This window comes from Microbacterium sp. NPDC087592, from assembly GCF_044743585.1.
Taxonomy (GTDB): domain Bacteria; phylum Actinomycetota; class Actinomycetes; order Actinomycetales; family Microbacteriaceae; genus Microbacterium.
Genome location: NZ_JBIUWT010000003.1, coordinates 170266 through 227485, shown reverse-complemented (window position 1 = coordinate 227485; position 57220 = coordinate 170266). Strand labels below are relative to the sequence as shown.

The window sequence follows — 57220 nt, the reverse complement described above, 5'->3', positions numbered from 1 at the left end:
GGCTTCCCGGTGAGCGCATCCGGGTCCAGCACGTCGATGAACGACTTGAACAGTCCCGAGTAGCTCGTGGAGAAGATCGGTGTGACGGCGATGAGCGCGTCGGCGGAGACCACCGTGTTGATCGCGGTCTCGAGCGCCTGCGGTGCGAACCCCGTGAGCATGTTGTTCGTGATGTCGTGCGCATAGTCGCGCAGCTCGATCACGTCGACGGTGGCCGCGATGTCGCGCTCCGCGAGGGCCTTCACGGTCTCGGCGGCCAGTCGATCCGCGAGCATCCTGGTCGACGACGGGTTGGAGAGCCCTGCCGCGACGACGGCGATACGACGCGTGGTCATGTCAGGCCTCCTTCCGGCCGAGCCCGAATGCTGCACCGGCGGGTGCCGGGCTGTCCTGGTACGGCGAGTCGCCGGTGAGGTTGTCACCGCGGTTCGCGCCGGGGCGGGCCTGACGGGTCGGCCCGTCACCGAACTCCGCGGCCACGCGTGCGGCGTGGGTCGGCGCGTCGGGGACGGAGGACGGGCGGTCCTTCGCGAGCTCTTTGCGCAGCACCGGCACGACCTCGGAGCCGAGGATGTCGAGCTGCTCCAGCACCGTCTTCAGCGGGAGTCCCGCGTGGTCGATGAGGAAGAGCTGGCGCTGGTAGTCGCCGTAGTGCTCGCGCATGCCGGCGTAGCGATCGATGACCTGCTGCGGCGAACCCACCGTCAGCGGCGTCATCTCGGTGAAGTCCTCCATGCTCGGACCGTGACCGTACACCGGCGCGTTGTCGAAGTACGGACGGAACTGGTTCACCGCGTCCTGCGACTTGGCTGCCATGAACACCTGACCGCCGAGGCCGACGATCGCCTGCTCCCTGGTGCCGTGACCGTAGTGCTCGAAGCGCTGGCGGTACAGCTCGATGAGGCGCTGGTAGTGCTCCTTCGGCCAGAAGATGTTGTTCGCGAAGAACCCGTCGCCGTAGTAGGCGGCCTGCTCCGCGATCTCCGGGGTCCGGATGGAGCCGTGCCACACGAAGGGGGCGATGCCGTCGAGAGGTCGCGGCGTCGAGGTGAAGCCCTGCAGCGGGGTGCGGAACTTCCCTTCCCAGTCGACGACGTCCTCACGCCACAGCTTGTGCAGCAGCGCGTAGTTCTCGATCGCGAGCGGGAGACCCTGGCGGATGTCCTGCCCGAACCAGGGGTACACGGGTCCGGTGTTGCCGCGGCCGAGCATGAGGTCCATGCGCCCGTCGGACACGTGCTGCAGCATCGCGTACTCCTCGGCGATGCGCACGGGGTCGTTCGTGGTGATGAGCGTCGTCGAGGTCGAGACGATGAGGCGCTCGGTCTGCGCGGCCAGTGCCGCCAGGAAAGTGGTGGGGCTGGACGACCAGAACGGCGGGTTGTGGTGCTCACCGATCGCGAAGACGTCGAGTCCGACCTCTTCGGCGTGCACGGCGATCGCCGTGGTCGCCTTGATGCGCTCCTGCTCGCTGGGGGTGATGCCCGTGGTGGGATCGCGGGTGATGTCGCTGACCGACATGATGCCGAACTGCATCGCCTGCGCGCCTGACTGCTCGCTCATGATTGCTCCGTGTTCTCCGAACCGGATGACTCGCACCCGTTTCTATTCATTTGAATGTATATGTGTCAACGCGCTCACAGCAACTTTATTCCCGGGCTGTAGCCTCGAAAGATGAGCAGTACCGGGGCGGACATCGCAGGGCCCACCACAGGATCTCTCCCGCGAAAGCGACGGCGCGTGCCGTTCTGGGACAACGCGCGGTACATCTGCATCGTCCTCGTCGTGCTCGGGCATGCGATCCAGCGACTCATCTACGACTCGGACATCGCTTTCGCCTTCTACCTGGCGCTGTACGCGTTCCACATGCCGGCGTTCGCGATCATCTCCGGCTACTTCTCCAAGTCGGGCACTCCCACCAAGACGCAGATGGCGCGAGTGATCACCGACATCATCCTCCCCTACGTGATCTTCGAGACGCTGTGGACCCTCACCAAGTGGCTCGTCGAGGGTGAGGCGACACCGAACTTCACGAAGCCGAGCTGGACCCTGTGGTTCCTGCTCGCGCTCGGAATCTTCCGACTGGTGCTGCCCTATCTCGCGCTGCTGCGCTGGCCGCTGCTGTGGACGGTCGTGATCTCGATCGGCTCCGGCTACCTCCCGAATGTCGACAGCACGTTCTCGCTGTCCCGCACTCTCGGCCTCCTGCCGTTCTTCGCACTCGGCTGGTGGCTGCGCGAGCACGACATCGTCGATCGGCTCCGACTGCTCGACTTCCGCCCCTGGTGGATCCGGGTGGGGGCAGTGGCGGTCTTCGCGGGGGTCGGCTGGGCCGCCTGGAACTGGCTGCCGCTCTGGCAGGCCGTCGACCTGCGCCATTGGCTGTTCTACGAGGACTCGTACTCCGACCTGGTCGGCGACCAGTGGTGGGCCGGCGGGATCCGCATCGCCCTGATGCTGCTGGCAGTCTTGCTGTGCGCCGCCTTCTTCACCCTGATCCCGCGCGGTTCATACTGGTGGACCACGTTCGGCCAGTACACGATGTATGTTTACCTCCTCCACTCGTTCGTGCTCTATCCGTTCCGCGAGACGGGTGCGCTGCGCGACCTGGAGCCGACATGGATCTGGTTGCCGCTGGTGACGGCGCTCTCCGTGGTCGTCGCGTTGCTCCTGGCCACGAAGCCGGTGCGCTGGGTGTTCCGGCCGCTCGTCGAGCCTCGACCCCGCTGGCTCTTCGTCGACCCCGCGCTCGCATCGCGTGAAGGACGCCGAAACGACCCGACCGGATCCCGACGCCCCCGGGCCGACCCGCGATGACCGTCGCCGAGGCCGTCCGCGACCGCATCGTCGAGGCCGTAACCGCTTCGGGCTTCGACGCGCACGGACTCCACGTCCGCATCGGAGCCGATGAGGCGGAGCACCGCTGGACGCCCGATGTGCGCGAGGACGTGCACTCGGTCACCAAGGGCGTGTGCGTGCTCGCGGCCGCGATCGCCGCCGATGAGGGCGCGATCTCCTTCGATATGCCCGTGACCGTCTACCTGCCCGACTTCGAGCTCGGCGAGGGCGTCGAACAGGTCACCCTGCGTCATCTGCTCACGATGTCGAGCGGCATCGACCTGCCCTGGTCCGAGACGCTCATGACGGACTGGCCGGACCTCGCCCGTGAGTTCCTGCGTCGGCCATCGCGCGGACGCGCGTTCCAGTACTCGAACGCCAGCACCTACACCGCCATGACGGCGCTCTCCGCGCGGGTCGGCGATGTGGGCGACTACCTGGATGCCCGACTCTTCCGCCCGCTCGGCATCGATGATGTGGTGTGGGCGCGCAGCCCGAACGGACGCATCGAAGCGGGTGGCGGACTTGCGCTGCGAACGATCGAGATGGCGCGGATCGGTCTGCTGATCCGCGACCGCGGACGGTGGCAGGGCATGCAGCTGGTGTCGTCGGGATGGATCGACGCCATGCACGAGAACGGGGTCGTCGCCGGCCCGAACCCCGGCTACGACCGCTACGCCCTCGCCGGCTGGGGTGGCCCCGGCCGCGGATGGCGGCTGCACGGCGCGCACGGCCAGCTGCTGATCTTCCTCGACGACGCGGTCGTGACCATCACCGCTGCCGATCACTTCGGTGCGGACGAGATGGCTGCCACGGTGGTCGACATCCTCGAGACCGCCCGACGCGGGGTCTGAGCCCGCTCAGGCGAACAGCTGCGCGCCCACGTAGGACCCCAGGGTCGCACCCCTCGGCACGGCCCAGATCCCCGAGCCGACGTGGCGGATGTATTCGTTCATCAGGTCGGTTGACAGCCGCCGCTGCAGCGAGATGAACTGCGCGGGGTCACGCTGATACGACAGGAAGAAGAGTCCGGCGTCGAGGCGTCCGAGCTCGTTGTTGCCGTCGACGTAGTTATAGCCGCGACGCAGGATCCGCACACCGTCGTTCTGCTCGGGATGCGCCAGGCTCACGTGGCTGTTGGCGTCGATGGCCTTGCCGTGGAAGTCGGGCGCCGTGAACTCGTCCCCTCCCGAGAGGGGCGCGCCCTCCCCCTTGTCCCGGCCGATGATCGCATCCTGCTCCGACAACCGCACACGGTCCCACGTCTCGATCAGCATCGCGATCTTGCGCGCGACGAGGTACGAGCCTCCGGCGAGCCAGGCGGGCTCGTCCTGCTCGGACACCCAGACGTGGTCCGCGAGCGCCTCGGTGTCGTCGGCGAGGATGTTGGCGGTGCCGTCCTTGAAGCCGAAGAGGTTCCGGGGCGTCGCCTGCGCGGCGGTCGTGCGCGACGTCTTGCCGAATCCCAGCTGCGACCAGCGCAGGCGGGCGCGGCCGAAGGCGATGCGGCTGAGGTTGCGGATCGCGTGCACCGCGACCTGCGGGTCATCGGCGCAGGCCTGGATGCAGAGATCTCCGTGGGACGCCTGCGGGTCGAGATCGTCGCCGAGGAACGCCGGGAGGCGTTCGAGGCCGGCCGGGCGCTGCGCGGCGATGCCGTAGCGGTCGCCGTCTTCGTTCTCGAAGAGGCCGGGTCCGAACCCAAAGGTGATCGTGAGGCCGGCCGCGGGGAGCCCCAATGCCTCGCCGGTGTCATCCGGCGGTGCCTCCGCCGGTCCGCCGACCGCTCCGCTCGCGCTGACCTCCAGCCCCTGCGACATGCGGGACGCGGCGTATGACCAGTCCTGCAAAAGGGAGATCAGGTCATCGCGGTCGCTGCGTGGCATCATGTCGAAGCTCGCGAAGTGCAGATGATCCTGCACCGGTGTGGTGATGCCCGCCTGGTGCGCACCGAAGAACTCGTAGGCGGAATGCGCGTCCTCCGCTGCGCGCGCACGTCCCAGCGCCACACCCCCGGCGAGGCCCGCGCCGGCGCCGACCGCAAGCCCTGCCACGCCACCGCCGATGGCGAGGCCGAGGAGTCCGCGTCTGCTCAGCCCGCCCGGAGCGGAGACGTCACCGGTCGATGAGGTGTCGGGCGAGGCCCCCGCTTCTGGTTCGTTCACGTCCGTGATGGTATCCGTTCGATTCCGCTCGACGCTGATCAGTCGAGGACAGTGCTGGTGAGCTGCGAGAGCGGCTCGGCCAGCGCGTTGATCAGGTCGGTGAACTCGCGCTTGTCGTCCTCGGTCAGCTGTGCGTAGGCGACGAAGCCGTCGGACAGCGAACCGTGGGCGGCGAGGGACTCCTCGAGGGCTGCGTAGCCGCCCTCGATCTCGTCGACGAGGGCCTCACCGTCGTCGCCCTGAGCCGCAGCGAAGTCCTGCACGAGGGAGAACGCCATCTTCGAGCCTTCGACGTTCGCCGCGAAGTCGTAGAGGTCCATGCCCGACCACCAGTCCTCCTCGCCCGAGATCTTTCCGGTGGCGACCTCGTCGAGCAGCGCGATGGAGCCGTTCGAGATGCCTCCGATGCCCTGATCGTCGAGAGCCGTCGTGAAGTCGTCGGAGTGCACGTAGTCGTAGAGCTCCTGCACGTCGGCGAGCAGCAGGTCGCCGAAGTCGGCCCGCTCTGCCGGCGTCGACGGAGCCCAGTCCTGCCAGGCCGGGGTCTCGCCGTCGGCGTTCAGCGCGTCCTGCGCCGGCACCCACAGGTCCTTCTCGATGCGGTGGAAGCCCGTCCAATCCAGGCCCTCAGCCACGGCGTCGACCTCGCGATAGTCGATGCGCGGGTCGAGATCCCCGAGCGCCTCGGCGACCGGCTCGATGCGCTCGTAGAACGCGCGGGTCAGCGGGAACTGCGCGCGGGCGGTCTCGTCGTCGCCCGACTCGTAGGCTGCGACGAACTCCTCGACGGCCGGGACGAGCTGACCGACCTGGTCCTTGACGAACGCGGCGTAGAGATCGACCGCCTGCTGCTTCTGCTCGGCATCGGGCCCGTCGACCGCGACGCGATCGCCGGTGACGGTGAAGGCCGCCTTGCCGACGCCGTCGCCGAGCATCCCGGGCTTGCAGAGCGTGAAGTAGTCCCCCGGCTGTGCGACGACCGTCAGAGTGCGGGACGCTGCCGGCGCGATGTTCTCGACCTCGCCGACGATGCGCAGACCGTCCTCGGCCAGCAGATAGAACTCCGAGACCTGGTCCGTGTCGTTCTTGACGTCGAAGGTCAGCGTCCCGCTCTTCGCGGTGGCCGCCGACACGGCGCAGTCGCCGGCGGTGGACGAGACGTCGAAGGCGGCGTCGGCGGCGGCGTCGCTCTTCGCGACGCAACCGCTCAGGACGAGTGCTACGGCGCCCGCGGCGGCCAATGCCCCCAGGACACGGTGAGAGGTGGTCATGCTGCTCCTTGTGGTGAGAGAGAGGTCGTGTCGGATTCGGGTTCGGCCGAAGCGCGAGGCTTCGGCGCACGGCGCGAGCGGAGACCGCGGACGTACAGCGAACCGACGATGAGGATGTAGAGAGTCCAGGCGGAGACCTGCAACCAGGTCATCGCGGGCATGAAGCCGACCGTGGCCTGCAGCACCGCGGCCAGCGGACCGCTCGGGGCGATGGCCGACGACACATCGAACGCCCAACCGAACGGGAAAGCCGCCCACCCGATCGCGACCGTCCCGGTCGTGGGATCGAGCGGCGCCGCGGCCGTGAACGGGCCCGGCAGGGCGCCCGCCTCCTGCAGATCCATCAGCGCATAGGCGAGCACGCCGGCGGCGACAATAACCAGGAAGCCGCCGGTCCATGCGAAGAAGCGGCGGAGGTCGAGCTTCACTGCTCCGCGGGAGATGAGCCAGCCGATGATCACGGCGGCGGCGAGTCCGAGCAGAGCGCCGAGCAGAGCGGACGGCGCATCGCCGAACGCCTGCACCATCGACCACAGAAGGAGTGTCGTCTCGATGCCCTCCCGCGCGACCGACACGAAGCCGATCGCGACGAGCGCCCAGAGGCCGCCGACCGTGAGCGCGCGATCGAGGCCGCCCTCGAGCGTCGCCTTCATGGTGCGTCCGGCACGCTGCATCCAGAAGATCATCCACGTGACCATCGCGACGGCGAGCAGCGAGAGCCCGCCGCCGATCAGCTCCTGCGCCTTGAAAGTGAGCTCGTAGGCGCCGAAGGTGAGCACGGCGCCGATACCGAGTGCGAGGGCGATCGCGAGGCCGACGCCCGCCCACATCTTCGGCAGGGCGTCCTTCCGGCCGAGGCGGCGGAGGTAGGCGACGAGGATGCCGACGACGAGCGCGGCTTCCAGGCCTTCACGGAGGCCGATGAGAAAAGTGGCGAGCACGGAGACGATTTCTGTTGCGACGACTGAGGTAAGGCAGCCCTTACCTACGAGACTCTAGCATTGCAGCGGAGTCTTGCCGGAACACTGTCGCCACCGGCAGACGACGCCCCGGCGGTAACGCGGCGCAACAGTGGCCCTCCCGCTCGGAAAGCCGACATACCCTCGGTCCATGGCTGAACTCTCGCTCCCGATCCTCGACCTGTCCCAGCTCGACGAAGGCCCGGACGCTGCGGCTCGTTTCCGCGACGATCTCCGGGCCGCGACGCACGACGTCGGCTTCTTCTATCTCACGGGCACGGGCATCTCCCCCGAGCTGGAAGCACGGCTGCACCGTGCTGCCCTCGACTTCTTCGCCCTCCCGGAGGAGGACAAGCTCGCGATCGAGAACGTGAACAGCCCGCACTTCCGCGGCTATACCCGCATCGGCGGAGAGCGCACCCAGGGTCAGGTGGACTGGCGCGAGCAGATCGACATCGGGCCCGAGCGCGAACCCGTGGACGGCGGCCCCGCGTTCAACCGCCTCATCGGCCCGAATCTGTGGCCGGCGGCGCAGCCGGAACTGCAGGAGATCGTCACCGAATGGCACGAGACGCTGTCCGACGTCGCCCGGCGGTTGCTGCGGGAATGGGCGCAGACGCTCGGAGCCGACGAGACCTACTTCGACGATCACTTCGGTGAGCCCTCGACACTGATCAAGATCGTCCGCTACCCGGGAACACACGAGCCCGAGCCCCAGCAGGGCGTCGGCGCGCACAAGGACTCGGGCGTCCTCACGCTCCTCTGGGTCGAACCGGGCAAGGGCGGCCTGCAGGTCGAGCGCGACGGAGCCTGGGTCGACGCTCCCCCGGTGCCCGGTGCCTTCGTCGTGAACATCGGCGAGCTGCTCGAGTACGCCACCGGCGGCTACCTCAAGGCGACGAACCACCGGGTCGTGTCACCGAAGGCCCCGAACGACCGGATCTCGATCCCGTTCTTCTTCAACCCCGCCCTCGACAAGCGCCTCCCGCTGATCGAGCTTCCGCCCGAGCTGGCGGCCGAGGCGAAGGGCGTCACGAAGGACCCGAGCAACCCGATCCACGCGCTCTACGGCGAGAACGCCCTCAAGTCACGCCTGCGCGCCCACCCCGACGTCGCGGCGATCCACCACGCGGACCTCGTGGATGCCACCGCCTGAGCCCACGCTCACAGTGCCTGCCCACCTCCGAGGGCGACGATCTCACGCAGCGCCTGGAGGTGTGCGGCGAAGGCGTCGCGCCCCGTCTTGGTCGAACGCACCCACGTGCGCGAGCGGCCACCGACGTTCGCCTTGCGCGCGAACACGTAGTCGGCAGCCTGCAGGTGCGTGATGGCCTTGCTCAGGGGTGAGTCACCGCACTGGAGGACATCCCGAAGCGTCGCGAAGTCGAGTTCCATCCCGTCCCCCAGCGCCGCCATGAGGGAGAACCGGATGGGCGAGGCGAAATTATCGTCCAGCTGGGTGCGTGGGTGAGGCCTGGAGGCCGGCTCAGCCACGGCTCGCCCGGCCGGGGACGAAGGACACGAGGGCGAAGAGCAGGATCACGACGACACCTCCGAGAACACCCGCGAGCCCCCGGTTCCCGAAGGACTCGCCCCCGAGCGTGAGGCCGACGGGGACGCACGCCGCGACGAAGAACATCGCCACATGCGGCCAACGCCAGGCGGCTCCGATGGCCGGGAGCCCCAGCGGGGTGTTGAAGGCCACGATCCACGCGAGGAGCGTCATCATCACCAGCAACGAGATCACGCTCCGGAGGACATCGTCGGGGGATCCCGCCAGCATGGTGAGTACGCCGACAGTGATACCGACAAGCACGGTTCCCCACCGCAAGGGCGCCGGCAGCGGGACCCGAGCAGGACGCGGACGACGCGGATCCCGTGACGCGCGAAGGAGCTGCACCGCCCCGTGTCCGCCGATGCCCAGCAGGACCATGCCGGCGGGGATGAGCACCGTACCGGCGGGGAGCGCGGTGTCCAACGCCACGAGTCCGAACACCACGAGGGCAGCGGCCAGCAGCACCCCTCCACCCAGGATGACCGGCCACCGCGAGCGAGTCATGCGCCACTGCATCCCGTTGCGCTGAGCCATGCCGCTCGCGAGCTGCCCCCACACCAGGAAGGTGAACAGGATCGCCTGCGAGGCGATCACGTCGTCGTTCCGGAGGACGAGCGCGAATGCGACGAGGTATGCCGCAGTGACCGCCGCATTGAGGATCTGGAGCCTGGCGAGCGCGCGTCGGTCGATCGCGCGGTCGCGGCGCCCCGCCACCGCGTCAGCGGCAGCCAGATACTGCTGCGCGAGATCTGCATCCGGCGGGACGAGCGCGTCCTGACCGGGAATGGGCTTCTGCTCCACGATGGACCTCCCCGACTTTCCATCCGGAAAGTTCACTACTTTCCTATCGGAAAGCGAGGGAGGGGTCAACCCGTCGTCACCAGTCGAGTGCCTGTGCGAGGGCTTCGATGATGGGTTCGCGCCCCTGATCGATGTGCGCGTAGGCCTGCGCCGCCGCCACCTCGCCGCGCCCGGCGACGATGGCGTCGAGCAGTTGCTGGTGCTCCACCGCGTGCTCCTGCTCCCGCGTGGCATGCGTGATCCCGAAGATCCACTGCATCCGGCCGAGCATGGGCCGCAGACTGCGTTCGAGGATGCGGTTGCCGGAGAGGCGGACGATCTCGAGGTGGAACCCGAGGTTGGACTCCCCCAGCTCGGCCGTGTCCCCCGGCGCGAGCGCACGCTCGAGGAGTTCGCGCAACCGATCCGCACTCGCCGCTCCCGAGTGGACACGTTGCGCCGCATGCCGCGTCGCATAGGGCTCGATGCACAGCCGCGCGTCGTACAGCTCCTCGACGTCGGCCCTCGTCACCGGCGTGACACTCGCCCCCTTGTTGCGTGTCGTGACGACGAACCCGTCTGTCTCCAGCCGCTGGAGCGCCTGCCGGACGGGCACACGGGACACCTCGAACCGCTCCGACAGATCCCGCTCCTTCAGCCAGGACCCCGGGGTGAGCTCTCCGACGATGATCCGGCGCAGCACACCGCGATAGACCCGCTCGGCGAGGGCAGATCCGTCGGTGATCAGGCTGTCGGAACTCATCGCGGAACCTCTCGGGGCATCAGGCATGACGGGGGAAGACCGGAGGGAAGAGTTCGTCGGTCGTTCCGCTCCGATGGTCGCGCCCAGTGTAGGCGTTCCGCATCTGCCCGAAGAGGATCTGCGTATCGTCGCGGATCGCGTCGAGGTCGATTCCGTCGATCTTCCCGTCACGCATGACGACCCGGCCGGCGACCATCGTCAGGCACGCATCGCGCGCCGTGCCGTTCAGCACGAGTGTGCGCAGCGGGTCGTCGACGGCGCCCATCCGCACGTCGTCCAGCCGGAACGCCGTCAGATCGGCCTGGGCACCGACGGCGATCTTGCCGAGGTCCGGGCGATGGAGCGCCTTCGCCCCGCCGAGCGTCGCCGCATCGACGTATCCGGCGAGGTCACCGGCAGCGAGACTGCCGTTCTGCACCTTCGCGACCGACACCCCGGTGTCGATGCCCCGGATGAGATCGGGCGGGAACGAATCCGTACCGAGGGCGATGTTCACCCCGGCATCGCGATAACGCTGGAACGTCTCGAGTTCGGAGCCGTAGCGGGCATTGGTCAGCGGGCAGTGCACGATCGACACCCCGGCGTCGACCAGACGTGCGAGGTCGCCGCGGTCTTCCCCGTGCACCCGCGGGTTCACGTCGAGGAACACGCCGTGCGGCACGATGAGGCGATCGTTCAGAAGGCCCATCCTCTCGATGAGCTCGAGCGGAGTGCAGCCGTGGGCTTCGAGGATGAGCTCGCGCTCGACCTCCCCCTGCAGCGCGTGCAGCCGGACGATCGCTCCGCGCTCCGCCGCCGCCGCCCCCGTCGCCGCGAGCAGCTCGGGAGTCAGCGTCTCGATGCGGCAGGGCAGGAAGACGGGCGTGAGCAGCGGCTCGCCGAGCGCGGCCAGCTCGTCATGGAACCGGATGGCGTCGGCGAGTCCGAGCTCACCCTCCTCCGGCGCGAACCGCACCCGGCGTTCACCCGACGGCGTCACGACGTTCACGCCCGAGCGGTAGGAGGGACCGAGGAATCCGCGCAGCCCGAGAGCGCGCGAGAACGCCGCCATCCGGTGAAGGTCGCCGGCCGATTCGGCCCAGACCGAATGCACCTCCGAGGCGATCGGCATGTAGGAGGTGACGCCGTGCAGCGCGAGCTGCACCAGCGCGATCTCCCGGATCCGTGCACGCTCGTCCTCGTCGAAGACATGCCGCCGACGGTCGAAGTAGTCCTCCGACCACTGCAGTCGGGCCGCCTGCTCACGAGTACCCCAAGCGTCCAAGATCAAGTGGTCGATGTCGGTGAGCGCGTCCAGGTCGATGAGCCCGGGCATCAGCAGGCTCTCCCCGAGTTCCAGGCGCTCATCGACGCCCGAGGGAGCCTGGTCAGCCGGGCCGGCGAAGACGATCATGTCGTCCTCGACGACCACGGCCCCCTGCCGGAGTTCCCGGTGGGAGGTGCCGTCGAACACCAGCACGTGGTCGGCGGTGAGAAGTGTGCGCATGAGAGCCCCGATGATCTGAGATGCGATTTGGTATCCAAAAACTATCTCACGCGCTTCTGCTCTTCAAGATGTTCCCCCGTAAGTACGCAGAAATCACACCGCTCTGGAATTTGGTATCCCAACCTCGTTCCCGCTGGTATACAATTCTGAGCACCCGCTCCCCGGCCCATCAAGGAAGATCGTGACCGACACCCAGACGCTGACCCCGAAGACGGAGGCGCTGCCCACCGCGCCGCCGAAGATCGCGACCGGACGCTCGCTCCTCGGGACGGCGTGGCTGCGCATCCGCCGCAGCCCCATCGCCCTCGTCTCCTTCGGGGTCGTCGTGGCGATCGTGCTCTTCGCCCTCCTCGCCCCCGTGCTGGTCGCGATCGAGGGGCAGGATCCGTTCACCACGAACACCGGCCCTGAGGTCCTCGACAACTTCAACACCCCCGGCCTGCCGCTCCCCGCCTACATGTACCCGTCCGTGGAGCACTGGCTCGGCGTCGAACCGGGACTCGGACGCGACATCTTCGCCCGCATCGCCTACGGGGCTCAGGTCTCGTTGCTGATCGCCCTGCTCTCGACGCTGGTCTCGGTCGTCCTCGGAACCGTGCTCGGGGCCGCGGCCGGCTACTTCGGCGGCAAGGTCGACATGGTCATCAGCCGCATCATCGACCTCTTCCTCGCCTTCCCGCACCTGCTCCTGGTGCTCTCGCTCACCCCGATCCTGCAGTCCCGGCTGCGCGACACGCCCCTCGGTCAGGGCAGCTTCGTCCCCATCGCCTCCCTCGTGCTGATCCTCGGGTTCTTCGGCTGGGCGTACCTGGCCAGAGTCGTGCGCGGCCAGGTGCTCAGCATCCGCGAGCAGGAGTACATCGAGGCGGCGAAGTCCTACGGGGCCTCGCACCGGACCATCATCTTCCGTCAGGTAATCCCGAACGTGCTCGGGGTCGTCCTCGTCTACGCGACCATGATGATCCCCGCGAACATCTCCGCCGAAGCCGCACTGTCGTTCCTCGGCGTCGGCGTGAAGGACCCGACGCCGTCCTGGGGGCAGATGCTCAACGCCGCTCAGGCGGGCAACTGGTACCTCAGCGACCCCTGGTTCCTCATCGTGCCCGGCACCGCGCTCATCATCACCGTGCTCGCCTTCAACCTGCTCGGCGACGCCGTGCGCGACGCGCTCGATCCCAAGGCCTCCCGCAGCTGACCTTCCCGCCCCCGAACACCCGACCCCCACCGAAAGAGAACGCGTCATGAGACACCGCAGTCCCCTGCTCGCCGCTGCGACCGTGGCCATCGCCCTGGTCGTCACCGGTTGCACCAGCGTCACCGCACAGAACGGGCAATCCGCCCCCACCGGCTCGAAGGACCCGTATGCCGCGCACATCGTGCAGCCGGGCTTCGACGAGGCCGGCGGCAACGTCAACGTCCTGATGTCGAGCGACTTCATGACGCTCGACCCGGGCAACAGCAACTATGTGCAGACCGCGAACGTCGGCCAGCTCTACTACCGCACGCTGACGATGGCGAAGGAGACCGCCGGAGAGCCGCCCACGATCGTCGGCGACCTCGCGACCGACACCGGCACCGCCTCGGAAGACGGCCTCACATGGACGTACACCCTCAAAGACGGTCTGAAGTACGAGGACGGTACGCCCATCACCGCCGCCGATGTGAAGTACGGCATCGCCCGCACGTTCGCGCGCGACGTCTTCACCCAGGCACCGCAGGAGTTGAACTCCGCTCTCGATGCCGATGACTACAAGGGTCCGTACTCGGGCGGCGGCGATCTGACAGCCGTCGAGACCCCCGACGACAAGACCGTGATCTTCCATCTGAAGCAGCCGAACCCCGACTTCGCCGCACTCGTGTCGCGCTCGAACACGGCGCCGGTCCCGCAGGCGAAGGACACGATGCTCGATTACACGAACCACCCGATCTCTTCGGGCCCGTACATGATCTCCAGCTACGACCGCGGCCGGGAGCTGAAGCTCGTGCGCAACCCCTCCTGGGATCCCGCGACCGACGAGAACCGCACCGCCCTCCCGGACACGTTCACGTTCTCGCTGTCCACCGCGCAGGCGACCATCAGCCAGCAGCTGATCTCGGATGCCGACCCGACCGCGATCACGCTCGACTCGAACGGCGCCCTCCAGGCCTCGGACACCTCACGCCTGACCGAGTCGTCCGTCGCCGACCGCACCGCCTCCGGATTGCTCGGCTGCACCGATGTGCTCAACTTCAACACTGAGACCATCACCGACCCCGACGTGCGCCACGCGCTCGCCCTGGCGATGGACCGTGCGGCGATCCAGGTGCAGTACGGCGGTGCGCGCTTCGGCAAGCTCACCAACTCGTACCTGAACGACTCGCAGGTCGGGTACGTCGCCGAGACCACCGACCTCGACATCGACGGCGCCCCGCAGCTCGACGCCGCCAAGAAGCTGCTCGAGGGCAAGGACGTCCCCGCCTCGCTCACCTACGGCTACTCGAACGCGATCGACCGGTACAAGAACCTGGGCACCGTGCTCCAGCAGAACTTCACCGAGCTCGGCATCGACCTGCAGCTCGTGCCGATCCCCGCCGCGAACTACTACACGGTGCTCGCCAGCGACGAGATGCCCGACATCGCCCGCGCCGGCTGGTGCGGCGGTGCGGCGTCCGGCTCCACCCGGACCACGGTCGACCCCAACATCGGCCCGAGCCTCGACGGAACGACATACGGCTTCAGCAACATCTCGCGCTTCTACGACGAGAAGCTCTCCGGTGACATGTACGAGCTGCGCAACACCAACGGCACCTCCGAAGAGCTGAACACGCGCTGGGCCGAGCTCTACAACGAGGCCATGGAGTCGTACCCGCTCGTGCCGCTCATCCGCACCTTCACCAACAGCGTCGTCGGTTCGAAGATCCACAACGCCCAGGTGGGGTACTTCTTCGGAAGCATCGACCTGTCCACCATCGGCGTCGAGCAGTAACGGCCGACACGACACCTCCGGAAAGGACGGGGCCGACCGCTCGATCGGTCGGCCCCGTACGGGACAGCAATGTTCGGATTCATCATCCGCCGCGTGACCGCGCTGGTCATCCTCCTGCTCGTCGTGAGCTTCGTGACGTTCGCCCTGTTCCAGATCGGCCCCGCAGACCCTGCGGCAGCCGCCTGCGGCCAGGAGTGCACCCCTGAACGTATCGACCAGGCGCGCGTCGCCCTCGGCATGGACAAGCCGTTCCTGGTGCAGTACTTCACGTACCTCAGTGGATTCTTCGGCGAACGGCTCATCGGAGCCCCGGGCGCCGAGCAGGTCTGCGCCTGGCCCTGCCTGGGCAAATCGTTCCAGACCAACGAGAACGTCACCGACGTCATCGTCAGAGCGCTCCCCTACACGATCTCCATCGCCGTCGGTGCTGTCGTGCTGTGGACCGTGATCGGCGTCGGCCTCGGCCTGCTCGCAGCCCTCCGCAAGGGCAGGGCGACGGACAAGATCATCGTCGGAGCTGCATCCGTCGGCGTCTCGCTCCCTGTCCCCGTCACCGGGCTGCTGCTCCTGCTCGTGTTCGTGAGCGCACTGCACTGGCTGCCGTTCACGAGCAATCAGATCTCCTCCCCGTTCGGCCCCGCCGGACCCGGGGCGTGGTTCACGAACTACCTGCTCCCCTGGGTCGCGCTGGCCATCCTGTTCAGCGCGCAGTACATCCGCATCACGCGGAACAACATGATCGAGACCTTCGGCGAGGACTACATGCGCACCGCGCGGGCGAAGGGTCTGAGCCCCGGACGGATCACGACCCACGGGGTCCGTGCCGGCATCACTCCGATCATCACGATGCTGGGCTTGGACATCGGCGCCCTGCTCGGCGGTGCCGTCCTGACCGAGCAGATCTTCTCGGTGCCCGGTCTCGGGTTCACGGCGGTGCGGGCAGCCACCTCGGGAGACCTCCCGGTCACCATGGCGATCACGATGCTCGCCGCCTTCTTCATCATCACCGCGAACGTCATCGTCGACCTCGTGTACGCGAGCGTCGACCCGAGAGTGAGAGTCAACTGATGACCACGCCGATCCTCGACATCCGCGATCTGCGGGTGACCTTTCCCACCGACGACGGTCTGGTGCACGCCGTGAACGGCATGGACCTCGTCGTGCAGCGCGGAGAGACCGTCGGCATCGTCGGCGAATCCGGTTCGGGAAAGACCGTGACCAGCCAGACCCTGATGGGGCTCCTCAAAGGGACCAGCGCGAAGGTCACCGGACGAGTGCTCTTCGACGGCACCGATCTGGTACCGCTCAGCGAGAGCGAGATGCGGCCATACCGCGGTCGCAAGATCGGGATGATCTTCCAGGATCCGCTGTCGGCCATGCACCCCTTCTACACCGTCGGCCGGCAGATCGCCGAGGCGTATCGCGTGCACAACAGGGTGAGCGCGAAGGCCGCGAAGGCCCAGGCGATCGAGATGCTGAACCGCGTCGGCATCCCCGATCCGGTCGCACGGTACGACTCTTACCCGCACGAGTTCTCCGGCGGTATGCGGCAGCGGGCGATGATCGCGATGGCCCTCATCTGCGAACCGGAGCTGCTCATCGCCGACGAGCCCACCACGGCGCTCGATGTCACGGTGCAGGCGCAGATCCTCGACCTGATCGGATCGCTCCAGGCGGAGACCGGTTCCGCGGTGATCTTCGTCACGCACGATCTGGGCGTCGTCGCCGAGGTCTGCAAGCGGGTCGTCGTCATGTACGGCGGCCAGTGCGTGGAAGAGGCCGACGTGCACGACCTGTTCTTCCGCACCGCGCACCCCTACGCCCGGGGCCTGCTCGCATCGATGCCCTCGATGGTCGACGAAGCAGGGCGGCTCACGCCCATACCCGGCTTCCCGCCGTCGCTGCTCGACCTCCCGCAGGGGTGCCTCTTCGCCGATCGCTGCCCCGTCGCGGCCCTCGTGCCGGACGACAGATGCCGCACCGAGCGCCCCGAGCTCACCCTCGTCGGATCCGGCCACCGTGCGCGCTGTCACCTCGCAGAACCCGACCTCCCGACAACCGTGCTCGACCTGCAAGAGGTGGCCCGATGAGCGAACCGTTGCTGAGCGTCGAGAACCTCGCCAAGCATTTCAGCGTCAGCAAGGGATTCCTGCGCGGTTCCTCGCAGGTGAAAGCGGTGGACGGGGTCTCCTTCACACTCGAACGCGGATCGACACTGGGGCTGGTCGGCGAATCCGGCTGCGGCAAGTCCACCACCGGACGTCTGCTGATGCGTCTGCTCACCCCCACGTCGGGGCGGATCCTGCTGGACGGCGCCGACGTGTCCCAGCTCCGCGGGTCAGACCTGCAGCAGTTCCGGCGCCGCGTGCAGATGGTGTTCCAGAACCCTTCATCGTCGCTGAACCCGCGGCAGAGCGTCGGCGCGGCGATCGCGGCTCCCCTGCAGGCCCAGGGAATCTCCCCCCAGGAGGGCATGAAGAACCGGGTCGCGGCTCTGATGGACAGGGTGGGGCTGCGGCCGGAGCACTACAACAGGTTCCCCCACGAGTTCTCGGGCGGACAGAAGCAGCGCGTCGGCATCGCCAGGGCACTTGCGTTGGAGCCCGACATCCTGGTCTGCGACGAGCCGGTGTCGGCTCTCGACGTCTCGGTGCAGGCGCAGGTCATCAACCTGCTGCAGGACATCCAGGCCGACACCGGCATCTCCTACGTGTTCATCGCGCACGATCTGTCCGTCGTCAAGCACTTCGCCGACGAGGTCGCCGTGATGTACCTCGGGCGCATCATGGAGCACGGCACCAGGGATGCCGTGTTCGGCGCCCCGCAGCACCCGTACACGCAGTCGCTGCTGTCCTCCGTTCCGAGCCCCGATCCCACCGCCGACCGCAGTCGACGGATCCGTCTCGTCGGAGACCTCCCCCACCCGTCGAACCCGCCCAGCGGCTGCGTCTTCCGCACGCGATGCCCCGTGCTCCCGCTCCTCGACGAAGAACGGCGTCGGCAGTGCGTGGAGCAGGTTCCCACCGGCGATGCCGCGTGCCATCATCTGGCTGAAGCCGCCGACCTCGCGTCGCGGCTCGGCGCCCCCGAAGAAAGGAAAGTCCATGCTGATTCGTGACGTGCGCCCCTGGGGCGGCTCCGCCTCCGATGTCCTGATCGAGGACGGTCGCATCACCCGGATCCTCCCCCATGAGGCGGCGCCGGCGTCCGGTGATGACGTCGACGGACGTGGGCGGCTTCTGCTGCCCTCCTTCAGCGATGTCCACGTGCACCTGGATTCGACCCGGATCGGACTGCCGTTCCGCGAGCACACCGGCGCTCCCGGCGTCTGGGGCATGATGATGAACGACCGCGAGAACTGGCGCAACGCCGAGGTCGACCTTCCCACGCGGGTGGCCGGCACCCTCGAGCGCATGATCGCACGGGGCACGACCCGCGTCCGCTCCTACGCGCAGGTCGACGTCGACTGCAAGCTCGAGAAGTTCGACGCGGTGATCGCGGCGAAGGAGAAGTTCGCCGCCCACGCCGACGTCCAGGTCATGACCTTCCCCCAGGCGGGCATCCTCCGCGAAGAGGGCACGGTCGAGTATCTGGAGGAGTCTCTCAAGCAGGGGGCAGACGTGATCGGCGGAATCGACCCGTCACAGCTCGACCGCGACCCCGCCAAGCACCTCGACATCGTGTTCGGTCTCGCCGAGAAGTACCAGGTCGAGGTCGACATCCACCTGCACGAACCCGGTACCCTCGGGGTGTTCAGCACCGAGCTCGTGATGGAGCGCACACGTGCACTCGGCATGCAGGGCAAGGTGACGATGTCACACGCCTACGAACTCGGTTCTGTGAACGAGGCCACGAGCCGTCGCCTGATCGAGGAGTTCGCCGAACTGGACATCTCGATGGCGACGGTCGCCCCCTCGACCAGCAACCACCTCTCCCTGGTGCAGCTCGTCGAGGCCGGCGTGCGGATCGGGCTCGGTCAGGACGGTCAGCGCGACTACTGGAGCCCATACGGCAACACCGACATGCTCGACCGCACCTGGCAGCTCGCCTTCACGAACGGCTTCCGCCACGACGACCACATCGAGATGGCGCTGGCGGTCGCGACGATGGGTGGGGCGAGCATCATGTCCTCCACCTCACCGCGCCTCACGGGTGTCGAGGACCGACCCGGCCTGGCTGTCGGTGACCGGGCCGACCTGGTCCTGGTCGATGGCGAGACGCCCACCAGCGCGGTGATGGACCGGGGAACCGACCGACTCGTCATCCACGACGGCCGTGTGGTCGCCGACGGCCTTCGTGTCCTCGCGCTCTGAGCGTCGAGGCAGCGAGTTCCGCGATCGCGCCGTCGGGCTCGGCGCAGCCCTGCTGATCGGGCTCAACCTGCGCCCGGCGATCACCTCGGTCGCCGCCCTTCTCGATCCGACGAGGGCGGCGTTCGACCTCGCACCGGTGCAGTTGAACCTCCTGGCGACGCTGCCGGTGATCGCCTTCGGCATCAGTGCACCGGTCGGGCCGCTGCTCGCCCGCCGCCTCGGCGTGACCAGGGCGCTGATCTGGACCATGGTGGCGCTCGCGGGGTCGCTCGCACTGCGGGTCGTCGTTCCCGGGGGCATGCTCCCGGGAACCTTCCTCGCCGGGGTGTCGATCATGGCCGCAGGGACCTTGCTTCCGCAGTACCTGAAGTCCCTTCGGGCGGGCGGTCTCTGGATCGGCCTGAGCAGCATGTCGTTCAGCGCGGGGGCCGCGCTCGGAGCGGGACTCGCCGTGCCGCTGAGCACGGCGGTCGGCGGGCCCGCGGTGGCGCTCGGGCTCTGGGCCGTGCCCGCTCTGATCGCCGCGGGCGCCATGGTCGGTGTGGCGCTGCGCTCGGAAGCTTCCCCACCGGCGTCGTCTCGGATGGCGCTGCCCCGGTCGGCTCGACCGACCGTCGCACTGATCACAGCGATGTTCGGTCTTCAGGCGATGCTCTTCTTCGCGGTGGCCTCGTGGCTCCCCCGCATCCTCGGAGATCGCGGTGTGGACGCGCAGACCGCGGGCTGGCTCCTCGCGTTGACCAGCATCGCCGGCCTCGTGCCGACGCTCGTCGCACCGATCCTCGCTCGCCGCCGCCGCTTGCTGCTCTGGTTCGGTCCGGGGCTGGGCATCGTGATGGTGGCGGCGTTCGTCTGGCTCGCGTCCGGCGACGATTCGTACATCGCGATCACGGTCGTGCTCGGGGCGGTCCAGAGCGCGACGTTCGGGCTCTCCCTCGCTCTCATCGTCATGCTTGCCGCCAACGAGGCCTCGGCAGGCATGCTGTCCGCTGTCGCGCAGGGCGTCGGCTACGCCTTCGCCGGCGCAGGGAGTCTCCTTGTCGGAGTCCTGCACGACCTCACCGCCGGCTGGACGGCGAGTCTGGTGCTCATGATCGTGTGCGCCGCGGCGCTCGCCCTCGTCGTGGGATTCGTGATCCGCTGCCACCCGGTCGACCTGCAGGCACCGTCGGAGGTGTCTGCGCTCCCCCGAGCATGACGAAGGCCGCCCCACACCGTGGGGCGGCCTTCTCAAGAATGTTCTGCGCGATTGAACGCAGGATCGCCTTGCTTTATCGACGCAGGCCGAGACGCTCGATGAGCGACCGGTAGCGGTTGATGTCGATGTCCTGCAGGTAACCCAGCAGGCGACGGCGCTGACCGACGAGCAGGAACAGACCACGACGCGAGTGGTGGTCGTGCTTGTGCTCCTTGAGGTGCTCGGTGAGGTCCTTGATGCGCTGCGTCAGCATTGCGACCTGCACCTCGGGGGATCCGGTGTCACCGGGGTGCGTCGCGTACTCTTCGATGATCGCCTTCTTGACGTCTGCTTCCAGTGCCATAGATTCGATCCCCTCTCTGCTTGTTGCGCGGCGCCCGACGCCTGATGCGAGGGCTCTCTTTATCCGCGGCCGATCGAACGGCAACCTGAAGAGTCTACCAGCCGAGGACACCCTCGCGTGACAACCGCGAGGGGCCGCTCGACCGGCGTCAACTAGGCTCGAACGGTGCAGAAGAAGATCGACGAGTGAGCGGCCGACGCGGTCACCTCATCGACCTCACTCCCCTGAAGACCAGTCCCGCCTTCGCGCGGATGTGGATCGGATCGACGCTCGCGGGCATCGGCGGTCAGTTGACGATCGTCACCGTGATGCTGCATGTGTTCGTGCTGACCGGGAGCACATTCGCCGTGTCCATGATCGCGGTCGCCGGGCTCATCCCGATGATCCTCGCCGGCCTGTACGGCGGGATGCTCGCGGACGCATTCGACCGGCGCAGGGTGGCCCTGATCGCGGCGACCATCACGTTCGCCTCGACCGCACTGCTCGCCGCGCTCACGTGGACCGGCACCGAGACCATCTGGTGGCTGTATGCACTCAGCATGATCAACTCCGCCGCGAACTCGGTGGGCATGGCCACGCGCACGGCGATCGTGCCGCGCCTCATCCCCCGCGAGCAGCTGGCGGCGGCATCAGCACTCAACGGCGTCGCATTCGGGCTCACCGTCATGGCCGGCCCCGCGCTGGCCGGCCTGCTCGTGGCCCTCACCGGCTACGGCTGGACCTACACGATCGACGTCGTACTGATGCTGTCGATGTTCCTCGGCCTGTGGACGCTTCCGGTACTGCGCCCTGAGGGCGAGATCGTGCGCCCCGGCCTGGAATCGCTCGTCGACGGCTGGCGCTTCCTGCGCAAGGCGGGCAACATCCGGATGCAGTACATCATCGACATCATCGCGATGACGTTCGGCCAACCCCTCGTCCTCTTCCCCGCCCTCGGCACCGTGCTCCTGGGCGGCGGCGCCGTGACGACCGGAATCCTCACGGCGGCCGTCGCCGTCGGAACCTTCGCGTCGAGCCTGTTCTCCGGGCGCGTCGTCCAGTATCGGTGGCATGGCCGCGGCATCGCGCGGGCCGTCGAAGCGTACGGCGCTTCGATCCTCCTCTTCGGCCTGGTGCTGCTGATCGGGGCGTTCTCTCCGCCCGCCGGCGAGGATGCCCCGAACATCGGCCTGATCGTCGCCGCCTGCGTGGCACTCGCGCTCTCCGGGGCCTCCGACAATGTCAGCTCGATCTACCGCAACACGATGATGCAGGCGGCGGTTCCCGACGCGATGCGCGGTCGCTTGCAGGGACTCTTCGTGGTGGTCGTCGCCGGCGGCCCGCGCGTCGGAGCCCTGTACGCCGGGACTCTCGCCACGCTGACCACCCTGTGGTTCCCGCCGCTGCTCGGCGGCGTCCTGGTGATCGCCCTCGTCGCGATGCTCTCGCGCCGCAACCGCCGATTCCACGACTACGACGCAGAGAACCCCGAGCCCTGACGGACCCGGGGTTCGAGGAACTGCGTGACGGCGTCAGTCCTGCTGCAGCGCGCCCTGCAGGTCGAGGCTGATCGTGATGTCCTTGCCCACGAGCACGCCACCGGTCTCGAGTGCGGCGTTCCACGTGAGACCGAAGTCCTCGCGGTTGATCACGGCCTTGGCAGAAGCGCCCGCCTTGTAGTTGCCGTACGGGTCGGTGCCGAATCCGCCGAAGTCGAGCTCGAAGCTGACCGGCTTGGTGACGCCGCGGATCGTGAGGTCACCGTCGACGAACAGCTCGTCGCCCTTGACGCGCGCGCCGGTGGACACGAACTCCATCGTCGGGAAGTTCTCGGTGTCGAAGAAGTCGGCGGAGCGCAGGTGGGCGTCGCGACCCTCGTCGTTCGTGTCGACCGAGGTGACGTCGACGGAAGCCTCGACCTTGGCCTCGAGCGGGTTCTCGGGCGCGATCAAGGTCGCGCTCTTGACGCCGAAGGTGCCGCGCACCTTGGAGATCATCATGTGGCGGACGCTGAACGTCACCTCGCTGTGCGAGGGGTCGAGCACCCAGGTGCCGGGACGGTAGCCGGGAATGTCGATGCTGGTCATGGTTTCTCCTCCGGAGACATCGGCCGCTGATGCGGCTTCGGACAGGGGCCGCGTTCACCGCGACCTCTGTGACAACTTACATTCATTCGCATATATTCCCCTGAATGCGGATGTTCTTCCGATATACAGCAGAGACGCCCCTCCCCCGAGGAGGAAGGGCGTCTCTGCGTGCGGGCCGGACTCAGCCGACAGCGACGAGATCGATGATGAAGATCAGCGTCTTTCCGGAGAGGAAGTGGCCGCCACCGACCGGGCCGTAGGCCAGGTGAGGCGGGATGATCAGCTCACGGCGTCCGCCGACCTTCATGCCGGGGATGCCGTCCTGCCAGCCCTGGATCAGGCCGCGCAGCGGGAACTGGATGGTCTCGCCGCGACCCCAGGACGAGTCGAACTCCTCGCCGGAGTCGAACTCGACGCCGGCGTAGTGCACGGTCACCGTGTCGCCGGGCTTCGCCTCTGCGCCGTCACCCTCGATGATGTCGCGGATGACGAGCTTTGCGGGAGCGGGGGCGCTGGGGGCATCGAACTCAGGCTTTGTGCGATCAGTCATGCCTCCATCAAACCCGAGCCCGCGGGAGGGGTCAACGCGATCGCACCTGCTCACAGCGAACACTTCGACGGGCGCAGCGGCAACAGCCTCTTGACACCCTCCGTGGTCGGGTGCACCCTGATTACAGATCAACTCAGCGCCCGGGAGACTCGCAGGCATCGCCGCAGCACCGGGCGCTGAGTCTTGCCGTGACAGGGTTTCCGGGCATCAATCGAGGTAGCCGACGAGCATCTCCGCGATCTCCGTCGGCCTGCTCAGCATGGCGCAGTGTCCGCCGGGGACCTCGTCGGCGACCACCCCGAGACGCTCTCGGGCGAGGTCGCGGAGAAAGCGCGGCGGGAAGAAGCGATCGTCCGCGAACACGATGACCCGCGTCGGCACATCGGGCCAGACCTTCAGCGGCCACGGGACCTCCATCGCCGCCGAGGACGGATGTGCGCGCTCCTGCCGCAGTGCTTCATCCGCCAGCTCTCGCGGCACGCCGTTGTAGAAACTCACGTAGGGGTCCTCGTTACCCGTCAGTCCGCCATCGATCGCCGCCTGGGCCTCGGCGGCGGCGAGATAGCCCGACTCGGACCACCATCGCTCCGGCGGCTCACCGGGCGCCGGGATCATCCCCGCGGCCAGCACGAGGAGATCGGCCGACAGTCGCTCGGCGACCAGAGGCGCCGTGAAGGCTCCGAACGAGTGGCCGAGCACGACGACATCGCGTCGTGCCCCCACCTCTGCCACCACGGCGTCCGCGTAGTCCTCGAGAGTGAGGGAATCGTCACCGGCGGGGAGATCGGGGGCGAAGACCTCGTGTCCGCGCGCCACGAGTTCTGCGGCGACCAGATGCCAGGACCACCCGACATCTCCCCCGCCGTGGATCAGGACGAACGTGCTCATCGCGACCGCCTCCTCACGACGAGTATCCCGATGTCGGGCTCAATACGCCAGCAGTGCGGCCCTGGCGGCTCGGGTACGGATCAGCAGCGCACGCTCGTCCTCGACGGCGAGCGGATCGCGCCCCGTGATCGCCCGCTGACGGACCGCGGCCAGCGCGGTCGCGTCCTTGATGAACTCGCGCATGATCGGACGCCGGTCACCCCGAAGACCTCGCGCCCAGTTGAGACCCGCCTTGCGTCCGCTCGATGTGGCGAGCATCGTGACCTCTTCGGGCGTGAACCACCCCGCGTTCGCGTACTCGGCGAGGCGCGCACGAGTGAGGCGCGCCTCTTCGCGACGGAGAGCGACGATTCCGAGGATGAAGCCGACGAAGAGCGGCACCTGCAGGGTGAAGTACAGTCCGAAGAAGTCGGCGAAGGTCGCGGACCCGTTCCAGAGTGCGTGCAGGAGGACTGCTCCGAGCATTCCCAGCAGGCCCGCACCGATCGCGGAGCTCGCCGATCCGTGTCGCCGCGCGACCAGACCGATCGCGAAGCCGGTCACCGCCGTGAACATGGCGTGTGCGAACGGGGACAGGATCGCGCGCACGGCGAAGGTGACGGTGAGCTGCTCGCCACCACCCTCGATCAGGCTGACCGCGAAGTACTGGATGTTCTCGGTGAAGGCGAACCCCGCGCCGACGAGTGCTCCGTACACGACACCGTCCACCGGACCGTCGAAGGCGCGACGGGCGAGCAGGAAGATGAGGAAGACCCCGAGTCCCTTCCAGAACTCCTCGACGATCGGCGCCTGCACCACCGCCGTGAAGGCATCGGAGGTGATGCCGAGCAGGATCGTCAGCCCCACGTCGACGAGCAGAGTGAGCCCCGCAGCCGCCAGTGCGCCCCAGGCGATCGCGAAGAACACGAGGCGCTTCGGCTCCGGTTCCCAGCGGTCGATCATCCGGACGCCGAGGAACACCACGGTCAGCGGGATGAGGGCGAGCACCAAACCGACGACGGAGGCGAAGACACCGAGCGCCCACCCGAAATAGCCGACCAGGGCGAGCAGCAGGAAGCCCAGGAAACCGAAGAGCCAGAGCGAGATCGTGCGCCCCTTGCGCGTCGGCACCGGCAGCGCGGGCAGCGACTCGGCCGGCGACGGCGCGACCGGAGCAGGCGGTGTGTACGGTGTCGGCTGGGCCAGACGCGAGGCATAAGCCGGCTGTCGCGGGGGTGGCGGCATGTACGGCGAGGGCTGCTGCGGCGGCGGGGGTCCTCCGAAACTCATAGCCAAAGCTTATGGGGAACAAGAGAGACGCCTCGGGTATGGCTGAGTCCTCCACCCGCTCGTCGCCCGGCAGCCGGTAGCGTAGAACCATGCGGTTCGCTCACCTGCGCCGTCCTGACTCCCCGCGCACGGTTCTCGCCGTGGTGCAGGACTCGGACGCCATCCTCGTCTCTGATCTCCTGAACGACGCCCCTGCCACGCTGCAGCAGCTGATCGAGGGAGGGGACCCTCTCCTCGAGCGACTGCGCGCCGCGCTGGCCGCCGCAGACGCGGAGCGCCATCCGCTCGGCGACTGGGCGTTCTCCTCCGCCGTGATCGCTCCCCCGGCCGTGCTCGCCGTCGGCCTCAACTATGCGGCGCACTCCAGCGAGCTGGGCTTGAAGACCGATGCGGCACCGACCGTGTTCACGCTGTGGCCGAATTCGCTCACCGGACACGAACAGACCACCTCCTGGCCGCGATCCCTCAGCGAGGCCGTCGACTACGAAGCCGAGCTCGGCGTGCTCATCGGAACCCCCGCCAAGGACGTCAGCGAGGCGGATGCTCTCTCGCATGTCTGGGGCTACACCGTGGTGAACGACATCACCGCCAGGAACATCCAGTTCTCCGAGGCACAGTGGTCGCGATGCAAGTCGTTCGACGGATTCACCCCGACCGGACCGTTCGCGGTGACCGCGGATGAGATCTCCGACCCGCAGGATCTGCATATCTGGGCGGTCGTGGACGGCCACACGGTTCAGGACGCCAGCACGGACCAGATGGTGCGCTCCGTCGCCAAGCTGATCGCGCACCTCTCGCAGTCACTCACGCTGCTGCCCGGAACCCTCATCTCGACGGGCAGCCCCGGTGGCGCCGGGTATTCGCGGGATCCACAGATCTTCCTGCGCGACCACTCCACCGTGACCGTCGGAATCGACGGCATCGGCGAGCTCACGACGCATTGCCGCATCACCGACTGAGCAGCTCGACGCACGAAGAGGGGGATGGATGCCGCGGCATCCATCCCCCTCTTGTCTTGGCGGGTGGGTCAGACCTCGATGCGGTCCTCCGGCGAGATCACCGGGATCGCCGCGGTGATCGTCTCGAGCCCGGACAGACGAGCGGGCGAGAGCTGCTTGACGACCTCGTCGCGCGACATCAGACCGGCCTCGACGACCAGGTCCGCGACGCTCCGGTTCGTCAGGAGAGCGGTCTTCGCGAGCGCCGCAGCGGCCGCGTATCCGATGAAGGGCGTCAGGGCGGTGATGACGCCGACCGATGCGCCGACCATCGCGCCGAGACGATCGCGGTTGGCGGTGATGCCGTCGACACAGTTGACGCGCAGCGTCCACATCGCCTGGCGCATCCACGTGATCGACTGGAAGATCGAATGCGCGATGACCGGCTCGAACGCGTTCAGCTGGAGCTGCCCCGCCTCGGCGGCCATGGTCACCGTCATGTCGGCGCCCGCGACGGCGAACGCGACCTGATTGACGACCTCGGGGATGACGGGGTTCACCTTGCCGGGCATGATGCTGGAGCCGGCCTGCATCGCGGGGAGGTTGATCTCACCGAACCCCGCCTGCGGACCGGAAGACAGCAGCCGGAGGTCGTTGCAGATCTTCGACAGCTTCATCGCGTTGCGCTTGAGCGTCGAGGAGAACGACATGAACGAGCCGGTGTCGCTGGTGGCCTCGACGAGGTCGCCGGCCGTTCGCAGGTCGAGCTGCGTGATCTCGCGCAGGTGCTTGAGCACGGCGGGGGCGTAACCGGGGTGCGTGGTGATGCCGGTGCCGATCGCCGTGGCACCCATGTTGATCTCGAACATGAGCGAGGCGTTCTCGGTCAGCCGCGTGTGGTCGTAGCCGAGAGTCGTGGCGAAGCCGTTGAACTCCTGGCCGAGAGTCATCGGCACGGCGTCCTGCAGCTGGGTTCGACCGACCTTCAGCACGTCGTGGAACTCGCGGGACTTGCCGAGGAACGACAGTCGCAGCAGGTCGAGTTCTTCGAGCAGCGAGCGCAGCGTCAGTGAGAGGCCGATCTTCACGGCGGTCGGGTAGACGTCATTGGTGGACTGGCTGCGGTTGGTGTGATCGATCGGCGACAGGAAGGCGTAATCGCCCTTCTCGCGGCCGGCCAACTCCAGCGCGATGTTGGTGATGACCTCATTCGCGTTCATGTTCGTCGAGGTGCCCGCGCCACCCTGGATGACGCCCACCGTGAACTGCTCGTGGAACTCGCCGTCGATGACGCGCTGCGCGGCACGGTCGATCAGGTCGGCGCGCTCGTGGTCCAGTACCCCGATCTCGCGGTTCGCCCGCGCACTCGCCTGCTTGACCATCGCCAGCCCGACCACGAGGTCCGGATAGACCGAGATGGGCCGTTTCGAGATCGGGAAGTTCGCGTCGGCGCGGGAAGTATGAATCCCCCAGTACGCGTCGACGGGAATCTCCATGCTCCCGAGCGAATCGGTCTCGGTGCGGGTCGGGGTAGGCGCGGCAGAAGCCATGTCACATCCTCGTGGGTCGTGGCGGGTGAGAAGGGTGGGGGATGCTCTCAGTCTACGCCGCTCACCGGCCGGGCTTGCGGGAGAACGCCTCGAGTCGCTGCTCCGGTGTGAGCGCCGCCATCCGCTCGAGCCAGTCCGCGGAGAAGTAGTCCCCGGTCGCGGCCTGCGTCACCGGCACCACCGTGTGCGTGATCGTCTCCGGGTACACGTGCACGAGCTGGAAGGCCTGGGCCGCGTCCATGCCGTTCACCTCGGCCGACGGACGCGCCACGTTCATCGTGTAGCAGGTGGCCGACGAGACGCTCACCGGGACGCCGGCGAAGGTGCCCTGCGACGAGTAGTGCAGGTGACCGGCGAGGATGCCGCGGACATCGGTTCCGCGGATGACCTCCGCGAGCTCATCCTGATGCCGAAGCTCCAGGATGTCGAAGAGCGGCAGATGGCTCGGGAGCGGTGGATGGTGCATCGCGAGCAGGGTGCCGTGCGGGGCGGGATCCGCGAGCACGTCGGCGAGCCAGGACAGCTGTTCTTCGTCGAGGTCGCCGTGATGCCAGCCGGGCACGCTGGTGTCGAGAGCGATGAGGCGAAGCCCGGCGAGGTCCCAGACGCCCGTCACCGGATCCTCCGTCGGCTCCGCATCGAGGAGTCCTGCGCGCAGTGCCGGGCGTTCGTCGTGGTTGCCCGCGACCCAGATGAGCGGAGCGCCCAGCTCGTCCGCCACCGGCTCGACGGCAGCCCTCAGCCGGCGATATGCGTCGGGCTCACCCAGATCGGCGAGGTCGCCGGTGACGACGATCGCCGACGGATGCGGATGCACGGATCTGATCGCATCGAGCGTTCGGGCGAAACTGGCCTCGACGTCGTACTTCCCACCGAGCCGCGCTCCCCCTGCGAGGAAGTGCGGATCACTCACGTGGATCAGCACATGGCTTGCGGGGTCATGTCGGCCGAAGGCGTACGCGTTTCCGGTTCCTGCGGACATGCCAACAGCCTAGGCCTCGACCTCGCGTCGGCATTCGACCTGCCGGCGTCGGGTCAGTGCCCGATGACGAGGAGCAGGATGCCGGCGACCACGGCCGCGGCGCACAGCGCGAAGCATCCGTACGCACCGAAGAGCGCGACCCGCTTCTGCCCCTCGGTGAGCGGGCTCTTCCGCGCCGCCTTCGCCGCCTGCTTCTCGGCGCGCTTCATCTCCTTCTCGGAGATCACCGTGATCGCATCCGTGAACTCGGCGGGGCTCACCACCGGGGCGCGACCGCTGCGCACCAGCAGACGAAGACCGAGGGCGTAGAAGGTGACGATGGCCGCCGCGCCGATCAGTGCTGCGAGGAACACCTGGAGGAACGCGATCCAGTCGATGACGACGTTCATTCCGAGTCCCCGTTCCGGTTCGCGTCCGAGTTCTTCGATGAGGAGGCGGATTTGGCACCCTTGACGCTCGCCTTGGCCTGAGCCTTCTTCTTCGCCTTGGCCTCCGCGTCCTTCTTCGCCTGGGCCTTCACCTTCTCACGGGCCTCGGCACGGGCCTTCGCCTCGGCCTTGGCCAGCTCGATACGCTGCTGACGACGCGTCGGCGGCGGCGTGTCCGGGAGCTCGATGGCCATCCCGGATTCAGCGACGTCACTCATGGCGTTCGCGGATGTGACGGCGTTGCGGCGCGAACGCATGAACAGTCCGAGGATGATCACGACGGCGATGACCGCGTCGATCGCCACACCCCAGTTGCCGAGCCAGACGACGAGAAGCGCCGCCAGGGCGCCCACGGCTCCCGCTGCGGGAAGCGTGAGCAGCCAGCCGACGCCGATACGACCCGCCGTCCGCCAGCGGACCGTGGAGCCTCGGCGACCGAGGCCGGAGCCGATCACGGAGCCCGAGGCCACCTGCGTGGTCGAGAGCGCGAAGCCGAGCGCGCTGGAGGCCAGGATCGTCGCTGCCGTCGAGCTCTCCGCCGCGAAGCCCTGCGCGGGCTTCACATCGGTGAGCCCCTTGCCGAGGGTGCGGATGATTCGCCAGCCACCGAGATACGTGCCGAGCGCGATCGTGAAGGCGCAGGCGACGATCACCCAGAGCTGCGGTTCGTGGTGCACGCCGGACTGCCAGCCGATGGTGATCAGAGCGAGGGTGATGACACCCATCGTCTTCTGCGCGTCGTTGGTGCCGTGCGCGAGTGCGACCAGCGAGGACGTGAAGATCTGCCCCCAGCGGAAACCGTCGCGACCGTCGGGCTTGCCGTCATAACGTCGCGTGATCGAGTAGGCGATCTTCGTCGCCGCGAACGCGATGAGCCCCGCGGTGACGGGGGCGATGAGCGCAGGGAGCACGATCTTCGAGAGCACCATGCCGAAGTCGATGCCGCCGAGCCCCGCACCGACCAGGGTCGCGCCGATCAGGCCGCCGAACAGCGCGTGCGATGAGCTCGACGGAAGGCCCAGGAGCCAGGTCAGCATGTTCCAGGTGATGGCGCCGATCAGGCCCGCGAAGATCAGGGACAGGAAGAGGTCCGCCCCCGCGGAGATGATCGCGTCTTCGCGGATGATGCCGCCGGAGATCGTCTTGGAGACCTCGGTGGACAGGAATGCACCCACCAGGTTCAAGACGGCGGCGAGGAGGACGGCGGTCTTGGGCTTGAGCGCACCGGTGGCGATCGGCGTCGCCATGGCATTCGCCGTGTCGTGAAAGCCGTTGGTGAAGTCGAAGAAGAGTGCCAGCGCGATGACAAGCACGACGATGAGGGCTGCGGTTTCCACCGTTCGCTTTCGGTCGTTTGAGGAAGAAGGAGATGTCGACGTGATCGACGTGACGAACGAAGAGTTCACCGTGGGTTTGACTTCCGTTAACCGGCCCCGCTAAATCCTCCCACCCTCCCCCGTGCCGGTCAACTCGACCTGGGATAGCGTGGGACGGTGACTGACGCTCCCCTCGCTGCCCGCCGCTCCACGCTCCGCACGCACCACGGTGACACATTCGACGACCCGTACGAGTGGATGCGGGCGAAGGACTCCGCCGAGGTCATCGCGCACCTCGAGGCGGAGAACGCCCACACCGACGACGAGACGGCGCACCTGGCCGACCTGCGCGAGCGCCTCTTCGAGGAGATCAAGAGTCGCGTGCAGGAGACCGATCTGTCCGTTCCCACCCGGCGCGGAGACTGGTGGTACTACAGCCGCACCGAAGAGGGCGCCCAGTACGGCATCCACTGCCGGGCCGCCGCGGAGCACGACGACTGGACTCCCCCGAAGCTCGAGGCCGGCGTGCCGGTTCCCGGCGAGGTCGTGCTGCTCGACGGGAACGTCGAGGCCGAGGGGCACGAGTTCTTCTCGCTCGGGGCGTTCGACACCTCGGACGACGCGACGAAGCTGCTGTGGTCGACCGATTTCGAAGGCGACGAGCTGTACACGGTGCACGTGCGCGACCTCGTCTCTGGCGAGACCCTCGACGACGAGATCCCGAACACCGGCGGCGCCTTCTTCACCCCGGACGGCACCGGCATCCTCTACACGACCCGAGATGAAGCCTGGCGACCCGACACCCTGTGGTTGCACCGCCTCGGCACACCGGTCGCGGACGATGTCCAGCTGTTCCACGAACCCGACGAGAAGTTCTGGCTCGGCGCCGGGATCACCCGCAGCCGCCGGTACCTCGTCATCGGCGTCGGTTCGAGCATCACGAGCGAGGAGTACCTCGTCGATCTGACCGGCGACCTCACCGCGACGCCTCGCCTGGTGTGGCCGCGCCGCGAAGGAGTGGAGTACTCCATCGATCACGCCGTGGTGGACGGCGAGGACAGGCTCTTCATCCTGCACAACGACGGAGCCCTCGACTTCGAACTCGTCTCGGTGGCGGCGTCCGACCCTCAGGGCGAACGGCGCCGGGTCGTCGCCCACGAGGCGGGAAGGCGTCTGCTCGGCATGGATGCGTTCCGCGACTTCGCAACGGTCGAGTACCGCAGCGAGGGACTCGAGCGCGTCGGGCTTCTCGACTACACCACGAACACCGTCGACGAGATCCCCTTCGACGAGCCGCTGTACTCCGCCGGAGTGAGCGGGAACCCGGAGTGGCACTCCCCCTTCCTGCGACTCGGATACACGTCGTTCGTCACGCCCGGCACGGTGTACGACCTCGACCTGTCGAACCGCGAGCTGGTGCTGCGCAAGCAGGTCACCGTACTCGGCGGCTACGACCCGGACGAGTACGGCCAGCGGCGCGAATGGGCGACGGCGTCCGATGGGGTGCGCGTGCCGATCTCCCTCGTGTGGAAGCGCTCATTCGGCGAGCCCGGTGCGGGAGCACGCCCCGTGCATCTCTACGGCTATGGTTCCTACGAGCATTCGATCGACCCCGGGTTCTCGGTCGCGCGACTCTCCGAGCTCGATCGCGGCGTGATCTTCGCGGTCGCTCACGTGCGCGGCGGCGGCGAGATGGGCCGCCAGTGGTACGAAGACGGAAAGCTGCTCAGCAAGCGCAACACCTTCACGGACTTCGTCTCCTGCGGTGAGCACCTGGTCGCGACCGGTGTCACCACGCCGAGCCGACTGGTCGCCGAGGGCGGCAGCGCGGGGGGACTGCTGATGGGCGCCGTCGCCAACCTCGCTCCCGAACTCTTCGCCGGAATCCTCGCCGGAGTTCCGTTCGTCGACGCTCTCACGACGATCCTCGACCCGTCGCTGCCCCTCACCGTGATCGAGTGGGACGAATGGGGCGATCCTCTCCACGACGCCGACGTCTACGAGTACATGAAGTCGTACTCGCCGTACGAGAACGTCCGCGACGGCGTCCAGTACCCCCGCATCCTCGCGGTGACATCACTCAATGACACCCGCGTGCTCTACGTGGAGCCGGCGAAGTGGGTCGCACGTCTGCGCGAGGCCGGTGCCTCCGACGTGCTCCTCAAGTGCGAGATGGTCGCCGGGCACGGCGGCGTGAGCGGCCGCTACAACTCATGGCGGGAGCGCGCCTTCGAGCTCGCCTGGCTGCTCGACACCCTCGGCCTCGCCGAGGCCTGAGACGCGACGACGAAGCCCGCCCGTTCGAACGGGCGGGCCCCTCGAGCGGAAGTCTCAGCCGAAGAGTGCGGCGGCCTCGTCATAGCGGTAGCGCGGGACCGTGTTCAGCTCGCCCAGCGCATCGGCGAACGGCACCCGGACGATGTCGGTGCCCTGCATCGCCACCATCTGGCCCCAGGCTCCGTCGACGAGCGCGTCCGCGGCATGAAGGCCAAGTCGCGTCGCGAGGACCCTGTCGAACGCCGACGGGGAACCACCGCGCTGGATGTGGCCGAGGATCGTGGCGCGCGTCTCGATACCCGTGATGCGCTCGATCTCGGGAGCGAGCAGATCGCCGATGCCACCGAGCCGCGGCCGGTTGAAGGCGTCGAGCCCCTTGTCGCTGTACGCCTCGTCCATTCCGAGGAGCTTGAAGCCTTCGGAGACGACGACCAGGGGCGCGCGGCCGCGGTCGTGGGCGCTGGTCACGAGCTCGGTGATGTCGTCGATCGACATCGGCACCTCGGGGATGCAGATCACGTGGGCGCCGGCGGCCATACCGGCGTGCAGGGCGATCCAGCCGACGTGGCGTCCCATGACCTCGGCGACCATGCACCGCTGGTGGGAGTCGCCCGTGGTGCGAAGCCTGTCCATCGCATCCGTGGCGATGTTCACCGCCGTATCGAAGCCGAACGAGTAGTCCGTCGCCTGCAGGTCGTTGTCGATCGTCTTGGGGACGCCGATGACCTTGATGCCGTCCTTCGCGAGACGGTCGGCCGCGGCGAGAGTGCCTTCGCCGCCGATCGCGATGATGCCGTCGATCTTGTGCCCGTAGAGGGTCTTGGCGATGTTCTCCGCTCCCCCGCGCTCGCCCTCGTAGGGGTTCGTGCGGCTGGTGCCGAGGATCGTGCCGCCGACCTTGGACAGGCCCTTCACCTCGTGGCGCGTGAGCGGCATGAAGTCTCCGTCGACCAGCCCCCGCCATCCGTCACGGATGCCGACGAACTCCAGGTCGTACGTGGTGGTGCCCTTGAGCACGATGCCGCGGATGACCGCGTTGAGTCCGGGGCAGTCGCCGCCGCTCGTCAGGATGCCGATCTTCATGCTGGTGCCTTCAGACGTTCGGGAGATGGGGGAAAGAGGCGACGCTGCCTTCGATCGACACTAGCGCCCCACGTACCCGGGCGCCATTCGAAGCCGACGAAAACCGTTGATCTTGACACCGCGATCCGCCGATCTCGACGAACTTCTTGATCCCGAACGTCGAAGAGGCGAAACCGACGTTAAGAACCGGAGTTCTTCACTCTTATGCCGCGCCCAGAGCCTGCCGCAGCAGGTGCATGAGAGCCGCCAGCTGCACGGGTTCTGCGGCCGACTCCTCGACGGCCTCGCCGTCGAGCGCGCGTGCCGCGAGGCCCTGCTTCTGGTCGATCAGCTCAGCGATCTTGGTGTCGATCGTGTGCGCGGCGATGATCCGCCACGCCGTGACCGGCTCGTCCTGACCGATGCGGTGCACGCGGTCGATCGCCTGAGTCTGTTCGGCCGCCGTCCAGGACAGCTCTGCGAGGACGACGTTCGACGCCGCCTGCAGGTTCAGGCCGACGCCGGCCGCGGTGAGCGAGCAGACCGCGATCCCCACGGAAGGGTCGCTGTTGAAGTCGTCGATCGCCTGCTGGCGAGTCGTTGAGGTCTGGTCTCCGCGGATCGACACCGACCGGATGCCCACGGCGGCGAAGTGGGTCTCCGCACGGTCCATCACGTCGATGTGCTTCGCGAAGAAGACGACCTTGCCGACAGACCGCTGCAACTGCGCTGCATAGTCCGCCGCGAGCTGCGCCTTGGCCTGGCCGATTCGGCGGACCATCGTGAAGACGTTGTCTCCTCCGGTGCCCGCAGCCTTCGACTCCTCGAGCTCGTTCTGGGCGACGAGGCGGACGATGTCCTCGTCGATCTCCCCGGGCGCCAGTCCACGGTCTCCGCGGGCCTCGATGATGCGACGGTACCGAGCCGCGAGCCGCTCGCCGAGTTCGCGTTCGGCCTGGCGGATGCTCCGTCCGAACTCGTCGTCGAGCTGCACCGGCAGATCGGCGATCAGCTTGTCCGGCAGATCGGCGGCGACGTCCTTCTTCTTGCGTCGCACGATGCCCATCGAGATGACGGCGTCGCGTGCCTCGGGGTAGAACGCCTTGTCGGCCGGGGTGAACCCCGTGGCGTCGAGCTTCTCCATCAGCTCGGGGCCGGGCTTCTCGCCCGTGGTCCACCCCAGGAAGCGCCAGATCGCGTCGAAGTCCTCGACGTCGTTGATCAGCGGCGTGCCGGTGAGGGCGAGCATCAGGGGATCATGCCCCGGCGTGCGCTCACGCACCTGAGCAGCCAGCGAGAGGACGTTCTGGGAGCGCTGCGAAGAGAGGTTCTTGATGAAGTGCGCCTCGTCGACGACCATTCCGCGCAGACCGATCGAGGCCAGCCACGACATGTGCCGATCGAGGATCTCGTAGTTCACGATGAACACGTCGGCGAACGCGTCGATGTCGGTGCCGTCGCCCTGGATGACCGTGGCGCGGCGCTGCGGCGTCCACCGCTCGACCTCGCGCGCCCAGTTCATCTTCACGACGTTGGGCACGACGACGAGCAGCGGGTAGGCACCGGCCACCGAGGCGGCCAGCACCGACTGCGCCGTCTTGCCGAGGCCGGGCTCGTCTGCCAGGAGGAAGCTGCGGTGCCCCGCCTTCACCGCCTCCAGGAACCGCGACTGATGCACCATGACCTCGAGGCCCTTGGGCGAGATGTGGTCGTACTCCGGCGCCGGCGGCAGATCCATCGACGCAGCGGATCCGCCGGCACCGGTCTCGAACGCCTTGTACAGCGGGCCCATGAGCTCCCAGCCGTCGAGGCGGCGGCGCGGGGTCGCAGCCGGGCGCGGCGTGAGATCCGGAGCGAGGAACGGGTTCGCCAGCTGCCGCGACTCGACCGAAGGAGGCGTGACCTGTCGCTCGGCGATCGCCGCGGGAACCGTGGAGATCTGAACGGGTGCGGCATCGGCGATGATCAGCTCTTCGGGAGCGAGCTCCGCTCCCGACTCGAGAAGCCAGTCGCGTCGCATGCGCTTGGCGACCGGCGACGTCGCCTGGTCGGCCTCGAGCAGCTGGATGAGCGACGTGTCGCGGGCGGCCGTCTTGGCGAGGATGGTGGCCACACCGTCGAGGCGCTTCAGCAGCTCAGCGCGTGCGGGGTCACCGATCTCGGCGTCCGCCTTCACTCTGGCGCGCTCCTCGCGCACCAGGAACGCGATCACCTGGAACTTCACCCGGTTCGTCGGGCCGAGCTTCCCGCGCTGCGACTTCGCCTCGATCTCGCGCACCTTGCGCGCGAGGATCGGGATGAGGGGTGCCTCATCGTCGCGACGGGACGTCTTCTTGCGCCGCGTGGCGGCGGTTGCCGTAGTCGGCATGCTCCTCCTGAGCGTGAAGGCTCCGGCTTCCCCATGAAGCCCTGAACCGTTCTCGTTGTCCGCGTGTGGCGTGAGCCAGGACCGTACGAACAGTGGGTCGTCTTCCCGTCGAAGCACGCGAGAAGCGTGAGAATCGGCGGGAGCCGACTCCATTCTATGTCATCGGACGGTCGTCCTGCAGATCGCCCACGCCGAGTCGTCGGACGACGACCGGGAAGTACCGTGGCAGGGCGATTATGCGGATGTGATGCCGAGAGCCCGAGCAGCGTCCGTGACGTCCGCACCCATCTGCTCCATCAGCTTCTCGATGCCTTCGAAGGCGACCATGCCCCGCAGTCGCGCCACGAACTCGACCGTGACATCGTGGCCGTACAGGTCGAGCCCGGTCTCCCCCAGCACGTGCGCCTCGACCTGGCGTACGAGCACGTCGTCGAAGGTCGGATTCGTGCCCACCGAGATCGCGGACGGATGACGGATGCCGGTGTCGTGGTCGACGAGCCACCCGGCGTACACCCCGTCGGCGGGGACGAAGGCGTCGACGATGGTCGAGAGGTTGGCCGTGGGGAACCCCAGCTCCCGCCCGCGCTTGAGGCCGTGGACGACCTCGCCGCGGACGTCGGGATAGCGCCCGAGCACCGTGGTGGCCGAAGCGACGTCCCCCTCCATCAGCAGCTCTCGGATCCAGCTGGACGAGACGCGGCGAGGGGAACCGGGAAGATACACATCGTCGACGACCTCGACGGAGAAGCCGTAGCGAGGGCCGAGTTCGCGTAGCAGCTCGGGCGTGCCCGCGCCTCGGTGCCCGAAGCGGAAGTCCTGACCGACCAGGACGGTCGACACCTGCAGCGCACCGACGAGGATGTCGACGACGAAATCCTCCGCGCTGCGGGCGGCCATCTCCTCGTCGAACGTGAGCACGAGCGTCGCGTCGAGCCCGAGGCCGCCCAGCAGCTCGAGCTTGCGCTCGACCGTGACGACGTTCTCGGGACAGCGATCCGGCCGGATGACTGCCAGCGGATTGCGGTCGAAAGTCACGGCGACCGCGCGGCTCCCGGTGGCGGCGGCGGCTTCCTTCAGCCGTTCGATGACCGCACGATGACCCGCGTGGACACCATCGAACTTGCCGATGGCGACGGCGCTCGGGCCGAATCCGCCGGGAACCTCCTCCGGGCTGCGGAAGACGATCACGCGTGCACCTCGGCCGGAATCGCGGCGTCCACGGGGCGGTGCGTGCGCAGCCACCAGATTCCGAACACCGGGAGGACCAGCGGGATGAACAGGTAACCGCGCCCGAACAGCGACCACACCGTCTCGTGCTGGAACAGCGCCGGCATCAGGATGCTCAGCAGTCCCACTACGAGGACACCGGTGAGCTCGAAGACGATCGCGACCCAGGCGACGGTGTACCACCCACGACGACGGGCCAGGACGAGCGCGAGGGTCGCGAGGATGTAGACGACCGCAGCGAGTGCGGAGAGGGAGTACGCCAGCGGTGCCTCGTCGAATCGGCGGACGATCTGCACGAAGCTGCGCCCGGTGGCCGCCAGCGCCATGACGGCGTAGACGATCACGAGGACGCGACCGATTCCGGTCATCCGAGTGGAGGGGGCGGTGGAGCTCATAGCGCATTCCATCCTAGAGCCGCGGGAGGGCACCGGACTCCGCCACGACCCCTCGCGTCACGCGATCTGGACGGTCCAGATGACCTGCATGCGCCACAGCATGATCGCGATCGCGAGCGCCGCCACCCCCAGGATCACCGTGCTCCACCGGCTGCGCTCCATGAGCGCCCACAGCACGGCTCCGATGGGCAGGAGCACCGCCGACACCAGGTAGACCCAGTACTCGAGCAAGTCCCCCGTCGGCGGGTTGCCGGCGAGCGGTGCGACGATCGCGACGATCACCTGGACGACGAGCAGCACCTCCACGAGGGCGAGCGCCCCGACGCTGATGTCGCTCGGTCGCCGACCACTCAGTCCGGCGACGATGCAGAAGATCCCGGCAGCGACGGCGACTGCGATCTGCGCGATCGTGAGCCACAGGATCATCGGTCGCCCTCCGGCATGTTCATGGCGCTCTTCAGATCTGCGCCCCGCTTCTCGACGATGCCCACCAGAAGGCCGTCCGGGTCGATCGCGGCACCGAGAGCGTCTGCGAGGCGGGCGGCCTGCCCTCCCAGTCGCTTGCCGTGTCGGAGGTCCCGTGCTTCTTCCGCGGACATCTCCAGCACCGGAAGGATGCGCCCCGCCGCGTCGCCTGGAGTCAGCGTCGGCGCGCCTTCGAGCGCATCGAGACCGACGGCATCCGTCACTTCGAACGGCCCGACCCGCGTGCGCCGCAGCGCGGTGAGGTGTCCGCCGACACCGAGTGCGGCGCCGAGGTCACGGGCGAGCGACCGGATGTACGTGCCGGAAGAGCAGTCGACGATCACATCGAGATCGAGAAAACCGTCTTGCTGACGCCGTGCCGACACGTCGAAGCGAGACACGACGACGTCCCGCGCGGCGAGCACGACCTCTTCGCCGGCACGCACACGATCGTATGCACGTCGTCCGTCGACCTTGATGGCGGACACCGAGCTGGGAACCTGGGAGATCTCTCCGGTCAACGCCAGGATGCCCTCGTCGACCGCGGCATCCGTGACCGCGCTCCATGCCTCGGGTTCGGCGGTCATGAGGATCTCGCCCTCGGCGTCGTCCGTCCCGGTGGTCTGTCCGAGACGGATCGTCGCCTGGTAGGTCTTGTCCGCGCCGACGATGTAGGTCAGCAGCCGGGTGGCACCTTCGATGCCGATGACGAGGAGTCCGGTCGCCATCGGATCGAGTGTCCCCGCATGGCCGACCTTCCGCGTCCCGAACGCGCGCCGCGTGCGGGCGACCACATCGTGGCTGGTCAGCCCAGCGGGCTTGTCGACGAGAAGGATGCCGGGCGAGACCATCCCCTCAGCCTACCGACGACGCGCGCGCCCCCGGTCCGAGGCAGCCCCCGGTGCCGCATCGTGAATCGCCGGACCGACCACGGGTCACGGCTCACGTACGCTGGAGGGATGCCCGGACCGCAGGCCCCTTCCGATGTCGTATCGCACCTGCCGACGTGGTATCGATCGACCGCTCGAGACCTGCCGTGGCGCCGAGCGGAGTTCCATGACGAGTTCGGCGCGTGGGGCGTCCTGGTCAGCGAATTCATGCTTCAGCAGACTCCGGTCTCCCGAGTCGTCCCGCACCTCGAGGCGTGGCTCGCGCGCTGGCCCACACCCGCGGCGATGGCCTCTGCCTCGGCCGCGGAAGTCGTGCACCAGTGGGCCAATCTCGGATACCCGCGTCGCGCGCTCTGGTTGTTCCGGGCGGCTGTCGAGATCACCGAGCGGCACGGCGGGATCGTGCCGCGCGACGTCGAGGCCCTGCTCGCCCTGTCCGGCATCGGCGACTATACGGCCCGCGCGGTCGCGGTCTTCGCTTACGGCGACCGTCACCCGGTCGTCGACACGAACACTCGGCGCGTCCTGGCCAGGGCTGTTCAGGGGCGGGCCCAGCCGGCACCGCCCTCGCGGCGCGACCTGGAGCTGATGGACACCCTCCTGCCCGACTCGCTGGCCGACGCCGCGGAGTTCAACGCCGCCATGATGGAACTCGGCGCGACCGTGTGCACGTCGCGGGCACCGCGATGCGAGCAGTGCCCCCTGGCCAACAGCTGCGCGTGGCTGGCAGCCGGCAGGCCGGACACCGGGGATGAACGCCGTCGCCAGGCCACCTACGAAGGCTCGGATCGACAGGCACGCGGTGCCGTGCTGCGGCTGCTGCGCGATCGGTCCCCGGAGGCGGTGCCGCTCGACCTCGTGCTCCCGGAGTGGCCGGATCCCCGTCAGCGCGACCGGGCGATCGACTCGCTCATCGCCGACGGTCTCGCCGAAGCCGACGGGATGGCCCTCTCGCTGCCGCGCTGACGAGCTCAGAGGTGATGGTCGGTGCGATGCGCGAGCACCGTCAGCTCGACCCGACTGCGGACATCGAGTTTCGCGAACACCCGGCCGAGGTGCACCTCCACCGTACGGACCGAGAAATTGAGCATCTCGGCGATGTCACGGTTCGCCGCCCCGCCCACGGCGTACATCGCGACTTCCAGCTCGCGCGCGGTCAGCTGCAGCGACCATGCGGCTCGACACGCCGCCAGCGGATCGACGGTGGGAACGATGCTCCCCTCCTTGGCGTCCAGCCTGTCCAGCCGTCCGCGGATCGTGCGCGCCCATGCCGTCGCACCGCACAGCTCGAACAACCTCTCGGCGTGCTCCAGGTGGATACGAGCCGAGGGATGATCGTCGCGGATGGCGTACTGGGTACCGAGCATCGTCTCCACCCTCGCGCGCGCGAACGGGGAGCGGAGCGTCCGCGCCTCCTCGCGCACTTCGACGCACTCGGAACGCCAGCGACCATCGCCAGCCGTCGCCAGCCGGACGCGCAGACTCTGCGCGAGGGCGATCTCCGGCGGCTCGATGGATGGCGCGGGTGTCGAGCGTCCGTCCGGATCGAGCGCCAGCTCGTCGAGCGCGGGAACCGTCATGGTGGTCCGCGCCGATCCGAGGTCGGCCCAGAGACGGATGGTGGCTGCAGCGTCGTCGAATGAACCGGCGAGAAACGACTGGATGCCGCGGTCGACGAGACGGTCGATCCTCGCGCCCGCCGGCAGCCCTTCGGTGAGCGATCGGGCGTACGGTCCGAGTTCACCGAGCACGGCGAGGTCGAGACGTCTGGCCAGCACCACGCCCAACCCGGCGAGTGGCAATGACACCGGCAGCACGAGTGCGGCCTGGATCAACCGGTCGCGCGCGAGGCCGATGTCGCCACGCCACACCAGCAACAGAACCTCGACGACCGCGCGATACGCCTGGACGACGGGGCTGTGCTCGAATCCCGGAACGAACGGATCCGCGTCGGCGGGCATCCCCGATCCGCCGCTCGCGAGCACGCGCAGCCCCAGGTCAACGTCCCCGCCCATCGCGGCCTGCAGCGCGCGCAGCATTCCTCCCGTCACCGGCCCGGAGCCTACGGTCGCGCCGATGTCGCGTTCACCCGCGATCAGCCAGCTCAGCGCGACGACGGGGTCCCTGAGTTCGTGCTCGGCACCGATCCGCGTGGCGCCTTCCCGGACGGCGTCGAGCCAGACACGCATCCCGCGCCGATCGCCCCGTTCCGCGCACAACACCGCAGCCAGAGCAGCCGCCCTCGTCCAGTGGCACCAGTCGTCGGAGTCGTCCGTGCACGGGCGCAGCACTCGCGGGTCGACCTCCGGCACTGAGCCCTGCTCGAATGCCTGCGCGACGAACAGACCGCCGAGGGCCTGGAGCCGCCGACGCTCCGCCGCGTGCGGGTACAGACCGCCGAACCACGCGACCGCTTCCGCAGCGAAGCCGGCGCCGACGGCCGAAGCGCCCGCCACGAGATGCGCTTCTTCGCGGGCTCCGCCGACAGCATGTTCCGCCGCCTCTCTCGCGAGCAGCAGCGCCCGTTCCGGGTGGCCGGCCTCACTGAGCTGTCGCGCGATGACCGTCAGCTCGACCGCGGTCTCCGGAGCCGCCTCGAGGGAGGCGCGAGCGCGGTGCCAACCCTCGCTCACCCGGTCACCGCGACGGCGGAAGATCGCGCTCAGCCGCTCGTGGACACCGGCGATGGCTGCGGTGCCGGTGGTGGCTCTGATCCAGATGGAGAGACGGGGATCTGCGAAGCGCGAGTGGCCGGCATGCACCCGGATGTGCTCCCCCACCGGAGCTGCGGCGATCGCGGCCGCCGACCTGCCGTCGAACTCGAGGAGGGCGTCGAGTCCACCGTCCAGGCAGACGGAGAGCGCCGTCAGCAGCTCGCGATCCCTGTCATCGAACTGCGTGGCCTCGAATCTCCGCACGATCGAGGGCACGAGCGGGAGCGGGCTGGGCAGCGGGCGCCGACCGTGGCGTTGGTCCGCTGACAGGCGCTCGGCGACTTCGCGGATCGTCAGAGAATCCGCGTCCAGCTCGGCAGCGAGACGGGCGAGCACGTGCGGCACACAGCCGAGGTCGAGCTCCAGGAGCTCGTCCAGCAACACGCCCAACGCGGCGGGCGCGACGAAGAGAGCCCCCTGTGTACCCGTACCCTCGATGCCGTTCCCCCAGCTTCGCGGAAGCGTTCCCGCGAAGCCGAGCGTATCAAACGGCGATCACTCCGGGTCGTCCTCCGTGCGGTACGGATCGGTGTCGCCGGCGTGGGATGCGGAGGACGCGAGTTTCGCGACGTCGGCATCGCGCTGCTGCGCCTCGCGGAGCAGCGCACCGATGTGGTCCGCGTTCTCCGGGAGGGCATCCGGGATGAACTCGAGCGTGGGCACGAGACGGGTGCTCAGCTGCCGCCCGACCTCGCTGCGCAGCATGCCGGTCGCCGAAGTGAGCGCGGCACCGCTGGAGATGCGCTCTTCTTCCGTGCCCAGCACCGTGTAGAACACCGATGCGTGCTGAAGGTCACCGGTCACACGGACGTCGGTGATGGTGACGAAGCCGAGGCGCGGATCGCGCAGCCCCTTCTCCAGCCGCTCGGCGAGGATCACGCGGATACGATCCGCGAGTCGGGCCTGTCGTTCGCCTGCCATTGTTCTCTCCCTGTCCAGGAACCCTCAGGGCGTCCTCCTCTCCGCGCTCCGGAGGAGCGGGAGCGAAGGACGCCCGAAGGTGTTTCGAAATTGATCAGCCGCGAGGCTTCTCGATGAGCTCGGTCGTCTCGATCTCGTCGCCGATCTGGATGTCGTTGTACTTTCCGAGACCGATACCGGCCTCGTAGTCGGTACGGACCTCGGTGACGTCATCCTTGAAGCGACGCAGCGACTCGATGGCGAGACCATCGGCCAGCACGACGCCGTCGCGGATGACACGAGCCTTGGCGTTTCGCGTGATCGTTCCCGATCGCACGATGACACCGGCGATGTTGCCGAACTTCGAGGAGCGGAACACCTCGCGGATCTCGGCGACACCCGACTGGACCTCTTCGTACTCCGGCTTGAGCATGCCCTTGAGCGAGCTCTCGATCTCGTCGATCGCGTTGTAGATGACGGAGTAGAAACGGATATCCACGCCTTCACGGGCGGCGCGCTCGCGCGCCTTCGTGTCGGGGCGGACGTTGAAGCCCACGATGATCGCGTTGTCGATCGTCGCCAGGTTCACGTCGGACTCGGTGATCGCACCGACGCCGCGGTGGATGATGCGCAGCTGCACCGAGTCATCGACCTCGATCTTGAGGAGCGACTCCTCCAGCGCCTCGACGGCACCGGAGACGTCACCCTTGATGATGAGGTTGAGCGACTCGACCTTGCCGTCTTCGAGAGCGCGGGTGAAGTCTTCGAGCGAGATGCGCTTGCGGGCCTTGGCCAGCTGGGCGTTGCGCTCGACTGCTTCACGCTTCTCCGCGATCTGACGGGCCATGCGGTCTTCCTCGGTGACGATGAAGACGTCACCGGCACGCGGCACGGAGTTCAGACCCTGCACCTGCACCGGACGCGACGGGTAGGCCTCGAGGACCTGCTCGCCGTTCTCGTCGGCCATGGCACGCACGCGACCGTAGGCCGTTCCGGCGACGATGGCGTCACCGATCCGGAGCGTTCCGGACTGGATCAGCACGGTGGCGACAGAACCGCGACCCTTGTCGAGCTTCGCCTCGATCGCGACACCGCGGGCACCCTTGTTCGGGTTGGCGGTCAGATCGAGACCTGCGTCGGCCGTGAGCAGCACGGCGTCCAGGAGCTCCTGGATACCCGTGTTGGCGCGAGCGGAGACGTCGACGAACATGACGTCGCCACCGAACTCCTCGGCGACCAGACCGTACTCGGTGAGCTGCTGACGCACCTTCGACGGGTTCGCGTCGGGCTTGTCCACCTTGTTCACCGCGACCACGATCGGCACGTTCGCCGCCTGAGCGTGGTTCAGCGCCTCGACCGTCTGCGGCATGATGCCGTCATCGGCTGCGACCACGAGGATCGCGAGGTCGGTGACCTGCGCACCACGGGCACGCATGGCGGTGAACGCCTCGTGACCCGGGGTGTCGATGAACGTGATTGCCCGCTCGATGCCCTCGTGCTCGGTCCAGACCTGGTACGCACCGATGTGCTGGGTGATGCCACCGGCTTCACCCTCGATGACGTTCGTCTGACGGATCGCGTCGAGCAGTCGCGTCTTACCGTGGTCGACGTGACCCATGACGGTCACGACCGGAGGACGGATCTCGAGGTCGTCTTCGCTCTCCGCCTCCAGCTCGGCCTCGAGGTCGAGACCGAAGCCCTCGAGGAGCTCCTTGTCCTCGTCCTCGGGCGAGACCATCTGGATCTTGTAGCCGAGCTCGGCGCCCAGGACCTCGAACGTCGCCTCATCGAGGGACTCGGTGGCCGTGGCCATCTCGCCCAGGTTGAAGAGGATGGTGACGAGGGTTCCGGGCTGGACCGTGTAGCCGGTCAGCGTCTCGATCTTGTCGGCGAAGTCCGCGATGGATGCGCCGCGGCGCATGCGGATGACCTCTCCGTTGCCGCGGGTGACGTTGACGCCACCGACGACCGGAGCACTCCGCATCTCGAACTCTTGCCGCTTCGCCCGCCGCGACTTGCGCTGCTTGCTCTTGCCGCCACCCTTGCCGAAGGCACCTGCGGTACCACCGCCGGGACCACGGCCACGACCGCCACCGCCACCGGGACGACCGGCGAAACCGCCGCCACCGCCGGGACGTGCACCAGGACCACCGGCACCGCCGGGTCCACCGGCACCGCCGGGACGACCGGGGCCGCCGGGACGCTGCTGGAACGGAGCGCCGGGACGACCGCCACCACCGCTACGGGGCGCACCGGGACGAGGCGAACCGGGACGCGGAGCACCCGGACGGGGTGCACCGGGGCGCGGAGCCTGCGGACGCGGGATGTTGCCCGGCGTCGGGCGCTGGCCCATGCCCTGGGCGGATGCGAAGGGGTTGTTACCCGGGCGGGGTCCGGCCGGGCGCTGACCCATCCCCTGCGCGGAGGAGAACGGGTTGTTGCCGGGACGCGGAGCGCCAGGAGTCGGTGCACCGCCCTCTGCAGGCTTGGGTGCGTCCGCTGCCGCTGCTGCAGGTGCCTCTGCCACGGGGGCAGGCGCCGGTGCAGCGGGCGCGGGCGCCTCGGGGGCCGGAGCCTCCGGGGCAGGCTTGGGACCGGGCTTCGGGCCCGGGGTGGGTCCGGGCTTGGCGCCCGGCTTCGCTGCCGACTTGGCGGCAGCCGGCTTGGACGCGGGAGCAGGTTCAGCCGCACCCTTGAGCGACCCGTCGGCCTCGATCGCCGCGCGCAGCTTGCGCGCCACCGGCGGTTCGATGGTCGAAGAGGGGCTCTTCACGAACTCGCCGAGTTCTTTGAGCTTTGCAAGAGCGACCTTGCTGTCGACGCCGAGTTCGGCGGCGATCTCATGTACGCGTGGTTTACCAGCCACAATTCTCCTGTCTGAGTCGGTCCACCCAGACAGGGCAGACCACTAGTCGCGGACGGGTCTCATTTCGAGCCGTTCACTTTGTTTCCATAGCTGTTCAGCCTTTGTTTCTTGGTGGGTGCTGTTCGAAGGTCCGCGTGTCCAGCTCAGTGGATACGCGCAGTGCTCGTCCGAATGCGCGGCGCCGCAGAGCGGCATCCATGCATTCCCGAGTCGGATGGACCCACGCGCCGCGCCCCGGCAGGACAGCACGGTCATCGGGGATGAGGGTGTCGTTCTGGGCCACCACCCTGAGCAGGGCGGTGCGGGGAGCACGCGTGCGACAACCGACGCACGTTCGTACGGGTTCCATCTTACACCTGCGTTTCACCCCGCCTCGCCCGCACGCCGGGCGAGGCGGAAGGCCGGAGCCGGTCAGTCGAGGACGCTGTCCGGCTGGATGTCGATCTTCGCACCCGTGAGCTTGGCGGCCAGACGCGCGTTCTGACCCTCCTTGCCGATCGCGAGTGACAGCTGGTAGTCGGGCACCAGCGCGCGGACGGCTTTGGTGCTCGCGTCGAGCACGAAGGCGCTCGTGACCTTCGCCGGCGAGAGCGCGTGCGCCACGAACGTGGGCAGATCGGCGTCGTAGTCGACGATGTCGATCTTCTCCCCCGCGAGCTCCTCCGTCACGGCGCGCACGCGGCGTCCGAGCTCGCCGATGCAGGCGCCCTTCGCGTTGATCGACGGGTCGTTCGCCTTGACCGCGATCTTCGTGCGGTGCCCGGCCTCGCGAGCCAGGGCCACGATCTCGACGAGACCGGCGGCGATCTCCGGCACCTCGAGCGCGAAGAGCTTGCGGACGAGCCCCGGGTGGGTGCGGGACACCGTGATCTGCGGTCCCTTGAGACCCTTGGCGACGCTGGTGACGTACACGCGCAGGCGTGATCCGTGGGTGTACTCCTCACCGGGCACCTGCTCCTCGGGGGGCAGGATCGCCTCGACGGCACCGAGGTCGACGTGGATCATGCGCGGGTTCGGACCCTGCTGGATCACGCCGGCGACGATGTCGCCCTCTTTGTCCTTGAAGTCTCCGAGCACCACGTCGTCCGCGATGTCACGCAGACGCTGGCTGATGACCTGCTTGGCGGCGAAGGCCGCGATGCGACCGAAGTCGTCGGGGGTCGCATCCTCTTCGCCGATGATGGCGTCTTCCTCGTCGCGGACGACCTGCAGGATCGCGACGTGCCCGGTCTTGCGGTCCAGGTGCACGCGGACGCCTTCGGGCGTCACACCGTCGTCGGAGACGTGCTTGGAATATGCGGTCAGGATCGCCTGCTCGATGATCGCGACGAGTTCGTCGAAGGGGATCGCCTTCTCCTTCTCGATCCCTCGCAGAAGACTCAGTTCGATGTCCATGACGGCCTCTCTATTCAGCTCTCGTCGCGCCTGTTCGCACGCGCGACATCCGTACCACGATACCCTGTGCCAACCGGCCCCTGCCACGACGGCAGCAGTTTTCCGCGCCGGAAGTCGAGGAGGACAGATGGGATCGTTCGACACCATCGTGATCGGTGCGGGGATGTCGGGTGTCACCGCCGCCCGGATGCTCGCCGATGCCGGGCATCGGGTCGTGGTCCTCGAAGGACGCGATCGCATCGGTGGCCGGATGCACACCGACCGGGAAGCGGGGTTTCCCGTGGATCGCGGCGCCTCGTGGATCCATGGGATCGACGGTTCGCCGCTGTGGGATCTCGTCCAGGCGCTGCGGATTCCGACCATCGAGTACACGGTGGGCAGTTTCCAGGTCGGCGGGCGGCCCATCGAGAACTTCGACGGAGACGGAAGACCCATGGGCTCCGATGCCACCGCTCGATGGATCGACGACGTCGACGCGGTCGATCGCCTTCTCGTCGACGAGATCGCCGCCTCCTCCCCCGGCGACACATATCTGGATGTGACGGAGCGCGCGCTCGATCGTTCCGGCCTCTCCCCTGACCGCATCGACGACATCCGCGAGTTCTTCCGCCACCGGGTCGAGGAGCAGTGCGGCGCCTGGATCGGAGACCTCGACGCGCACGGCCTCGACGAGGACGCGATAGACGGCGATGAGGTGATCTTCCCGCACGGATACGACGAGGTTCCTCGACGCATCGGCGCGGGCCTCGACATCCGCTTCGAGACGACGGCGACGAAGATCGTCCGCTCCACCGGAGGGGTGACCGTCCATGCCGGCGACACGGCATTCACGGCGGATCAGGTCGTCGTGACGGTTCCGTTGGGCGCGCTCAAGGCAGGGTCGATCGAGTTCGAGCCGGCGCTGCCGGAGGCCGTGGCCGGTCCAGTCGCACGACTCGGGATGGGAGTGTTCAACAAGGTCTTCATCCAGTTCGATCAGAGGTTCTGGAACGAGGACAGCTATGTGCTGCGAGCGCTCGGCGAGGCCGGCGAACACTGGCATTCCTGGTACGACGTCTCCGCCGTCAGCGGCCTGCCCACCCTGCTGACCTTCGCCGCCGGACCGTTCGGACGGCGAATGCAGGAGCTCCCCGACGAGAACGTGGTCGCCGATGCCGTGCGCGCTCTCCGCGTGCTCTACGGAGACGCGGTCGGCGAGCCCCGGGCGCACTGGGTCACGCGATGGGGCGACGACGAGTTCTCGAACGGCTCGTACTCGTATCTCGCCCTCGGGTCCACGCACCACGACCACGACGACCTGGCCGGCCCCGTCGACGGAGTCCTGCACTTCGCGGGTGAGGCCACCTGGGGTGACGAACCGGCGACCGTCGGGGCCGCCTACTACTCGGGGCGCCGAGCCGCGGAACTGGTGCTGGGCCGGACAGTCGACCTCGACGGGTTCGCGGCCCGCATCATCGAGCGGGAGCAGAAGGAAGCGCGTTGATCGCGCCGATCAGTCGGAACAGATTCCCGACCTGACGCTGATCGAGATGGAGGATCAGCCGCGGCAGCTCCAGCTGGTCGTCGTCGACGATCTCGGGTTGCCGTGGCGCGGTCCGCTCGATCCGTCCGGAGGAGAGCATCGAGGCGAACTGTTCGTTCAGCGCGTCGATCTCTTCATCCGTCGGTTCGGCGCGCAGACGGAGCACGAGCGCGTCGCCGACCCAGCGCAGTGAGTCGTAGTTGTGCCAGAACCCGGTGATCTCCGCCCGAGCGGCCTCCACGGAATCGGTGATCACCACCCGATCGAAGTCGCCTTCCGAGATGACTCCGGTCGGTGCGAGGTGGTCGTCGATGAAGCTGCGAAGACCCTGCCAGAACGTCCCACCCGGCTGGTCCAGGAGCACGATCGGCGTCGGCTCCGCCTTGCCGGTCTGCTGCAGGGTGAGCAGCTCGAACATCTCGTCCAGGGTGCCGAATCCTCCGGGGAGGCAGATGAAGCCGAGCGATTCCTTGATGAGCATCAGCTTGCGAGTGAAGAAGTACTTCATCGCGACGACCTGATCGTTGTCGGTGAGGAGGCCCTGCGCCTTCTCCTCGAACGGCAGCCGGATCGACACGCCGAGCGAGAGCGCCGGCCCCGCACCCTCGGAGGCCGCCTGCATGATGCCGGGCCCCGCGCCCGTGACGACCATCCAGCCATCGCCCGCCAGCGCCGCGGCGACGTCGCGCGCGGTGAGGTACAGCGGATCGTCCTGCCTGGTGCGGGCCGACCCGAAGACCGTCACCTTGGGGACTCCGCGGAACGGGGCGAACAGACGGAACGCGTCGCGCATCTCGGCCAGAGCCGCCGAGGCGATCTTCAGATCGAGGCGGTCGGCGCCGTCTTCGCCGAGCAGGATCGCGGTGCGCAGCATCCGCATCACCAGCCGTCGGTCGGCGTGCACCCCGGCCTCATCGAGGACGGCGTTGATCTCGGAGCTGAGGGCTTCGGGCAGTGGTTCGTCGATCATGACACCAGCGTGGCACGCGGCGCGGAGACCGCGGCCCGCAACGCCGGGCATCGTGTCGACGTCCGACATCGCGGGCGTAAGCACTGCCTGACCGCGCTGTCAATGCCCGTGCCCTCCGCTCCCCCGCACGGCACTCTGACGACATGACCGAGATCACAGGAACCGAAGCCCTCGCCCGCGTCGCAGACCTCGTGGAAGACATCGACATCGCGATGCTCACCACCACGGACGACGACGGCAACCTCGTGAGCCGCCCGATGTCGACCCGACAGATGGATGAAGCGGGGAACATCTGGTTCTTCACGGCCGAGGACACCGAGAAGGTCGAGGAAGCACAGCGACACCACGACGTGGGCCTGGCCTACTGCGACGCCAAGGGCATGCGTTATGTATCCGTCGCCGGCACGGCCGAGGTCGTCCACGACCGGACCAAGATGGAGGAGCTCTACTCCACGTCGCTCGAGATCTGGTTCGCAGACGGACTGGAGACCCCGGGGATCACGCTCCTCAAGGTGACCCCGAAGGTGGTCGAGTTCTGGGAGCCGGCGAAGGGCAAGCTCGCGCTGGCTGCCGGCGCCCTGAAGTCGCTCGTCACCCGCGACACACCGGACGACGACATCATGAACCACGGCCACATCGTCTGCTGACGACGCGGCCGAGGTCTGTCAGGAAGCGGAGAGACGCCCCACGACGTCTTCCACAGAGACCGTGTCGCGGTCGCCGGTGCGGCGATCCCACAGCTCGACCTGACCGTCGGCCGCACCGCGTCCGACGATGACGATCTTCGGCACGCCGACGAGTTCGGCGTCACCGAACTTCACGCCGGGCGAGACCTTCGGGCGGTCGTCATAGAGCACGTCGAGACCAGCGGCCTCGAGCTGTGTGGAGAGTCCCTCTGCCACCTCGAACGCGACCTGGTCCCGGCCGGCGGCGACGACCTGCACGTCGAACGGCGCGACGGAAGCGGGCCAGATCAGGCCCTTCTCGTCGTTGTTCAGCTCGGCGATGATCGCGAGGATGCGGGTCACGCCGATGCCGTACGAGCCCATCGTGACGGTGACGAGCTTGCCGTTCTCGTTCAAGACCTTGAGTCCCAGGGCCTCGGCGTACTTGCGGCCGAGCTGGAAGACGTGACCGATCTCCATGCCCCGGGCGAGCTCGACCGGGCCGGAGCCGTCGGGGGCGGGATCTCCCGCACGCACGTTCGCGATCTCCACGATCCCGTCGGCGGCGAAGTCGCGACCGGCGACGACGGAGTGCGCATGCTTCTGATCGATGTTCGCGCCGGTGATCCAGCTGGTGCCCTCGCTGACGCGCGGGTCGACCAGATAGCGGATGCCGGTGGCCGACTCCTCGCCGAGCACGGCGCCGGTCGGCGACCAGGGACCGATGTATCCCTTCACCAGAAGCGGATTGTTCTCGAAGTCATCCGCCGTGGCCGTCTCGACCGCGGCGGGCGCGAACGCCACCTCGGCGCGTTTCTCATCGACCTCGCGGTCGCCGGGGATGCCGACGATGACAAGCTCGCGAGTGCCGTCCAGGTGGGTCAGGGCGAGGACGACGTTCTTCAGCGTGTCGGCCGCCGTGAACTCCCCCTCAAGCTCGCGGTTGGTGTGCGCGACCAGTGTCTCGATCGTCGGCGTGTCCGGCGAGTCAAAGATCACCGGCGCCGCATCTTCGTCGAACGGGATGGCGTCGGGAACCGCGGTGGTGAAAGCCTCGACGTTCGCCGCATATCCGCCGGCGCTGCGCACGAAGGTGTCTTCGCCGACCGGGGTCGGGTGCAGGAACTCTTCGCTGCGGGAACCGCCCATCGCACCGGCATCCGCCTGCACGATGACGTACTCGAGGCCGAGCCTCTGGAAGATGCGCTCGTAGGCATCCCGCTGCGCCTGATAGCTGACGTTCAGGCCCTCATCCGACGAATCGAACGAGTACGCGTCCTTCATCGTGAACTCACGGCCGCGGAGCAGGCCGGCGCGAGGACGAGCCTCGTCGCGGTACTTGTCCTGGATCTGGTAGATCGTGAGCGGCAGATCCTTGTAGGACGAGTACAGGTCCTTCACGAGCAGCGTGAAAGCCTCTTCATGGGTCGGGGCGAGGAGGTAGTCGCCGCCCTTGCGGTCCTGCAGGCGGAAGAGCAGATCGCCGTACTCGTCCCAGCGACCGCTGGCCTCGTAGGCTTCCCGCGGCATGAGTGCGGGGAAATGGACCTCCTGCGCGCCCGCGGCGGCCATCTCGTCGCGGATGACCGTCTCGATCTTCGCCTTGACGCGAAGCCCCAGCGGCAGCCACGCGAAAATGCCGGCGGCCTGCGGGCGGATGTATCCGGCCCGGATCAGCAGCCGGTGACTGGCGACCTCTGCGCCTGCAGGGTCTTCGCGGAGCGTACGGAGGAAGAAGTTCGAAAGACGAGTGACCACGGAGCAAGTCTAGTGAGCCGTGACCACTCGTCTTCGACGCCGTCAGTTGAGCGCGGGCAGGTTCGCGGGCACGACGCCGCCGGCGTACAGGTCGGCCGCGAGCTCCTGGAGTGCGGTGAGCGCGACCCGCTGCGGAAGCGGACCGTAGGAGATCCGGGCGACACCGAGCTTCTCGTACTCCGACGCGGCGAGGGCGCCGGGGATGCCGATCACGCTGACCTTGCGCTCCCCGATGCCCTCGACGAGCTGACGGGTGACGTTCATGTCGAGGATGCCGGGGACGAACACGGCCGTCGCCCCGGCATCGAGGTAGGCGCGCCCGCGCTGGATCGCGTCGGCGATGCTCTCCGGGACCGAGCGTGCACCGGCGCGGACGAAGGCATCCGTCCGCGCATTGAGCGCGAAGGGCACGCCCTCGGCCTCGGCCGCTTTGACGATCGCCGCGACGGCGGCGACGGATTCATCCAGCGGCTTGAGACGGTCTTCGACGTTCGCGCCCACGACGCCGGCCCCGATGGCGAGGCGCGTGGTCTCGCCCGCGTCGCCGTAGCCGTCGTCGAGGTCAGCCGTGACCGGGACCTGGACGGCGGCAGCGATCCGCCCCACCATGTCGATCATGATCTCGCGGGGGGTCGCGCCGTCGTCGTAACCGAACGATGCGGCGATGCCGTGCCCCGCGGTGGCGAGTGCCTTCGTCTCCGGGAGGGCGGCGACCGCCCGCGCGGACACGACATCCCACACGTTCACGACGCGGAGGATCTCCGGAGCGTCATAGAGTCCGACAAGGGTCTGGGCCTTGGATGCAGTCGTCATGATTACACGCTAACGCGGGACACGGACGGTCGGGCCGACTTCGATGCATCAGGCGTTGAGTACCACCTTGAGCGCCTTGGTCTCCGCCGCACGGCTGAACGTGTCGTACGCACTCTCGATGTCGTCGAGCGCGAAGAGGTGGCTGACGAAGCCGCTCGGATCGATGCGCTGCTCCGCGACGAGTTTCGTCAGCATCCGCGCGGTGTTCGCGTTGACGAGTCCTGTCGTGATCGTGAGGTTCTGAATCCACAGCCGTTCCAGCGGGAAGTCCACCGGCGCACCGTGAACGCCGACGTTGGCCACGTGGCCACCCGGCCGCACCATCTCGACCGCCATGTCCCACGTCCGGGGAATCCCCACCGCTTCGATGGCGACGTCCACGCCGAGTCCGTCGGTGAGCGCCATCACCTGTTCCCGCCAGTCGCTGTCCGAGGAGACCACCGCGTGCGTGGCGCCGAACTGCAGCGCGAGCTCCGCGCGATTGGCGTCGAGATCGATCGCGATGACCTTGCTCGGCCCGTAGAGCTGGGCCGTCATGACCGCGGCGAGGCCGACCGGACCGGCACCGACGACGGCGACGACATCGCCTGCTTTGACCCCGCCGTACTGCACGCCGATCTCGTGTCCGGTCGGCAGGATGTCACTGAGGAGCACGGCCGTCTCGAGAGCGAGCCCTTCAGGGAGCCGGTGCAGAGACGTCTCCGCGAACGGCACTCTCACGAACTCCGCCTGAGTACCGTCGATGAGGTGCCCGAGGATCCAGCCGATCCCCGATGCGCCTTCGCTCGCAAGGCAGTGCGACTGCAGACCGGCGACGCAGAATTCGCACTTTCCGCAGGCACTGATGCAGGAGATGATCACGCGGTCGCCCACCGCCAGTCCGGTGACGGCGTCGCCGACCTCGGTGATGACGCCCACTCCCTCATGCCCCAGGATGCGTCCGTCGGTGACGTCGGGAACGTCGCCCTTCAGGATGTGGAGATCGGTCCCGCAGATCGTTGTGCTCTCGATGCGGACGATCGCGTCGGTCCCCGCCAGGATCTTCGGATCCGGAACTTCCTCCCATGCCTTCTGACCGGGACCGCGGAAAACAAGTGCCTTCATGAGCTTCTCCTTCATCGAGGATTTCCTGGATCTTCTCCAGTAACATTTTACCATCCGAGGGACAGTCGTGTCCGTGCTGATGGCCGGTGCGCCGCCTAGTGTGGACCCATGCCGCAGCGCCGATCGCATGTGTCCCCGTCCGCCGCTCAGACCGAGCTCGCCACGGCCCTCGCCGTCCTGCGGGAAGCTGCCGAGGCATCGCTCGGATTCCCGCCCGCGGTGCTCGCCGAAGCGGATTCGGCCACCGCGCCTCGGCCGGCGCTGGATCTTCGAGACCTCTCATTCGCGACTCTGGACCCGGAGGGCTCGCGCGATCTGGATCAGGCGTTCCAGCTGGAGCGCACCGCATCGGGCTACACCGTTCGATACGCGATCGCAGACGTTCCCGCGTTCGTCGTCCCCGACGGAGCAGTGGATGCCGAAGCTCGTCGTCGCGGGCAGACCCTGTATGCGGCGGATGGCAGAATCCCCTTGCATCCCCCCGTCCTCAGCGAGGATCGCGCATCACTCCTCGCCGGGGTCGACCGCCCGGCGTTGGTCTGGACCTTCTCTCTCGACCCCACGGGTGCGGTGACCGGGTTCCGGCTCGAACGCGCGCTGATCCGCTCTCGCGCGCAACTCGACTACGAGAGCACGCAGCGGTCGCTGGATCGGGGCGAAGACGGACCGGCGTCGCTGCTGCCCGAGATCGGCGCTCTTCGCATCGAGCAGGAGCGACTGCGGGGCGGGGCGAGCCTCAACCTCCCCGACGAGGAGGTCGTGCGCGCCCCGGATGGCACGTATGCGATCGAACGCCGCAGCCCCCTACCCGTCGAGGAGTGGAACGCCCAGCTCTCACTCATGACCGGGATGGCGGCGGCGTCCCTCATGCTCGATGCCGGGATCGGAGTCCTTCGCACGATGCCGGAACCGGATGCCGAGGCCTTCGGCACCTTCCGGCACCAGACCGAGGCCCTCGGGCGGTCGTGGACGACGGGCACGTACGGCGAGTACCTTCGCGGGCTCGATCGCCGCGACCCGATCACTCTCCCGGTACTCGAAGCGGCGGCATCCCTGTTCCGGGGAGCCGGCTATCGAGTGTTCGACGGAGCCGTTCCGCAGGACGCCGTACAGGCGGCGATCGCGGCCCCGTACGCCCACGCCACCGCTCCCCTGCGCCGACTCGTCGACCGCTGGACGCTGACGATCTGCCTCGCGGTCTCGAACGGCGAACCGGTACCCGGCTGGGTGCGTGACTCGCTCGACGAGCTCCCCGCTCTCATGCAGGAGTCCAGCCAACGGGCATCCCGGTTGAACTCGGCCACGATCAACACCGTCGAGGCCGCGCTGCTCACTCCGCTGGCCGGGACGACGATCGAGGCGACCGTGATCGCGCTGCGCGGCGAGCGTGCGACGATCCAGATCGCGGAACCGGCCGTCACGGCGACAGCACCCGTTCCCCCCGGCGCGAAGCCGGGCGACGTCGTGCGGCTTCGCGTCACCCGTGCGGACATCGCGGCGGGAGAGGTGGAGTTCGCTCTGTGACGCCGCCGCCGGGGCCGTGCCCCCGCGCTCCGGTGCGGATCGATTTCGTGCGCTGAGGTCAGACGGCAGGGGTCGCCGTCGTCGTCATCACGAGCAGCTGGGGGTCCGTCAGATCGAGCGACACCGAGATCGACGAAAACTCGGACAGCGACCCCACATGGGTGCCACCGCACAGGATCACGGCCTCGCCTTCGGGGAGCTCGCAGTGCCAGCGACGGCGATCGACGATCGTCGGCCCCTCCGTCTCGACCCGGCTGGTGGCCCCTGCGGCGATCCACCCGGTGAGCTGAGCGTTGATCCGCTGCTCCCGGTCGGCGAGAGTCGCCGCGAAGGTCTCGGTGTCGAAGCCCGCACGGCGAAGGCTCTTGCCGAGACGGTACTCATCGACCGCGCCGTCCTCGTGGATGCGACTGGACTGATTGGCGCGCCCCTCGAAGTCCGGATTCCCGAGCGCGTCCGCACCCGGATCCTTCCGCCACAGGTCGGCGACAGCGAGATCCAGAGCAAGAGAGGCGAGATGGCAAGCCGTGTGGCCGCGGCTGAGTCCTTCACGCCGAGAGCCGTCGACGCTCAGCCGCACACGGGAGCCTTTGTCCAGCCATGCGGGAGCCGCGCCGTCGATGCGGTGAGCGACGAGCCAGGTCCACCCCTCGGTACCGCGCTTGACGGGGATGTCGCTCCCGACGGCGAACTCGCTCTCGTCGGAGACCGCAGCCATCAGCGCCTCGACGACCGGAACCGTCTCATCTCCCGCGGCGATCGCGCCGGCATCACCCGGCTGGTCGGGCCAGGTGTGGTCGACGGGGTGGAACGGCGTCGCATCGACGACGACGACCGTCCCGTCGGGGCCGCTCTCCACCCGGGTGACCATGCCCTCCCCTGTGGTGGCGCCGCCGGCGAAGGACACGATGGTGGGCGTCGACATGGATCTCCTCTGCGGTCAGACCGCGACGACCTGAGCGGTGCCGAGAGGCGCTTCGGGCCCCATCTCGGCAGCGATCCGGTTCGCCTCTTCGATCAGGGTCGCGACGATGTCCGCCTCCGGAACGGTCTTGATGACCTCGCCCTTGACGAAGATCTGCCCCTTGCCGTTGCCGGACGCCACGCCGAGGTCAGCTTCCCGAGCCTCACCGGGTCCGTTCACGACGCATCCCATGACAGCCACGCGCAGCGGCACCGTCATATCCTTGAGCCCCTCGGTGACGTCCTCGGCGAGCGTGTACACGTCGACCTGGGCACGACCGCACGAGGGGCACGAGACGATCTCGAGCTTGCGCTCGCGCAGGTTGAGCGACTGCAGGATCTGGTGTCCGACCTTGACCTCCTCCGCGGGAGGAGCAGACAGGGACACGCGGATGGTGTCGCCGATGCCCTCGCCGAGCAGGATGCCGAAGGCCGTCGCGCTCTTGATCGTCCCCTGGAATGCCGGGCCGGCCTCGGTCACGCCGAGATGCAGAGGCCAGTCGCCACGCTCGGCGAGCTGACGATAGGCCTTCACCATCACGATCGGGTCGTTGTGCTTGACCGAGATCTTGAAGTCGTGGAAGTCGTGCTCCTCGAACAGCGACGCCTCCCAGACAGCGCTCTCGACGAGTGCTTCGGCGGTCGCCTTGCCGTGCTTGGCGAGGATCCGACGGTCCAGGGAACCGGCGTTCACTCCGATTCGCAGCGAGACGCCCGC

52 protein-coding genes (2 of these 52 running past the window's edge) are annotated in these 57220 nt (G+C 68.0%); 17 read left to right on the top strand and 35 right to left on the bottom strand.

The window, feature by feature from the left end; translation table 11 throughout:
- Positions 1-335 carry the 5' portion of an FMN reductase gene (locus ACIOTO_RS17415; protein ID WP_029263629.1) on the bottom strand. 310 nt of this gene lie to the left of the window's left edge, so only the first 335 of its 645 coding nucleotides appear in the window; the start codon lies at positions 333-335; the stop codon falls past the left edge of the window.
- 1 nt (position 336) lies between these two features.
- Positions 337-1563, bottom strand: a complete 1227-nt coding sequence (locus ACIOTO_RS17410; RefSeq protein WP_029263630.1) for an LLM class flavin-dependent oxidoreductase — start codon at positions 1561-1563, stop codon at positions 337-339.
- Positions 1564-1674: 111 nt separating this feature from the next.
- Here ACIOTO_RS17410 and ACIOTO_RS17405 point away from each other — a divergent pair, with 111 nt between their 5' ends.
- Both ACIOTO_RS17405 and ACIOTO_RS17400 read left to right on the top strand, forming a co-directional pair.
- Positions 1675-2817: an acyltransferase family protein gene (locus tag ACIOTO_RS17405; protein WP_400858732.1), complete on the top strand. Its 1143-nt coding sequence runs from the start codon at positions 1675-1677 to the stop codon at positions 2815-2817.
- Positions 2814-3692, top strand: coding sequence for a serine hydrolase domain-containing protein (locus ACIOTO_RS17400; protein ID WP_400858731.1), 879 nt, complete (start codon positions 2814-2816; stop codon positions 3690-3692). Before ACIOTO_RS17405 ends, ACIOTO_RS17400 begins: the two co-directional genes overlap by 4 nt.
- Positions 3693-3698: 6 nt before the next feature.
- Here ACIOTO_RS17400 and efeB read toward each other — a convergent pair whose 3' ends face one another.
- The 3 genes from efeB to efeU are packed head-to-tail and all read right to left on the bottom strand — an operon-like array spanning position 3699 to position 7215.
- A complete protein-coding gene (efeB, locus tag ACIOTO_RS17395; protein WP_400858730.1) occupies positions 3699-5003 on the bottom strand; it encodes an iron uptake transporter deferrochelatase/peroxidase subunit in 1305 nt (434 codons plus the stop codon).
- A gap of 38 nt (positions 5004-5041) precedes the next feature.
- Positions 5042-6274, bottom strand: a complete 1233-nt coding sequence (gene efeO, locus ACIOTO_RS17390; RefSeq protein WP_400858729.1) for an iron uptake system protein EfeO — start codon at positions 6272-6274, stop codon at positions 5042-5044.
- The gene (gene efeU, locus ACIOTO_RS17385) at positions 6271-7215 is read right to left on the bottom strand and encodes an iron uptake transporter permease EfeU (RefSeq protein ID WP_400858728.1); all 945 of its coding nucleotides are present in this window, start codon (positions 7213-7215) and stop codon (positions 6271-6273) included. Before efeU ends, efeO begins: the two co-directional genes overlap by 4 nt.
- A 169-nt stretch (positions 7216-7384) precedes the next feature.
- Between efeU and ACIOTO_RS17380 the strand changes: the two genes are divergently transcribed.
- Positions 7385-8389 (top strand): isopenicillin N synthase family oxygenase, encoded by a 1005-nt coding sequence (locus ACIOTO_RS17380; RefSeq protein WP_029263636.1) that lies wholly within the window; start codon positions 7385-7387, stop codon positions 8387-8389.
- Between the two features lie 8 nt (positions 8390-8397).
- Here ACIOTO_RS17380 and ACIOTO_RS17375 read toward each other — a convergent pair whose 3' ends face one another.
- From ACIOTO_RS17375 to ACIOTO_RS17360, 4 genes are all read right to left on the bottom strand, one after another.
- Complete coding sequence (locus tag ACIOTO_RS17375; RefSeq protein WP_029263637.1) at positions 8398-8727, bottom strand: transcriptional regulator; 330 nt, start codon at positions 8725-8727, stop codon at positions 8398-8400.
- Positions 8720-9589: a hypothetical protein gene (locus ACIOTO_RS17370; protein ID WP_400858727.1), complete on the bottom strand. Its 870-nt coding sequence runs from the start codon at positions 9587-9589 to the stop codon at positions 8720-8722. Before ACIOTO_RS17370 ends, ACIOTO_RS17375 begins: the two co-directional genes overlap by 8 nt.
- 76 nt (positions 9590-9665) lie before the next feature.
- On the bottom strand, positions 9666-10331 hold the full coding sequence (locus ACIOTO_RS17365; RefSeq protein ID WP_029263639.1) for a GntR family transcriptional regulator: 666 nt from the start codon (positions 10329-10331) through the stop codon (positions 9666-9668).
- 19 nt (positions 10332-10350) lie between these two features.
- Positions 10351-11817: a chlorohydrolase family protein gene (locus ACIOTO_RS17360; RefSeq protein WP_400858726.1), complete on the bottom strand. Its 1467-nt coding sequence runs from the start codon at positions 11815-11817 to the stop codon at positions 10351-10353.
- Positions 11818-11998: 181 nt separating this feature from the next.
- Here ACIOTO_RS17360 and ACIOTO_RS17355 point away from each other — a divergent pair, with 181 nt between their 5' ends.
- The 7 genes from ACIOTO_RS17355 to ACIOTO_RS17325 all read left to right on the top strand — a co-directional run bounded on the left by ACIOTO_RS17355 (position 11999) and on the right by ACIOTO_RS17325 (position 20294).
- Entirely contained in the window at positions 11999-13012 is a 1014-nt protein-coding gene (locus tag ACIOTO_RS17355; RefSeq protein WP_231481743.1) for an ABC transporter permease, read from the top strand.
- A gap of 46 nt (positions 13013-13058) precedes the next feature.
- Positions 13059-14783 carry an ABC transporter substrate-binding protein gene (locus ACIOTO_RS17350; protein ID WP_262000800.1) on the top strand — a complete coding sequence of 575 codons (1725 nt, stop codon included), beginning with the start codon at positions 13059-13061 and terminating at the stop codon, positions 14781-14783.
- Between the two features lie 69 nt (positions 14784-14852).
- A complete protein-coding gene (locus ACIOTO_RS17345; RefSeq protein ID WP_105709774.1) occupies positions 14853-15851 on the top strand; it encodes an ABC transporter permease in 999 nt (332 codons plus the stop codon).
- Positions 15851-16873 (top strand): ABC transporter ATP-binding protein, encoded by a 1023-nt coding sequence (locus tag ACIOTO_RS17340; RefSeq protein ID WP_262000798.1) that lies wholly within the window; start codon positions 15851-15853, stop codon positions 16871-16873. The genes ACIOTO_RS17345 and ACIOTO_RS17340 overlap by 1 nt, the downstream gene beginning before the upstream one ends.
- Positions 16870-17901: an ABC transporter ATP-binding protein gene (locus tag ACIOTO_RS17335; protein WP_262000797.1), complete on the top strand. Its 1032-nt coding sequence runs from the start codon at positions 16870-16872 to the stop codon at positions 17899-17901. The genes ACIOTO_RS17340 and ACIOTO_RS17335 overlap by 4 nt, the downstream gene beginning before the upstream one ends.
- Positions 17888-19096 (top strand): amidohydrolase, encoded by a 1209-nt coding sequence (locus tag ACIOTO_RS17330; protein ID WP_400858725.1) that lies wholly within the window; start codon positions 17888-17890, stop codon positions 19094-19096. The genes ACIOTO_RS17335 and ACIOTO_RS17330 overlap by 14 nt, the downstream gene beginning before the upstream one ends.
- A complete protein-coding gene (locus tag ACIOTO_RS17325) occupies positions 19080-20294 on the top strand; it encodes an MFS transporter (protein WP_400858724.1) in 1215 nt (404 codons plus the stop codon). Before ACIOTO_RS17330 ends, ACIOTO_RS17325 begins: the two co-directional genes overlap by 17 nt.
- A gap of 73 nt (positions 20295-20367) precedes the next feature.
- Here the strand turns inward: ACIOTO_RS17325 and rpsO are convergent, their stop codons facing one another.
- On the bottom strand, positions 20368-20637 hold the full coding sequence (gene rpsO / locus ACIOTO_RS17320) for a 30S ribosomal protein S15 (RefSeq protein WP_005048780.1): 270 nt from the start codon (positions 20635-20637) through the stop codon (positions 20368-20370).
- A 185-nt stretch (positions 20638-20822) separates the two neighbouring features.
- Here rpsO and ACIOTO_RS17315 point away from each other — a divergent pair, with 185 nt between their 5' ends.
- On the top strand, positions 20823-22115 hold the full coding sequence (locus ACIOTO_RS17315) for an MFS transporter (RefSeq protein WP_105709769.1): 1293 nt from the start codon (positions 20823-20825) through the stop codon (positions 22113-22115).
- A gap of 33 nt (positions 22116-22148) precedes the next feature.
- On the opposite strand, the gene ACIOTO_RS17310 is transcribed toward ACIOTO_RS17315, so the two are convergent.
- The 4 genes from ACIOTO_RS17310 to ACIOTO_RS17295 form a co-directional block, all read right to left on the bottom strand.
- Positions 22149-22703 (bottom strand): YceI family protein, encoded by a 555-nt coding sequence (locus ACIOTO_RS17310; protein WP_262000794.1) that lies wholly within the window; start codon positions 22701-22703, stop codon positions 22149-22151.
- 181 nt (positions 22704-22884) lie between these two features.
- Positions 22885-23253, bottom strand: coding sequence for an FKBP-type peptidyl-prolyl cis-trans isomerase (locus ACIOTO_RS17305; RefSeq protein ID WP_400858723.1), 369 nt, complete (start codon positions 23251-23253; stop codon positions 22885-22887).
- A gap of 207 nt (positions 23254-23460) precedes the next feature.
- Positions 23461-24141, bottom strand: a complete 681-nt coding sequence (locus ACIOTO_RS17300; RefSeq protein WP_400858722.1) for an alpha/beta fold hydrolase — start codon at positions 24139-24141, stop codon at positions 23461-23463.
- A 39-nt stretch (positions 24142-24180) separates the two neighbouring features.
- Positions 24181-25410, bottom strand: coding sequence for a PrsW family intramembrane metalloprotease (locus ACIOTO_RS17295; protein ID WP_308737136.1), 1230 nt, complete (start codon positions 25408-25410; stop codon positions 24181-24183).
- Between the two features lie 89 nt (positions 25411-25499).
- Here ACIOTO_RS17295 and ACIOTO_RS17290 point away from each other — a divergent pair, with 89 nt between their 5' ends.
- Entirely contained in the window at positions 25500-26369 is an 870-nt protein-coding gene (locus ACIOTO_RS17290; protein WP_400858721.1) for a fumarylacetoacetate hydrolase family protein, read from the top strand.
- 68 nt (positions 26370-26437) lie between these two features.
- Here ACIOTO_RS17290 and ACIOTO_RS17285 read toward each other — a convergent pair whose 3' ends face one another.
- The 4 genes from ACIOTO_RS17285 to ACIOTO_RS17270 form a co-directional block, all read right to left on the bottom strand.
- Entirely contained in the window at positions 26438-27898 is a 1461-nt protein-coding gene (locus tag ACIOTO_RS17285; RefSeq protein WP_029263654.1) for an aspartate ammonia-lyase, read from the bottom strand.
- Positions 27899-27959: 61 nt separating this feature from the next.
- Entirely contained in the window at positions 27960-28880 is a 921-nt protein-coding gene (locus ACIOTO_RS17280) for a phosphodiesterase (RefSeq protein WP_400858720.1), read from the bottom strand.
- A 53-nt stretch (positions 28881-28933) separates the two neighbouring features.
- Complete coding sequence (locus ACIOTO_RS17275) at positions 28934-29269, bottom strand: hypothetical protein (protein WP_029263656.1); 336 nt, start codon at positions 29267-29269, stop codon at positions 28934-28936.
- Positions 29266-30645, bottom strand: a complete 1380-nt coding sequence (locus tag ACIOTO_RS17270; protein ID WP_105709764.1) for an inorganic phosphate transporter — start codon at positions 30643-30645, stop codon at positions 29266-29268. Before ACIOTO_RS17270 ends, ACIOTO_RS17275 begins: the two co-directional genes overlap by 4 nt.
- 156 nt (positions 30646-30801) lie before the next feature.
- On the opposite strand from ACIOTO_RS17270, the gene ACIOTO_RS17265 reads away from it, so the two are divergent.
- Positions 30802-32901, top strand: coding sequence for a S9 family peptidase (locus ACIOTO_RS17265; RefSeq protein WP_400858719.1), 2100 nt, complete (start codon positions 30802-30804; stop codon positions 32899-32901).
- A 54-nt stretch (positions 32902-32955) separates the two neighbouring features.
- On the opposite strand, the gene ACIOTO_RS17260 is transcribed toward ACIOTO_RS17265, so the two are convergent.
- The 6 genes from ACIOTO_RS17260 to truB all read right to left on the bottom strand — a co-directional run bounded on the left by ACIOTO_RS17260 (position 32956) and on the right by truB (position 39269).
- Entirely contained in the window at positions 32956-33984 is a 1029-nt protein-coding gene (locus ACIOTO_RS17260; RefSeq protein WP_029263659.1) for a 6-phosphofructokinase, read from the bottom strand.
- Positions 33985-34186: 202 nt separating this feature from the next.
- Positions 34187-36331, bottom strand: coding sequence for a DEAD/DEAH box helicase (locus ACIOTO_RS17255; protein ID WP_400858718.1), 2145 nt, complete (start codon positions 36329-36331; stop codon positions 34187-34189).
- Between the two features lie 234 nt (positions 36332-36565).
- Positions 36566-37519: a bifunctional riboflavin kinase/FAD synthetase gene (locus ACIOTO_RS17250; protein WP_400858717.1), complete on the bottom strand. Its 954-nt coding sequence runs from the start codon at positions 37517-37519 to the stop codon at positions 36566-36568.
- Positions 37516-37953, bottom strand: a complete 438-nt coding sequence (locus ACIOTO_RS17245) for a hypothetical protein (RefSeq protein WP_258133965.1) — start codon at positions 37951-37953, stop codon at positions 37516-37518. Before ACIOTO_RS17245 ends, ACIOTO_RS17250 begins: the two co-directional genes overlap by 4 nt.
- A 57-nt stretch (positions 37954-38010) precedes the next feature.
- Entirely contained in the window at positions 38011-38379 is a 369-nt protein-coding gene (locus ACIOTO_RS17240; RefSeq protein ID WP_105709759.1) for a hypothetical protein, read from the bottom strand.
- Positions 38376-39269 carry a tRNA pseudouridine(55) synthase TruB gene (gene truB / locus ACIOTO_RS17235; protein WP_400858716.1) on the bottom strand — a complete coding sequence of 298 codons (894 nt, stop codon included), beginning with the start codon at positions 39267-39269 and terminating at the stop codon, positions 38376-38378. Before truB ends, ACIOTO_RS17240 begins: the two co-directional genes overlap by 4 nt.
- Positions 39270-39377: 108 nt before the next feature.
- Here truB and ACIOTO_RS17230 point away from each other — a divergent pair, with 108 nt between their 5' ends.
- The gene (locus ACIOTO_RS17230; RefSeq protein WP_400858715.1) at positions 39378-40274 is read left to right on the top strand and encodes an A/G-specific adenine glycosylase; all 897 of its coding nucleotides are present in this window, start codon (positions 39378-39380) and stop codon (positions 40272-40274) included.
- Positions 40275-40279: 5 nt separating this feature from the next.
- Here the strand turns inward: ACIOTO_RS17230 and ACIOTO_RS17225 are convergent, their stop codons facing one another.
- The 5 genes from ACIOTO_RS17225 to nusA form a co-directional block, all read right to left on the bottom strand.
- On the bottom strand, positions 40280-42406 hold the full coding sequence (locus ACIOTO_RS17225; RefSeq protein ID WP_400858714.1) for a response regulator transcription factor: 2127 nt from the start codon (positions 42404-42406) through the stop codon (positions 40280-40282).
- 111 nt (positions 42407-42517) lie between these two features.
- A complete protein-coding gene (rbfA, locus tag ACIOTO_RS17220; RefSeq protein ID WP_029263667.1) occupies positions 42518-42943 on the bottom strand; it encodes a 30S ribosome-binding factor RbfA in 426 nt (141 codons plus the stop codon).
- 94 nt (positions 42944-43037) lie between these two features.
- Positions 43038-45788, bottom strand: coding sequence for a translation initiation factor IF-2 (gene infB / locus ACIOTO_RS17215; RefSeq protein ID WP_400858713.1), 2751 nt, complete (start codon positions 45786-45788; stop codon positions 43038-43040).
- 94 nt (positions 45789-45882) lie between these two features.
- Positions 45883-46137 (bottom strand): YlxR family protein, encoded by a 255-nt coding sequence (locus tag ACIOTO_RS17210; RefSeq protein WP_081859939.1) that lies wholly within the window; start codon positions 46135-46137, stop codon positions 45883-45885.
- Positions 46138-46199: 62 nt separating this feature from the next.
- Positions 46200-47183 (bottom strand): transcription termination factor NusA, encoded by a 984-nt coding sequence (nusA, locus tag ACIOTO_RS17205; RefSeq protein WP_029263669.1) that lies wholly within the window; start codon positions 47181-47183, stop codon positions 46200-46202.
- Between the two features lie 127 nt (positions 47184-47310).
- Here nusA and ACIOTO_RS17200 point away from each other — a divergent pair, with 127 nt between their 5' ends.
- Positions 47311-48666, top strand: coding sequence for a flavin monoamine oxidase family protein (locus tag ACIOTO_RS17200; protein WP_400858712.1), 1356 nt, complete (start codon positions 47311-47313; stop codon positions 48664-48666).
- Here the strand turns inward: ACIOTO_RS17200 and ACIOTO_RS17195 are convergent.
- On the bottom strand, positions 48635-49675 hold the full coding sequence (locus ACIOTO_RS17195; protein WP_400858711.1) for a TIGR00730 family Rossman fold protein: 1041 nt from the start codon (positions 49673-49675) through the stop codon (positions 48635-48637). The genes ACIOTO_RS17200 and ACIOTO_RS17195 overlap by 32 nt on opposite strands.
- A gap of 143 nt (positions 49676-49818) precedes the next feature.
- Here ACIOTO_RS17195 and ACIOTO_RS17190 point away from each other — a divergent pair, with 143 nt between their 5' ends.
- Positions 49819-50322 carry a pyridoxamine 5'-phosphate oxidase family protein gene (locus tag ACIOTO_RS17190; RefSeq protein ID WP_105709751.1) on the top strand — a complete coding sequence of 168 codons (504 nt, stop codon included), beginning with the start codon at positions 49819-49821 and terminating at the stop codon, positions 50320-50322.
- A gap of 18 nt (positions 50323-50340) precedes the next feature.
- Here ACIOTO_RS17190 and ACIOTO_RS17185 read toward each other — a convergent pair whose 3' ends face one another.
- The 3 genes from ACIOTO_RS17185 to ACIOTO_RS17175 are packed head-to-tail and all read right to left on the bottom strand — an operon-like array spanning position 50341 to position 54015.
- On the bottom strand, positions 50341-52098 hold the full coding sequence (locus ACIOTO_RS17185) for a proline--tRNA ligase (RefSeq protein ID WP_400858710.1): 1758 nt from the start codon (positions 52096-52098) through the stop codon (positions 50341-50343).
- A gap of 42 nt (positions 52099-52140) precedes the next feature.
- Positions 52141-52911, bottom strand: a complete 771-nt coding sequence (locus ACIOTO_RS17180) for an isocitrate lyase/phosphoenolpyruvate mutase family protein (protein WP_029263674.1) — start codon at positions 52909-52911, stop codon at positions 52141-52143.
- Between the two features lie 48 nt (positions 52912-52959).
- Entirely contained in the window at positions 52960-54015 is a 1056-nt protein-coding gene (locus ACIOTO_RS17175) for a zinc-dependent alcohol dehydrogenase family protein (protein WP_400858709.1), read from the bottom strand.
- A gap of 108 nt (positions 54016-54123) precedes the next feature.
- Between ACIOTO_RS17175 and ACIOTO_RS17170 the strand changes: the two genes are divergently transcribed.
- Positions 54124-55539, top strand: coding sequence for an RNB domain-containing ribonuclease (locus ACIOTO_RS17170; RefSeq protein WP_400858708.1), 1416 nt, complete (start codon positions 54124-54126; stop codon positions 55537-55539).
- Between the two features lie 58 nt (positions 55540-55597).
- Here ACIOTO_RS17170 and ACIOTO_RS17165 read toward each other — a convergent pair whose 3' ends face one another.
- Positions 55598-56464: a hypothetical protein gene (locus tag ACIOTO_RS17165; protein WP_400858707.1), complete on the bottom strand. Its 867-nt coding sequence runs from the start codon at positions 56462-56464 to the stop codon at positions 55598-55600.
- A gap of 15 nt (positions 56465-56479) precedes the next feature.
- A protein-coding gene (gene ispG / locus ACIOTO_RS17160; RefSeq protein ID WP_181156187.1) for a flavodoxin-dependent (E)-4-hydroxy-3-methylbut-2-enyl-diphosphate synthase crosses the window boundary here: on the bottom strand, positions 56480-57220 show its 3' portion. It continues 411 nt past the right edge of the window; 741 of the gene's 1152 nt are visible here — the last part of the coding sequence; the start codon falls outside the window, past its right edge; its stop codon occupies positions 56480-56482.

Coding starts and splice junctions, on each gene's coding strand:
- ACIOTO_RS17410 (WP_029263630.1), bottom strand. CDS start 1,563: ATGAGCGAGCAGTCAGGCGCGCAGGCGATGCAGTTCGGCATCATGTCG.
- ACIOTO_RS17405 (WP_400858732.1), top strand. CDS start 1,675: ATGAGCAGTACCGGGGCGGACATCGCAGGGCCCACCACAGGATCTCTC.
- ACIOTO_RS17400 (WP_400858731.1), top strand. CDS start 2,814: ATGACCGTCGCCGAGGCCGTCCGCGACCGCATCGTCGAGGCCGTAACC.
- efeO (WP_400858729.1), bottom strand. CDS start 6,274: ATGACCACCTCTCACCGTGTCCTGGGGGCATTGGCCGCCGCGGGCGCC.
- ACIOTO_RS17380 (WP_029263636.1), top strand. CDS start 7,385: ATGGCTGAACTCTCGCTCCCGATCCTCGACCTGTCCCAGCTCGACGAA.
- ACIOTO_RS17365 (WP_029263639.1), bottom strand. CDS start 10,331: ATGAGTTCCGACAGCCTGATCACCGACGGATCTGCCCTCGCCGAGCGG.
- ACIOTO_RS17360 (WP_400858726.1), bottom strand. CDS start 11,817: ATGCGCACACTTCTCACCGCCGACCACGTGCTGGTGTTCGACGGCACC.
- ACIOTO_RS17350 (WP_262000800.1), top strand. CDS start 13,059: ATGAGACACCGCAGTCCCCTGCTCGCCGCTGCGACCGTGGCCATCGCC.
- ACIOTO_RS17345 (WP_105709774.1), top strand. CDS start 14,853: ATGTTCGGATTCATCATCCGCCGCGTGACCGCGCTGGTCATCCTCCTG.
- ACIOTO_RS17340 (WP_262000798.1), top strand. CDS start 15,851: ATGACCACGCCGATCCTCGACATCCGCGATCTGCGGGTGACCTTTCCC.
- ACIOTO_RS17335 (WP_262000797.1), top strand. CDS start 16,870: ATGAGCGAACCGTTGCTGAGCGTCGAGAACCTCGCCAAGCATTTCAGC.
- ACIOTO_RS17330 (WP_400858725.1), top strand. CDS start 17,888: ATGCTGATTCGTGACGTGCGCCCCTGGGGCGGCTCCGCCTCCGATGTC.
- rpsO (WP_005048780.1), bottom strand. CDS start 20,637: ATGGCACTGGAAGCAGACGTCAAGAAGGCGATCATCGAAGAGTACGCG.
- ACIOTO_RS17310 (WP_262000794.1), bottom strand. CDS start 22,703: ATGACCAGCATCGACATTCCCGGCTACCGTCCCGGCACCTGGGTGCTC.
- ACIOTO_RS17305 (WP_400858723.1), bottom strand. CDS start 23,253: ATGACTGATCGCACAAAGCCTGAGTTCGATGCCCCCAGCGCCCCCGCT.
- ACIOTO_RS17300 (WP_400858722.1), bottom strand. CDS start 24,141: ATGAGCACGTTCGTCCTGATCCACGGCGGGGGAGATGTCGGGTGGTCC.
- ACIOTO_RS17295 (WP_308737136.1), bottom strand. CDS start 25,410: ATGAGTTTCGGAGGACCCCCGCCGCCGCAGCAGCCCTCGCCGTACATG.
- ACIOTO_RS17290 (WP_400858721.1), top strand. CDS start 25,500: ATGCGGTTCGCTCACCTGCGCCGTCCTGACTCCCCGCGCACGGTTCTC.
- ACIOTO_RS17285 (WP_029263654.1), bottom strand. CDS start 27,898: ATGGCTTCTGCCGCGCCTACCCCGACCCGCACCGAGACCGATTCGCTC.
- ACIOTO_RS17280 (WP_400858720.1), bottom strand. CDS start 28,880: ATGTCCGCAGGAACCGGAAACGCGTACGCCTTCGGCCGACATGACCCC.
- ACIOTO_RS17275 (WP_029263656.1), bottom strand. CDS start 29,269: ATGAACGTCGTCATCGACTGGATCGCGTTCCTCCAGGTGTTCCTCGCA.
- ACIOTO_RS17260 (WP_029263659.1), bottom strand. CDS start 33,984: ATGAAGATCGGCATCCTGACGAGCGGCGGCGACTGCCCCGGACTCAAC.
- ACIOTO_RS17255 (WP_400858718.1), bottom strand. CDS start 36,331: ATGCCGACTACGGCAACCGCCGCCACGCGGCGCAAGAAGACGTCCCGT.
- ACIOTO_RS17245 (WP_258133965.1), bottom strand. CDS start 37,953: ATGAGCTCCACCGCCCCCTCCACTCGGATGACCGGAATCGGTCGCGTC.
- ACIOTO_RS17240 (WP_105709759.1), bottom strand. CDS start 38,379: ATGATCCTGTGGCTCACGATCGCGCAGATCGCAGTCGCCGTCGCTGCC.
- truB (WP_400858716.1), bottom strand. CDS start 39,269: ATGGTCTCGCCCGGCATCCTTCTCGTCGACAAGCCCGCTGGGCTGACC.
- ACIOTO_RS17230 (WP_400858715.1), top strand. CDS start 39,378: ATGCCCGGACCGCAGGCCCCTTCCGATGTCGTATCGCACCTGCCGACG.
- rbfA (WP_029263667.1), bottom strand. CDS start 42,943: ATGGCAGGCGAACGACAGGCCCGACTCGCGGATCGTATCCGCGTGATC.
- ACIOTO_RS17210 (WP_081859939.1), bottom strand. CDS start 46,137: ATGGAACCCGTACGAACGTGCGTCGGTTGTCGCACGCGTGCTCCCCGC.
- nusA (WP_029263669.1), bottom strand. CDS start 47,183: ATGGACATCGAACTGAGTCTTCTGCGAGGGATCGAGAAGGAGAAGGCG.
- ACIOTO_RS17200 (WP_400858712.1), top strand. CDS start 47,311: ATGGGATCGTTCGACACCATCGTGATCGGTGCGGGGATGTCGGGTGTC.
- ACIOTO_RS17195 (WP_400858711.1), bottom strand. CDS start 49,675: ATGATCGACGAACCACTGCCCGAAGCCCTCAGCTCCGAGATCAACGCC.
- ACIOTO_RS17190 (WP_105709751.1), top strand. CDS start 49,819: ATGACCGAGATCACAGGAACCGAAGCCCTCGCCCGCGTCGCAGACCTC.
- ACIOTO_RS17180 (WP_029263674.1), bottom strand. CDS start 52,911: ATGACGACTGCATCCAAGGCCCAGACCCTTGTCGGACTCTATGACGCT.
- ACIOTO_RS17175 (WP_400858709.1), bottom strand. CDS start 54,015: ATGAAGGCACTTGTTTTCCGCGGTCCCGGTCAGAAGGCATGGGAGGAA.
- ACIOTO_RS17170 (WP_400858708.1), top strand. CDS start 54,124: ATGCCGCAGCGCCGATCGCATGTGTCCCCGTCCGCCGCTCAGACCGAG.
- ACIOTO_RS17165 (WP_400858707.1), bottom strand. CDS start 56,464: ATGTCGACGCCCACCATCGTGTCCTTCGCCGGCGGCGCCACCACAGGG.